This is a genomic window from Megasphaera cerevisiae DSM 20462, assembly GCF_001045675.1.
GTDB lineage: Bacteria > Bacillota > Negativicutes > Veillonellales > Megasphaeraceae > Megasphaera > Megasphaera cerevisiae.
Genome location: NZ_LEKT01000015.1, coordinates 1 through 57,671, shown reverse-complemented (window position 1 = coordinate 57,671; position 57,671 = coordinate 1). Strand labels below are relative to the sequence as shown.

55 protein-coding genes and 1 riboswitch (1 of these 56 running past the window's edge) are annotated in these 57,671 nt (G+C 45.0%); of the genes, 1 reads left to right on the top strand and 54 read right to left on the bottom strand.

Annotated elements, in window-relative coordinates; translation table 11 throughout:
- The 3 genes in view from AB840_RS06295 to trkA are tightly spaced (at most 15 nt apart) and all read right to left on the bottom strand, a layout consistent with a single transcriptional unit that may run on beyond the window.
- On the bottom strand, positions 1-1,378 hold the 5' portion of the coding sequence (locus AB840_RS06295; protein ID WP_048513986.1) for a TrkH family potassium uptake protein. Its footprint begins 74 nt before the window's first position; only the first 1,378 of its 1,452 coding nucleotides appear in the window; it begins with the start codon at positions 1,376-1,378; its stop codon lies beyond the left edge, outside the window.
- Between the two features lie 15 nt (positions 1,379-1,393).
- On the bottom strand, positions 1,394-2,848 hold the full coding sequence (locus tag AB840_RS06290) for a TrkH family potassium uptake protein (protein ID WP_048513985.1): 1,455 nt from the start codon (positions 2,846-2,848) through the stop codon (positions 1,394-1,396).
- 1 nt (position 2,849) lies between these two features.
- Positions 2,850-4,196, bottom strand: a complete 1,347-nt coding sequence (gene trkA / locus AB840_RS06285; protein ID WP_048513984.1) for a Trk system potassium transporter TrkA — start codon at positions 4,194-4,196, stop codon at positions 2,850-2,852.
- Between the two features lie 212 nt (positions 4,197-4,408).
- On the opposite strand from trkA, the gene AB840_RS06280 reads away from it, so the two are divergent.
- On the top strand, positions 4,409-5,959 hold the full coding sequence (locus AB840_RS06280) for a putative polysaccharide biosynthesis protein (RefSeq protein WP_048513983.1): 1,551 nt from the start codon (positions 4,409-4,411) through the stop codon (positions 5,957-5,959).
- Positions 5,960-6,032: 73 nt separating this feature from the next.
- Here the strand turns inward: AB840_RS06280 and AB840_RS06275 are convergent, their stop codons facing one another.
- The 51 genes from AB840_RS06275 to AB840_RS06025 form a co-directional block, all read right to left on the bottom strand.
- On the bottom strand, positions 6,033-7,424 hold the full coding sequence (locus tag AB840_RS06275; protein WP_048513982.1) for a sodium:solute symporter family protein: 1,392 nt from the start codon (positions 7,422-7,424) through the stop codon (positions 6,033-6,035).
- Between the two features lie 224 nt (positions 7,425-7,648).
- Positions 7,649-8,500 (bottom strand): polysaccharide deacetylase family protein, encoded by an 852-nt coding sequence (locus tag AB840_RS06270; RefSeq protein WP_048513981.1) that lies wholly within the window; start codon positions 8,498-8,500, stop codon positions 7,649-7,651.
- A 90-nt stretch (positions 8,501-8,590) separates the two neighbouring features.
- Entirely contained in the window at positions 8,591-8,980 is a 390-nt protein-coding gene (locus AB840_RS06265) for a hypothetical protein (RefSeq protein WP_048513980.1), read from the bottom strand.
- A gap of 97 nt (positions 8,981-9,077) precedes the next feature.
- On the bottom strand, positions 9,078-9,368 hold the full coding sequence (gene rpmA, locus AB840_RS06260; RefSeq protein ID WP_048513979.1) for a 50S ribosomal protein L27: 291 nt from the start codon (positions 9,366-9,368) through the stop codon (positions 9,078-9,080).
- Positions 9,369-9,387: 19 nt separating this feature from the next.
- Positions 9,388-9,699: a ribosomal-processing cysteine protease Prp gene (locus tag AB840_RS06255; protein WP_048513978.1), complete on the bottom strand. Its 312-nt coding sequence runs from the start codon at positions 9,697-9,699 to the stop codon at positions 9,388-9,390.
- On the bottom strand, positions 9,699-10,010 hold the full coding sequence (rplU, locus tag AB840_RS06250) for a 50S ribosomal protein L21 (protein ID WP_048513977.1): 312 nt from the start codon (positions 10,008-10,010) through the stop codon (positions 9,699-9,701). The genes AB840_RS06255 and rplU overlap by 1 nt, the downstream gene beginning before the upstream one ends.
- A gap of 292 nt (positions 10,011-10,302) precedes the next feature.
- A complete protein-coding gene (locus AB840_RS06245) occupies positions 10,303-11,469 on the bottom strand; it encodes an N-acetylmuramoyl-L-alanine amidase family protein (RefSeq protein WP_234984804.1) in 1,167 nt (388 codons plus the stop codon).
- 89 nt (positions 11,470-11,558) lie between these two features.
- Positions 11,559-11,774: a DUF3006 domain-containing protein gene (locus AB840_RS06240; RefSeq protein WP_048513976.1), complete on the bottom strand. Its 216-nt coding sequence runs from the start codon at positions 11,772-11,774 to the stop codon at positions 11,559-11,561.
- Position 11,775: 1 nt separating this feature from the next.
- Positions 11,776-12,708, bottom strand: a complete 933-nt coding sequence (locus AB840_RS06235; protein ID WP_048513975.1) for a ComEC/Rec2 family competence protein — start codon at positions 12,706-12,708, stop codon at positions 11,776-11,778.
- A 2-nt stretch (positions 12,709-12,710) separates the two neighbouring features.
- A complete protein-coding gene (locus tag AB840_RS06230) occupies positions 12,711-14,363 on the bottom strand; it encodes a bifunctional ADP-dependent NAD(P)H-hydrate dehydratase/NAD(P)H-hydrate epimerase (RefSeq protein ID WP_048513974.1) in 1,653 nt (550 codons plus the stop codon).
- A gap of 14 nt (positions 14,364-14,377) precedes the next feature.
- Positions 14,378-14,749 (bottom strand): holo-ACP synthase, encoded by a 372-nt coding sequence (acpS, locus tag AB840_RS06225; protein ID WP_048513973.1) that lies wholly within the window; start codon positions 14,747-14,749, stop codon positions 14,378-14,380.
- A gap of 59 nt (positions 14,750-14,808) precedes the next feature.
- Positions 14,809-15,108 carry a hypothetical protein gene (locus AB840_RS06220; protein WP_048513972.1) on the bottom strand — a complete coding sequence of 100 codons (300 nt, stop codon included), beginning with the start codon at positions 15,106-15,108 and terminating at the stop codon, positions 14,809-14,811.
- Between the two features lie 8 nt (positions 15,109-15,116).
- Positions 15,117-16,340 (bottom strand): aspartate kinase, encoded by a 1,224-nt coding sequence (locus tag AB840_RS06215; protein ID WP_048513971.1) that lies wholly within the window; start codon positions 16,338-16,340, stop codon positions 15,117-15,119.
- A 104-nt stretch (positions 16,341-16,444) separates the two neighbouring features.
- On the bottom strand, positions 16,445-17,104 hold the full coding sequence (locus AB840_RS06210) for a TatD family nuclease-associated radical SAM protein (protein ID WP_048513970.1): 660 nt from the start codon (positions 17,102-17,104) through the stop codon (positions 16,445-16,447).
- Positions 17,105-17,121: 17 nt separating this feature from the next.
- Positions 17,122-17,949 (bottom strand): pyridoxamine kinase, encoded by an 828-nt coding sequence (locus AB840_RS06205; RefSeq protein WP_048513969.1) that lies wholly within the window; start codon positions 17,947-17,949, stop codon positions 17,122-17,124.
- A gap of 74 nt (positions 17,950-18,023) precedes the next feature.
- Positions 18,024-18,554: an ECF transporter S component gene (locus AB840_RS06200; protein WP_048513968.1), complete on the bottom strand. Its 531-nt coding sequence runs from the start codon at positions 18,552-18,554 to the stop codon at positions 18,024-18,026.
- A 243-nt stretch (positions 18,555-18,797) separates the two neighbouring features.
- A complete protein-coding gene (locus AB840_RS06195) occupies positions 18,798-19,658 on the bottom strand; it encodes a CvfB family protein (protein ID WP_048513967.1) in 861 nt (286 codons plus the stop codon).
- 1 nt (position 19,659) lies between these two features.
- Positions 19,660-20,037, bottom strand: a complete 378-nt coding sequence (gene rsfS / locus AB840_RS06190; RefSeq protein WP_048513966.1) for a ribosome silencing factor — start codon at positions 20,035-20,037, stop codon at positions 19,660-19,662.
- 32 nt (positions 20,038-20,069) lie between these two features.
- Positions 20,070-21,104 carry an LCP family protein gene (locus AB840_RS06185; RefSeq protein ID WP_048513965.1) on the bottom strand — a complete coding sequence of 345 codons (1,035 nt, stop codon included), beginning with the start codon at positions 21,102-21,104 and terminating at the stop codon, positions 20,070-20,072.
- Complete coding sequence (gene yqeK / locus AB840_RS06180; protein WP_048513964.1) at positions 21,104-21,706, bottom strand: bis(5'-nucleosyl)-tetraphosphatase (symmetrical) YqeK; 603 nt, start codon at positions 21,704-21,706, stop codon at positions 21,104-21,106. Before yqeK ends, AB840_RS06185 begins: the two co-directional genes overlap by 1 nt.
- On the bottom strand, positions 21,664-22,305 hold the full coding sequence (gene nadD, locus AB840_RS06175; RefSeq protein WP_048513963.1) for a nicotinate-nucleotide adenylyltransferase: 642 nt from the start codon (positions 22,303-22,305) through the stop codon (positions 21,664-21,666). The genes yqeK and nadD overlap by 43 nt, the downstream gene beginning before the upstream one ends.
- A 144-nt stretch (positions 22,306-22,449) precedes the next feature.
- Positions 22,450-23,697: a glutamate-5-semialdehyde dehydrogenase gene (locus AB840_RS06170; protein WP_048513962.1), complete on the bottom strand. Its 1,248-nt coding sequence runs from the start codon at positions 23,695-23,697 to the stop codon at positions 22,450-22,452.
- Positions 23,698-23,712: 15 nt separating this feature from the next.
- Positions 23,713-24,843 (bottom strand): glutamate 5-kinase, encoded by a 1,131-nt coding sequence (gene proB / locus AB840_RS06165; RefSeq protein WP_048513961.1) that lies wholly within the window; start codon positions 24,841-24,843, stop codon positions 23,713-23,715.
- A gap of 12 nt (positions 24,844-24,855) precedes the next feature.
- A complete protein-coding gene (locus AB840_RS06160) occupies positions 24,856-25,149 on the bottom strand; it encodes a YhbY family RNA-binding protein (protein ID WP_048513960.1) in 294 nt (97 codons plus the stop codon).
- Between the two features lie 58 nt (positions 25,150-25,207).
- Entirely contained in the window at positions 25,208-26,479 is a 1,272-nt protein-coding gene (obgE, locus tag AB840_RS06155; RefSeq protein WP_048513959.1) for a GTPase ObgE, read from the bottom strand.
- 248 nt (positions 26,480-26,727) lie between these two features.
- On the bottom strand, positions 26,728-27,885 hold the full coding sequence (locus AB840_RS06150; RefSeq protein ID WP_048513958.1) for a S41 family peptidase: 1,158 nt from the start codon (positions 27,883-27,885) through the stop codon (positions 26,728-26,730).
- Between the two features lie 8 nt (positions 27,886-27,893).
- Positions 27,894-29,093 carry a murein hydrolase activator EnvC family protein gene (locus AB840_RS06145; RefSeq protein ID WP_048513957.1) on the bottom strand — a complete coding sequence of 400 codons (1,200 nt, stop codon included), beginning with the start codon at positions 29,091-29,093 and terminating at the stop codon, positions 27,894-27,896.
- A 5-nt stretch (positions 29,094-29,098) separates the two neighbouring features.
- The gene (ftsX, locus tag AB840_RS06140; protein WP_048513956.1) at positions 29,099-29,986 is read right to left on the bottom strand and encodes a permease-like cell division protein FtsX; all 888 of its coding nucleotides are present in this window, start codon (positions 29,984-29,986) and stop codon (positions 29,099-29,101) included.
- Positions 29,976-30,662 (bottom strand): cell division ATP-binding protein FtsE, encoded by a 687-nt coding sequence (gene ftsE / locus AB840_RS06135; protein ID WP_048513955.1) that lies wholly within the window; start codon positions 30,660-30,662, stop codon positions 29,976-29,978. Before ftsE ends, ftsX begins: the two co-directional genes overlap by 11 nt.
- 37 nt (positions 30,663-30,699) lie before the next feature.
- Positions 30,700-31,830 (bottom strand): polysaccharide pyruvyl transferase CsaB, encoded by a 1,131-nt coding sequence (csaB, locus tag AB840_RS06130; protein WP_048513954.1) that lies wholly within the window; start codon positions 31,828-31,830, stop codon positions 30,700-30,702.
- Positions 31,823-33,880 carry a DUF5693 family protein gene (locus AB840_RS06125; RefSeq protein ID WP_048513953.1) on the bottom strand — a complete coding sequence of 686 codons (2,058 nt, stop codon included), beginning with the start codon at positions 33,878-33,880 and terminating at the stop codon, positions 31,823-31,825. Before AB840_RS06125 ends, csaB begins: the two co-directional genes overlap by 8 nt.
- 14 nt (positions 33,881-33,894) lie before the next feature.
- On the bottom strand, positions 33,895-34,584 hold the full coding sequence (locus AB840_RS06120) for an LmeA family phospholipid-binding protein (RefSeq protein ID WP_234984802.1): 690 nt from the start codon (positions 34,582-34,584) through the stop codon (positions 33,895-33,897).
- Positions 34,581-35,718, bottom strand: a protein-coding gene (gene prfB / locus AB840_RS06115) for a peptide chain release factor 2 (RefSeq protein WP_354523151.1) whose coding sequence is annotated in 2 segments (ribosomal slippage) — positions 34,581-35,633 and positions 35,635-35,718 — 1,137 coding nt in all. Because the reading frame shifts where the segments join, the coding sequence is not laid out codon by codon here. The genes AB840_RS06120 and prfB overlap by 4 nt, the downstream gene beginning before the upstream one ends.
- A 30-nt stretch (positions 35,719-35,748) precedes the next feature.
- Complete coding sequence (secA, locus tag AB840_RS06110; protein ID WP_072061777.1) at positions 35,749-38,217, bottom strand: preprotein translocase subunit SecA; 2,469 nt, start codon at positions 38,215-38,217, stop codon at positions 35,749-35,751.
- A 314-nt stretch (positions 38,218-38,531) separates the two neighbouring features.
- Entirely contained in the window at positions 38,532-38,801 is a 270-nt protein-coding gene (locus AB840_RS06105; RefSeq protein WP_048513950.1) for a DUF1292 domain-containing protein, read from the bottom strand.
- A gap of 1 nt (position 38,802) precedes the next feature.
- The gene (gene ruvX, locus AB840_RS06100) at positions 38,803-39,219 is read right to left on the bottom strand and encodes a Holliday junction resolvase RuvX (protein ID WP_048513949.1); all 417 of its coding nucleotides are present in this window, start codon (positions 39,217-39,219) and stop codon (positions 38,803-38,805) included.
- A gap of 5 nt (positions 39,220-39,224) precedes the next feature.
- The gene (locus AB840_RS06095) at positions 39,225-39,485 is read right to left on the bottom strand and encodes an IreB family regulatory phosphoprotein (RefSeq protein WP_048513948.1); all 261 of its coding nucleotides are present in this window, start codon (positions 39,483-39,485) and stop codon (positions 39,225-39,227) included.
- 45 nt (positions 39,486-39,530) lie between these two features.
- On the bottom strand, positions 39,531-42,131 hold the full coding sequence (alaS, locus tag AB840_RS06090) for an alanine--tRNA ligase (RefSeq protein WP_171969695.1): 2,601 nt from the start codon (positions 42,129-42,131) through the stop codon (positions 39,531-39,533).
- Between the two features lie 217 nt (positions 42,132-42,348).
- Positions 42,349-43,110 carry a C40 family peptidase gene (locus tag AB840_RS06085; protein ID WP_048513946.1) on the bottom strand — a complete coding sequence of 254 codons (762 nt, stop codon included), beginning with the start codon at positions 43,108-43,110 and terminating at the stop codon, positions 42,349-42,351.
- A riboswitch (cyclic di-AMP (ydaO/yuaA leader) is annotated at positions 43,109-43,237 on the bottom strand. Its footprint overlaps the gene before it by 2 nt.
- 11 nt (positions 43,238-43,248) lie before the next feature.
- A complete protein-coding gene (locus tag AB840_RS06080) occupies positions 43,249-44,175 on the bottom strand; it encodes a glycosyltransferase family 2 protein (RefSeq protein ID WP_072061778.1) in 927 nt (308 codons plus the stop codon).
- A 101-nt stretch (positions 44,176-44,276) separates the two neighbouring features.
- A complete protein-coding gene (locus tag AB840_RS06075; RefSeq protein WP_072061775.1) occupies positions 44,277-44,612 on the bottom strand; it encodes a thioredoxin family protein in 336 nt (111 codons plus the stop codon).
- Positions 44,613-44,769: 157 nt separating this feature from the next.
- Entirely contained in the window at positions 44,770-45,402 is a 633-nt protein-coding gene (gene yihA / locus AB840_RS06070) for a ribosome biogenesis GTP-binding protein YihA/YsxC (protein WP_048513945.1), read from the bottom strand.
- Positions 45,402-47,717, bottom strand: coding sequence for an endopeptidase La (gene lon / locus AB840_RS06065; RefSeq protein WP_048513944.1), 2,316 nt, complete (start codon positions 47,715-47,717; stop codon positions 45,402-45,404). The genes yihA and lon overlap by 1 nt, the downstream gene beginning before the upstream one ends.
- A 72-nt stretch (positions 47,718-47,789) precedes the next feature.
- On the bottom strand, positions 47,790-49,022 hold the full coding sequence (clpX, locus tag AB840_RS06060) for an ATP-dependent Clp protease ATP-binding subunit ClpX (protein ID WP_048513943.1): 1,233 nt from the start codon (positions 49,020-49,022) through the stop codon (positions 47,790-47,792).
- A 24-nt stretch (positions 49,023-49,046) separates the two neighbouring features.
- On the bottom strand, positions 49,047-49,646 hold the full coding sequence (gene clpP / locus AB840_RS06055; protein ID WP_048513942.1) for an ATP-dependent Clp endopeptidase proteolytic subunit ClpP: 600 nt from the start codon (positions 49,644-49,646) through the stop codon (positions 49,047-49,049).
- A gap of 17 nt (positions 49,647-49,663) precedes the next feature.
- Entirely contained in the window at positions 49,664-51,022 is a 1,359-nt protein-coding gene (gene tig / locus AB840_RS06050; RefSeq protein ID WP_048513941.1) for a trigger factor, read from the bottom strand.
- Between the two features lie 216 nt (positions 51,023-51,238).
- Complete coding sequence (pheT, locus tag AB840_RS06045) at positions 51,239-53,665, bottom strand: phenylalanine--tRNA ligase subunit beta (RefSeq protein ID WP_048513940.1); 2,427 nt, start codon at positions 53,663-53,665, stop codon at positions 51,239-51,241.
- A gap of 12 nt (positions 53,666-53,677) precedes the next feature.
- Entirely contained in the window at positions 53,678-54,703 is a 1,026-nt protein-coding gene (gene pheS, locus AB840_RS06040; RefSeq protein WP_048513939.1) for a phenylalanine--tRNA ligase subunit alpha, read from the bottom strand.
- Positions 54,704-54,989: 286 nt separating this feature from the next.
- Positions 54,990-56,129: an acyl-CoA dehydrogenase family protein gene (locus AB840_RS06035; protein WP_048513938.1), complete on the bottom strand. Its 1,140-nt coding sequence runs from the start codon at positions 56,127-56,129 to the stop codon at positions 54,990-54,992.
- A 41-nt stretch (positions 56,130-56,170) separates the two neighbouring features.
- Positions 56,171-56,620 (bottom strand): PaaI family thioesterase, encoded by a 450-nt coding sequence (locus AB840_RS06030; RefSeq protein ID WP_048513937.1) that lies wholly within the window; start codon positions 56,618-56,620, stop codon positions 56,171-56,173.
- Complete coding sequence (locus tag AB840_RS06025; RefSeq protein WP_234984801.1) at positions 56,610-57,047, bottom strand: PaaI family thioesterase; 438 nt, start codon at positions 57,045-57,047, stop codon at positions 56,610-56,612. The genes AB840_RS06030 and AB840_RS06025 overlap by 11 nt, the downstream gene beginning before the upstream one ends.
- Between the last annotated feature and the right edge of the window lie 624 nt (positions 57,048-57,671).

Sequence of the window (57,671 nt, the reverse complement as noted above, 5' to 3'; positions counted from 1 at the left end):
GCATAGAGAAACAAATAGCACCCTTACTGAACGAAGGAAGATCCGCGCAAGTAGATGTAGCGCCAAAAAGTCCAAACCCAGGGCCGCAGCTGCCCATAGTAGAAATACTGAGTCCGACCGCATCAAAAACAGGAATACCGTCCAGAATCAGGATAGTTGTCCATAACACGTTCAACATAACGTATACAAAAAAGAATCGCCCCACACCATATAATATATCTTCAGAAAACTCATCACCGTTGGATCGCACGTGAATCATCATCTGCGGGTGGATTTTCCTTCGTATGATCGCCCGGACAGTCTTACAAAGCAAAATAACCCGGGTAACCTTCAGCCCTCCCGCTGTCGAACCGGCACAGCCGCCTATAAACATAAGCAGCAATAGGATTAGCTTTGAAAAAGAAGGCCATTGTTCAAAATCACTGGATACAAACCCTGTAGAGGAGGAAATAGATGCGGCTTGAAATACTGCGGCACGCAGCGCTGCCTCTCCATCCCAACCGCTTTGCAGGATCAGATTCAAGGTCATCAAGAGCGTCGAAGCACCTACAATTCCTACATAGGCTCGAAATTCCGTATCCTGTAAAATAATAGAAAAACCTCGCTTCCATGCTGCCACATACATGCCGAAATTAGCGCTGGAAATGATCATGAAAAAGGTAATCCAGCCTTCGATACGAGGACTATCAAAATGCGCCACGCTGTTATTATATGAAGAAAAGCCACCGGTAGCGATGGTAGAAAAGGAATGCTCTAACGCTACAAGAAAGGGCATGCCGCAAGCCATATATACAATTGCTGCTACCGCGGTAAAAACGGTATAGACCGTAAATAAAGCTCTGGCCATTTCTTTGATGCGTGGCAGCGAACGCTCCGCGGTCGGTCCTGTGCTTTCGGCATTAAACATATGAACGATGCCGCGGCCAAATTGCGGAAATAGGGCAATGAAAATAACGACAATGCCCAGACCGCCGAACCAATGCGTAAGGGAACGCCACAGCAAGATGCTCTGCGGCAGTATTTCTAAATCACGGATCACAGTAGCGCCCGTCCCTGATAGCCCGGAAATACACTCAAAAATACCATCTAAAACGGTCAGATACCCGCCCGCAGCATAGGGAATCATGCCTAAAAAGGTCACCATGATCCACCCCAGACTGGTTATGGCTATTCCTTCACGGACGGACAAGGTATCGACAGGACGATGCCCGCGACGGATAAGCAGCTGTCCCCAGATAAAGCAGACGGCAATCGCTGTCAAAAAAGCCGGGATACTGCTTTCACTATAATATAATGCCGTCAGCACTGGTGCAATAAGCCCCAGCCCACAGGCGAGTGCCAGTTTTCCCAGCACAAACAGCACAACTTTAAAATCCATATTTTCCCCCGCCCCCTACCACTGGCGGTGCAAAGACTGCAGTCCCATCTGCACCACAATAAGGAACGAAAATATTTCCAGGCGTCCCAAAATCATCAAAAAGCTGCAATAGACTTTCATCCAGGCTGGCAGGGATAAAAAATCTGTAACGCCAAACAGTGAAGCCGTAGCTCCCACGCTGGACAGGCAGCCAATGGCCAGCCCCATGGATTGAAGCGGCGTAATACCGGCTAACGAAAGAATAATCATAGATATAAAAAACACCATCATAAATAAGAAAAAATAGCTTAGAACCTGGCTGATAACTTTCATTTCCACCGGAATTCCATTTAATTTCAGACTGACAACCATATGCGGATGCAAAATACGCCGCATTTCGTGAACGGCCATTTTCAGTAAAATAATAAGGCGCATAATCCGGATACCACCGGTCAATGAACCGATACATCCTCCGACAAATGCCAAAATAAAGAGGATAAACTGATCAAATTCAGGCCACAGCGGAAAAGCCGCCGAGACCAAACCGCTCGTACTGATAAAGGAAATGACCTGAAAAAATCCGAAGCGCAGACTGTCTGCCAGACTGTATAGTCCCTGATACCAAAGATGGACAGACACAATCAGCCCGGCTGCTCCTGTAAGAGCTAAAAAGGCACGCATCTCCTGATCCTGAAATAGATTTCGAATAGACTGGTAGGTTACACCTTTCCAATACAGCAGGAAGTTGCCGCTGGCCAGCAACATGGTAACAGCTCCTGCCAATTCCAGCGCTGGATTGTTATATGCCATAAAGGAGAAGAAGGAATTTCCGCCGCTGGTAGACACGGTCCGCAGGGCCTGGATCAGTGCCTGCGGCAGAGAAAGACCGGCCAGCCAATATAATGCGGCAGAAAAGAATGTAATCCCTGTATATATTATGCCGATCCGGCGGGCAGTTTGCTCCATACGGCTTACCAGAGGACTAAAGCTGACATTCCGCCGTACCGTCAGGGTTAGGCCAAATCGTCCGTTAACCTGGGGAATAACGGCAATAAGCAGTACAATAAAGGTCAGACCACCCAGCCATTCCATCATACTGTGCCAAAGAAGAAGAGACTGCGGCACAGTAGAGTGATCAGCAGCAAAGCAAGATATGCCCGTCGTAGTCCAGGCCGCAATGCTTTCAAAAAAAGCATCCAGACCGCCCAGCGTTCCGGAAAGGATATACGGAATCATGCCAATTCCTCCCAGCAGCAGCCATATACATGCCATGTACCATGCTCCCTCGGCCACCCCCAGCTGCCGTTTGTGATTTCTTCCCAGCCATGACAGTACCGCACCTATCCCAACCGTCGCCGCAATAGCGGGGCCAAAGTACAGCAGCCCGCCTGCCTCCTGCCAGATATACGCGCAGATCAGCGGTATGACCAGCATCAGGCCATTCAGCAACGCCACGCGCCCCAAAAGGAAAAACACCAGATTTCGGTTCATGCTAGTCCCTGCCTTTAAAATATTTCATAACGCTTTTAGAATGTGCCTTCTGCACAAATAGAATAATCCGGTCACCGGCCTGAAGAACAGATTGTCCATTGGGAATATAGGCTTCCCCATCCCGAACATACGCGCAGACCAGACATTCCCGCGGAAGACCTATCTCCATCAGGCGGCGACCGGCTACAAGCGCTCCTTCCTGCACAATAACTTCGACGGCTTCCGCTTTGGCTCCTTCGAGAAGAGATACAGATACGACGCCGCCGCGGCGAGCAAAAGCCAATACTTCACTGGCAGACAACAGTCTCGTCGATAACACAATATCGACGCCGACCTTCTCCATCAGTGAGCCGTACTCGTTGCGCGATATGCGGACAACGGTCTTCTTTGCCCCCAAATGCTTGGCAATAAGCGCCAGCATAAGATTTAACCGATCGTCCTCCGTCAAACAAATGACCGCATCGGCATCGGCAATACCTTCTTGCTCCAGCAGATCAATATCTGTACCGTCTCCGCAGATGGCCATGCCATTAATCAGTTTTTCTGCCACTTGCAGACACCGTTCTTTATTTTTATCAAAAATTTTCACCTTGACATCCTGCTGATCCAGCATCGGGGCAAGAAAACGTCCGGCCCGGCCGGCACCAATGATAATGGCTCGTTCAACCTTCAGCATATCACTTTGCACAAAACTTTTGCTGAACGCCTTGACCGCATCGGCGTCACCAATAAAATACGCGTTATCATGCGGCAGAAGCCGATCATCACCATGGGGGATAATCATGCGGTGGTCCCGAAAAATCATGCCTACCAGCACAGATGGCGGAATATTCATATTTTTAAAGGGAATATTGATAAACGGTGATTTACGGCGCACTTTGGTTTCAAACAGACGAACCTTACCGTTGGCAAAATCTTCTACGTTCAGTGCAGCCGGAGTCATCAGAATCCGGTTGATTTCACTTGCCGTAATAAATTCCGGATTGAGCGCCAGATCGATATCAAAATTCTGTTTCAAATAGTCGCCGGCTCCTGACAAAAATTGCATATCCCGAATACGGGCGGCTGTATATTTAATGCCATATTTTTTTGCCAGAATACACGCTACTATATTAATTTCATCAATGGCAGTGACAGCAACGAGAATATCGGCAGCGCGAATATCGGGATCATTCATAGTAACGGGGCTGGCACCATTAGCCGCAATAGTAAGTACGTCCAGCGTATTTTTCACCGCCTCCAAATGATCTTCGTCGTTGTCAACCACGACGACATCATACTGCTCATTGGACAATAGCTCTGCAATACTATATCCTAATTTACCGGCTCCTACAATTACTATACGCAAAAAAGCCACCTCCCTTAAAGATATATAAAGTTTATATTAAGATATACTTATTTATGTAATATACCACAAGGCAGCACCAGTGGCTAGTACAGATACTGGCGGTATACAAATTTTACACCGTTTTGTCCATAACTTTTCCTAGTCACTATGCGTCAAATATGATAAAATAAATTGTTTGTAATTATAAATTTATCAGAAAATAAGGGGTTTCTATGGCAAATAAATTTGTATCCGGTACCTTGATCCTGACGTTATCCGGATTTGTTGTCAAGGTAATCGGCAGCGTCAATTGGATTATTTTATCTCGAATTCTCGGGGGCGAAGGCATCGGCATTTATCAGATGGCTTTTCCAATTTATCTGCTGGCGCTTCAAGTTTCCAGTGCCGGTATTCCCATTGCGATTTCTATTGTTACCGCTGAAAAAGCGGCGAAACAAGATTATGGCGGGGCACAACGAATTTTCCGCATCTCTTTAACTTTGCTTTGCGCAACAGCACTTTTTCTCAGCATTATTGTTTTCTTTGGTTCCCGTTTTCTCATTGATCACCAAATTATCCGTGAAAGCCGTGCTTATTACTCTCTCATTGCCTTGGCTCCGGCCATTTTTTTTACAACGATCATTGCCGGCTACCGGGGATATTTGCAAGGCTGGCAGCAAATGACACCAACGGCACTATCCCAAATTGTAGAACAGCTTGTCCGGGTCGTCGTTATGCTTGGCTTTGCCGCTCTTCTCCTGCCTTACGGTCTGGATTATGCGGCAGGCGGCGCCAGCTTGGGTGCTGGCGCTGGCGGTGTCGCCGCTCTTCTCGTGCTTTTGTATTATTATTATAAGCTCAAGCGCACTCTTCCTACGGACGGGCCCATCTTTCCTCAGGAAAAAGGCATGCAGATTTTAAAAAGGCTCGTCATTTTGGCTGTTCCTATTTCGCTGGCCAGTATCATGCTGCCAGTCGTTTCCAATCTGGATCTGCTCATCGTGCCGCGCCGTCTCGAAGCGGCCGGATATTCCACAGCACAAGCCACTGAGTTATTTGGTTATCTCACGGGTATGTCCGTCCCGCTTATCAATTTAGCCACTATTTTGACAGCAGCTATGGCCATGAGCCTTGTGCCGGCAATCAGCCACAGCTTTACCCTTCATGAAACCAAGGATATTTACAACCGTACAGCCGGAGCTATACGCATCGCGCTCATGGTTACCATTCCATTCAGCGTTATGCTGTATGTCATGGCGGAGCCTGTCGTTACCTTTATTTATAACGCGCCTGCCGCCGCAGATGCTACACGAGCAGTCGCAATCGCAATTTGCTTTCTCGGGCTCCATCAGGTCACGACAGCAATTCTGCAAGGTCTGAAAAAGCCTAAAATTCCAGTCATCAATATGGTCATCGCCTGCAGTGCAAAAGTACTCTGCAACTGGTTTCTCGTCGCTATTCCGGCGTTCGGCATTACCGGTGCCTCCTATGCAACAGTTGCGGATATAGGCGTTGCGGCAGGTCTTAATTTGTTTTTTATTTATCGCAGCACAGGATATATTATCGACATCAAAATCATACTGAAAAATGTTTTTTCTGCCATTGTCATGGGCATTGCCATGTATTATGCGTATGCTCTTCTGCAGCTTCATATTGGCCTGTTCCTGAGTTTGCTTCTGACCTGTATAATCGGCTCAGTGATTTATATTGGTCTTATGATCCTTAACGGCGGAGTTACTGCAGAAGATGCCCAGAAAATGCCCTTCTTTGGACGTTTTTTCTGATATACTCCAATGTACAAAAAAGAGCCGGGGAAAATTTTTCCCCGGCTCTTTTTTGCACATGCTTCACCGCTTGTTATGATGCATGCTTAATACGTTGTGAATCAATAAGTGCCACCAGTACGAACGTAATGCTGCAGACAATCCACTCTAAATAAATGGGATGCGCCACAACATGTGTCGCCGGAATAAACTGCCAGCAAATAAGTGTAATAATCCCTGCTGCAGTCGTATAAAAAGCCGTGTTTTTCCGGCAGAGCCCTGGTAAAAAGATAGTTCCCAGAAACACGATCGTGAAGGCCGTTGTCAGAGACAAGCCAATGAGCATCGTTTTCACAATGCCGCTGGCATTAAATGCCATCCATAATGTTCCCAATCCGAGCAGCAGGACTGCCCAGCGATTGATAATCGTATATTGATGATCTGTAATACGGGGATTAATAAATCGCTTATATATATCCTGACTGAACAGCGTACCTGCTGCCAGCAGAATGTGGCTGCAGGTACCGATATCAGCCGCCCACAGCGCGGCCAGAGTAACTCCGGCAACGATGGGTTCCAGGCCCATAATCATATTAGGCAGCGCCAGCGTTGCATTTAACGCTGGATGGGCCACACGTGCAGCCATCCCCATAATCGCACACAAAAATCCGATGGGAAACATCATAACAGCTCCCCATAAGAAACCTCTTTTGGCCGTTTTTTCGTCAGCTGCAGCACAGGCAATTTGTACCGGTCCCTGTGCTGTCAAAGTCTGCGTAATCATGACGACAAACCATCCAATTACGGTAGCTAATCCCAACGGGGCAATCGGATCAAACCAAGCTACTCCAGCCGGCAGAGATAGTACCAATTGATCCCAACCTCCCTGCTTTTGAATAATGGTGAAGGTACTGATGCAGACACCGATATAAATCAATGTTACGCTTAAGATATTGGAAATTCCCGAAAACCATAACCCACCGATCAGGGTCGTACCTATAAATACAATAGCACTGACAATCATTCCCTGCTCAAAAGTAAAAAATTGCGGCAATAAGCTGGAAAGGATCGCGCCTCCCGCAATATATTGCAGTGACGTAATGACAAGTTGCACGGTAATCATGCCTAAAACAGCAATAATGCGTCCTTTTTTATCATAAAATCGTTCAAAAAATTCAGGAATCGTCGTACACTCCATCTTACGATATTTCCCCGCTGCCAAAAAAGCCATAACAATAGTGCCAGCTGCCCATGCTACATTGTATAAGCCGGCGGAAATTCCGTGGGTAAATGCATTTTCCGCCACACCTATCGTCGATGCCGCGCCAACCGCTGTCGCAGTGATATTCGCAGCTACCATAGGAGTCGTCAGCCCCCGCCCGGCAAATAAAAAGCCCACGCTATTCAGCGTGCGTTTTCGGACATACATACTGATTCCCACAAGAATACACACATATAAAATGACAATACCTAATTGAATACTCATGCCTTAGCCTGCTTTCTTATTAACTTTTATTATATTATTACGTATCGATATAAATTATACCATTGATTGCGTCTGTATAAAACAAAAAAATTATATTTGCATTTATTACTTTTCGACGGAAATACTGAAATATACCGGCTGCAGACATACTTCCAATAAAAAACGCTGCATCAAGAATGTATGTATTCCCACTGCAGCGTCCATCCCTCTCGAAGCGCGCCAATTTACGGCTGCGGAATATGTTCCGCCAAAGGCTTTGTCAGTTCAATATGTTCAAAATACCGATGTGTATCCCAAAGAATCGCACTAAAGGCACTGAAGGTAAGTCGGAAGCGAAAATGCTTAAAACTGATTGGTCCCTCAAAAAAAGGAACTCGATCCAAATCATAATGATCATCCCAAGGAAAATCTCGTCCCGTTTCTACCGTAAAACCATATTTATACCCGGCAGCCTTGGTTTCTTCCATTACCATATCATCAAACTTTCCTTCCGGAAATGCAAAAAAAGTACATGGCTTTCCCAGATGTTGTTCAATCACAGCCTTGGATTCCGTCAATTCACGGCGCGCCCCTTCTCTGTCAAAGCTGGTAAGGGGTTTATGGCTGACTGTATGTGACCCGAATTCCATACCATCAGCACTCATTTTTTTAATTTGCTCCCATGTCAAATATCCAGGCTTATCCACCAGACCTGTAATCAGGAAAATAGTGCCCCTCATACCATATTTTTTCATAATGGGATAAGCATATTGATAGTTATCAGCATATCCGTCATCAAAGGTAATCAAGACAGGCCGGTCCGGTAATGTTCCGTCACCACTCATATATTCATCAAATTGTTGCTGCGTAATAACATGATAATCATTATCGTGAAGATATTTCATTTGCTCTTCAAAATTTTTCGGCTTCATAGCCAGGCATGTTTGAAACTTATTATTAACCTGATGATAATTCAGGACCGGAACGCCAGTAAGCATATAATTGGTCGATCCAAAATACCAATACGAAAAAATACCCGCTACTAAAACGACAATCGTAAAAATAATGCCTACAAGCCAAGATAATACCTTTTTCACCGTAAGACTCCCTTAATGTGTGCTCCAAGACAACACAGGTTTTTAATAAGAATACCACATTTAAAAGTCAGGTACAATGCCATATTATAACTACTCCTGTATCGTTTTGGTAAAGCCATTTTCAGCGAGCCAGGCATTATTATGAGCAGCCAGTGCCTCTTGTACTTCTTTAAGGCAGATATTTTCCATATCAATCGTTTCTTTCGTATGCGTAACATATTTCGTTTCTTCATACAGGTAATTTTTTAATTCTTCTGCATCCACTTTTTCTTTCAAGGAAAAACGGATATCTTCTGATTCCTGCAATTTTTCCAATAATTTCACCCAGCCGGTATATTCTTCTTCACTAAGACAAAATTCACCATATTCATCCGTGCTCATCCGATCCTGAGAACACAGTACGCTCTTGGCATAATCCTGCCCCGTTTCGCGATCGTATACATGGATCTGCCGTTCTTCATCATTTACATAAACGCGCATATCGTACCCCCTGATATTTATACGTAATGACTGCCTGATGCCCACGCGTATACAAAAAAATCCTGCAGATTGCTCTGCAGGATTCTGCATGGACTAATTAAGCTTCCGCTTCAACCGGATATACACTGACTTTGCGGTTGAATCTACCAGCACGTTCAAAAGCAACTTTTCCAGCAACCGTAGCAAATAACGTATCATCTTTGCCGATGCCTACGTTTGTGCCCGGATGGAAATGTGTGCCGCGCTGGCGAACGATGATGTTGCCGGCTTTTACAACGACACCGTCATGACATTTAACGCCCAGACGTTTGGATTCACTATCACGGCCGTTACGCGTGCTGCCTGTCCCTTTTTTATGGGCAAACAATTGCAAATTAAAATTAAACATTCCGTCCACCTCCTGACGTCTATGAATCGAACACGACATAGCTTTCATACTGCCGTGCTATTTGTTCTAATCCCAATTTCATGGTTTCCAATATGATCTGCGGCGACGCATCGCTGCATGGATCAACATGGACTGATAAAAAACCATCCTGCATATCATATTTCACCGCATCCGGCACATATTTCATGAGCCCCAAAAGGGCTGTCTGTGCCAATGCAGATACAGCAGCACATACAATATCACTGCCCGCTTCATCATATCCGGAATGGCCAGATATTTCAAACCCGTTTAGTATATGATGTTTGTCATGCTGCAGCATTATGATAATCATTAGCCTTCAATCTTTTCAATGACAACCTTGGTAAAAGGCTGACGATGCCCCTGACGGCGGCGATAGTTAGACTTAGCCTTGTATTTAAAAACAAGAATTTTCTTTTCTTTACCCTGTTTCAAAACCTTAGCAGTAACCTTAGCACCTTCAACCACGGGAGAACCGACTTTTACATCTCCGTCATTAACAACTGCCAATACCTGATCAAATACTACTTCGGAATCAACATCGCCAGTGACTTTTTCAACAAAAATGTTGTCGCCTTCCTGGACACGATACTGTTTTCCACCTGTTTTAATAATTGCGTACACGAGTGACACCTCCTCATTTATATACTCGCTGAATACGGCGCCCTATGGACTTATGAGCCTCTTCATGCGGCTTATCTGCCTAGCCACTTATGCTACGACCTTATAAGTGTAAACTATTCCGCCTTCATTGTCAATAGACAGTAGCGGCAAGATACATATTTCGGTAGAAATACATACGCTTTAATGCCATTTCCGGGCGCATAAGCAGGTATAAAAAACAGCAATGAAGCCATCGTATTCCCACCAGACTTCGTTGCTGTTTATACTGCAAGGGTAAATTTATCAACTTGACTTAATTACCGTTATGATCAAAATAATCTGCCAAGCCTTTTACAATGCTTTCTGCAAAATTCTGCTGCTGTGCCTCTGTATTCAGAGCATCTTCTTCAGCCGGATTGGAGATAAATCCCAATTCCAAAAGCGTTGCCGGCATGTTTGTATGGAGCAGGACGTAAAAGTTGGCTGTCTGCACGCCCCTGTCAGGGAAGGATGTGGCCTGCATATTCTGATCATGAATATACTTCGCCAAGCCATAATCATAAGGCGTCTTGCTGTTATAGTATGCGGTCACGCCGCCCGCATCGGCTGTCGAAAACGAGTCAATATGAATGCAGACAAATACATCTGCTTTTGCTGCGTTGGCAATATTGCAGCGCGCCTGCAGTTCTTCGACCGCTCCATCATTCGGCGCATAGACATCAACATCTGTAGTCCGTGTCATAACAACTGTCGCACCAGCATTCGTAAGAAGCGATGCCACCCGTTTCGAAATTGCCAGCGTAATGTTCTTTTCCTGTGACTTAGCGCCGATAGCTCCGGAATCCGTACCACCGTGTCCCGGATCGACGCAGATGACCTTGCCCTTCAAGCCCTTGGTCAGATTGTAGGATTGACTGCCCGCATAGGACGGTATAGTTGCAGCATTCGATACGGCAGATTGCTTTAGCTGATTATTTTTGTCCTTGGTTGTGCTGGCAATACCAATTTTATCATCGTCCCAGTGACGCCATTGCTTTATTTTACCGGACTTGTCATTGATATCAATGACAACACGACTTGCTGATTTGGCATTATCTGTTCCCGGCAGCGTGAACACCTTCAAATCATCCTTCGTCACGGCATGGGGAACTTTAAAATTAATATCCGTGCCGGATGACCGCTGTGTCAGTGTAATATCCGAGACAACATTACGATTGCTGCTGCATTCCGTATCCACACCTTTTGCAATTTTTGTGTTCGGCAACGTCACCGTTACATACCGTCCGGTTTTGTCAATAAACAGCCTTGGATTGACCTTACCGCTGATATCCAGTACAGTGCGGACAAACGGCGTATTTGCATCATTTCGCGTTGCCGTACGAACACTTGTGATTTCCGTGCTGCTGGCTGCCTGGGCGGAAATAAACGGGACCATGCAGATCAGCATCAGCAACGGAAGTATGAAATATTTTCTCAACACGTAGATCTTCTCCTTTTATAAGTTTTAACTTGTACATTATACCACATGTCAGAAATATATGAAATACGTGCCAATTCCGACTGTCGCCCTCACAAATCCAAGCCCTTTCTCAGTTCTTCAATTTCCCGGGCCAATCGTATCTCTTCTTCTTTATTTCGTTGGATTGTAATAGTAAGCGCCATTCCCTCATCAACCCCCTCCGGCAGCAGGTCCAGGGAAAATTGGAGCTCATGTTCATCGTCATTCAAAATAATATAGGCCGTATTTTCCGTAATACGATCTACACTTCCGATTAGCGTTTTCATTTCAGTGCTCCTTTGCAATGCTGTAATGGGTACCATCACTGACAATCAAAATCATTCCATCCTGATCAGTACGATAGACTTCAGCATGATTTTTTTTCAAAGTGTCGAGAGTGGGCTTATGTGGAAATTTGTATTGATTATTGGCGCCGCAGGAAATAACTGCCGCCCTCGGCTTAACCGCCTTGATAAAGGCCGGCGATGACGATGTCTTGCTGCCATGATGACCCACCTTCAGAATATCTGACTGCAGTGCCGTTCCCTGATAGTCCCTCAGTACTTGCTGTTCCGCTTCTTTTTGAGCATCTCCGGTAAACATAACGGAAATTTTTTGATATGTCATTCTGCATACGATTGAATTATTATTTGTCAGACCGCTTTCAGATACACCACTGGTATTTTCTTTGGTAAAGGGGACGCCCGGCGATAATATATTAAAATGAATATCCCCGGCAAAAGTAATCGCATCTCCCTTTTTCAAAGCTTTGTAAGGAATGTTTTTACTTTTGATATTTTTCAGATAATTTCTATACATCGCTGTATTAGCAGCCTGACCATTATCGTAAATCTGTCTGATCGTAAAATTTTTGAATAATGCCGCCATACCCCCCATGTGATCCCCATGAGGATGCGTAATTATAATGATGTCCAGTGTTTTAATATTTTTTTTCTTTAATTGACTGACCAGACCTTCCCGACTGTCCACATCGCCTGTATCAATCAGCATATTTTTTCCCTTATATTGGATAAGAGACGCATCGGCCTGTCCTACATTCAAAACAGATATGCGCAAAGCGCTGTCTGAATCATCAACAGGTGCGGTCGCATGGTCAGAAGAAAAAGGCAGATTGCCGCAGCCGGATACAAGCAAAAGCAGCCAGAGAATACCTGCCAGCATATATGCCGGAACCCGCATTTTTTTTACATTGCCTCCCATCTTCAGCGGCCGCCTATCATGGGATGCTGAAGACGTGGTACAGCCATTGCTTCGCCGAGCTGAGAAATCACTTTGGGAATGGCATCTGCCAGTTCCATCGGTGTAAAGCCGTATTGCCCCACATGATTACGGCAGTAATCACCGGCCGCTCCATGCAAATACACGCCGACGCTGGCAGCAGTGCAGATATCCGGCATCGTTTCATGTGCCGTCATAGCCGCAATCATACCGGTCAGTATATCACCCATGCCACCGCAGGCCATGCCGGAATTACCGGTCGGATTAACATAGGCATTTCCCGTTTTAGCTGAAACAATAACCGTCGGGGCCCCTTTAAGGACAAGATTGACATGCCATGCTGCGGCGAACCGTTTGGCAGCATAAATGATATCCTTCCTGATTTCTCCCAGAGAGTACCCGCTAAGACGGCTGAATTCAGCTAAGTGAGGTGTCATGATAATACGATTCCCGAAGGAACGGATAAAGTTTTGTTCGCCAGTCAGTAGATTTAAAGCATCGGCATCCAGCACAACAGGGCATTCCGTATGAGAAATCAGGTACTGGATAAATTTCTTCGTCTCTCTATTTTTTCCCATGCCAGGTCCCATCGCAAGAACTGACCAGCTGCGACATTCCGATACGATATATTCCGCATCCTTTTCTATAAAAAACGAGCCGTTCCCTATGCCGCGAACCATGATTTCCGGCTGCCTGCCAATGCAATACGGTGCCGTTTGGGACGGTACCCGAAGAAAGACCTTGCCGGCACCGCAGCGCACTGCGCCGTGCGCCGCCATCAAGGCCGCTCCGGCCATATCGCTGCAGCCTGTCACAATACCTATCGTACCGTGACTTCCCTTGTGGCTGTCCGGGCTGCGCGGTACCAGAATCTCTGAAATATCCGATTCTTGGAGCCAATAAGCCGGATCATCTTCTGATTTTTTCAACAGCGGTGCAGGCATTCCGATCAGATCAAGTTCTACATGACCTGCACAGAGCCTGCCGGGATAAAAAACCAGCCCGCGCTTCAGGGCTCCGAACGTAATGGTCATATCTGCGAAAACCGGGCCGTTTTCTTCCTCCTGACTGCCGCTGACCGCCCCCGTATCAGAATCTACGCCCGTAGGAATATCGACGGCAATGACAGTAAGGTCACTAGCGGCCGCAGCCTCATTTATAACGGCGGTCACTGAGGATATCGGTTCGCGAAGGTTACCGTGAAACCCGGTTCCCAGCATGGCATCAATCACGATTTGACTGTCCTGCAGCCGGTGTTTCAGCAGTTGCCAATCTATATTTTCATCGCCACAGCGGACTATAATACAAGTTTCTCTGTCTTCTAATTTGAAAAGGGTTTCCAAATGCTGCCGCGATTCGCTACTGTAATCCTGAAAACATCCCAATACGTACACATAAACTCGCGCACCAGCTGCCTGTATATGGCGGGCAATCACAAAACCGTCTCCACCATTATTGCCCTTACCGCAAAAAATAATAACATCCTTACCCAACCAGCCTCCTATATATTTTTCCGCTCGTTCCGCTACGGCATGACCGGCATTTTCCATCAGTATGGCCGGCGCAACGGCATATTCTCCGTACATCGCAGCATGATCCATTTGCCGCATCTGAGTGGCTGTATTTAGCTTCTGCATCACAATTCTCCTTGTTATGAGATTTCCCAAACTACCTGCGCTACCGCATAGTCTCCGTCATGACTGATCGACAGGGCCGGCATATAGCCGGACAAGGCCATTGCAGTCTGATTATAATAACCGTAAAAAACAAAAAAAGGTGCCCCCATATCTGTATGGTCTATTTCCACCTCAGTCCACTTTCCTTTTCGAAATCCTGTTCCCAATGCTTTAAAAAAAGCCTCTTTAGCCGCAAATATACCAGCTAACGATGCGTATTGTCCGCGCACACGCTGACGGCAATACATAATTTCCCGTTCCGTAAAAAAGCGGGATAATGATTTTTCATGATTCATAGACATATCTTCTATTCTGCTGATTTGAACAATATCAATACCACAGCGCATAGCCCATACCTCCAAAAAAAAATGCCGCAATCCCTCTTCGGAACTGCGGCATCATTTTATTACCATTTCTGCATTCGGATACAGACAGCCAGCCCTTCCAGCACAACACGAAATGTCACGAAGGATAGTATCATATCAGGGTACATGGCAGGTGCTACTTTATAGGAGAGCAGTACTTCTTTTTTCTGATAATCATATATTACACCATGCAGATTGGATTCAAAGGTGTATTTCGGCGCCGGGATTTTAAACTGCGGCGGCTTTTCCGCACCTAATCCATTGAGCATTCGATTAATCAGAAGTGTTTTTGGTACTTCCGGCTGCAACATTTCTTCTACAAAGCTATCCAATACAAACATGATTCACCTCAATGTTCGTCAAAGAAATGAGCATGAATCGCCTTAACGGCCACGTCAACATTTTCTTCGCCAATAAGGCAGGTAATGCTGATTTCAGACGTAGAGATAATTTCAATATTAATGCCGTTATCTCCCAAAACGCCAAACATACCTGCAGCAATTCCCGGATGACCGGCCATACCGGCACCGACAATGGATACCTTAGCCATCGTATCATCGACTAAAATATCTTCAACAGGCATTTCCGTACGGATATGCTCCAGTACTTCCCGTGCCGCCGGCAATTCTGCCCGGTCGATGGTAAAGGTAATATCCGTTACCCCTTCTTTGGCAATACGCACGCTTTGTACAATCATATCCACATCCACGTGTTTTTTCGCTAATTCGGAAAAGACTTTATATGCATATCCCGGCTTATTCGGAATACCCAATACGGTAATTTTTGCTACATTTTTATCCTGTGCTACGCCGCGAATCAAATACTGTTTGATTTTCATAGAACAAACCTCCTGTATCACTGTGCCTTCTGCCTCAGAGAATGTGGAACGAACATGAATGGGAACATTGAAACGGCTGCCCATTTCTACCGCGCGGGGCTGCATAACACCGGCTCCGAGCTTTGCCATCTCCAACATTTCACCGTATGTGATTTCCTTCATTTTCTGTGCATTCGGAACAACACGAGGATCCGAAGTGTAAACGCCGTCGACATCTGTATAGATTTCACAGACATCAGCCTGAATTGCCCCGGCAATCGCAACTGCCGTCGTATCAGAGCCGCCCCGGCCCAGCGTAGTAATATCGCCTCTGCCCGTAATTCCTTGGAAGCCGGCAACGATAACAACATTATCATCATCGAGGGCTTTCATAATACGGTCCGGCTGTAATTCTAAAATACGACCCTTATTAAACGCATCACTGGTTGTGATGCCTGCCTGCGCACCCGTAAACGATATCGCCGCCTGACCAGCTTCCTGAAAGGCCATAGCCATAAGAGCTATGGATACCTGTTCGCCTGTAGAAAGAAGCATGTCCATTTCCCGGCCATACGTTTTGGATGTAATTTGCTTTGCCAATGATACTAAATCGTCAGTCGTATCTCCCATGGCGGAAACAACCACAACTACCTTGTCCCCCGGTTGTTTCCCTTTTAAAACACGCTGTACAATAGCACGCATTTTGTCTGGCGTTGCTACAGAGCTGCCGCCAAACTTCTTAACGATCAATGCCAACTTGGATCCCTCGCTTTTGATTGTCTAAATGTGTATTCCAATGGTCTTTCCATATTGAAGCCATATAATGAATCATATCATGGTCTCATAAAAATGTAAAGGAATTAGTTGCCTTCATATGCCCGGACACGCAAGTTTAATCCCCGTTGCTGACAAATATCCCGGCATTTATCTATTTCTTCCTGATTTTCCACATGATCGACGACCGTAAGAATGACCTGCGGAACATATCGTTTGCACTGCTGCGCAAAGTCCAGCATGGCTTCATAGGATTGTATCCCAAACTGGCTGCGAGTCAGTGCGAGATACCGTTCCTTATTGGAAGCATTCAGGCTGATCGAAACTGTATCCAGTATATGCCCATCAAAATCCGGGGCCGTATCGCGGTGGTAATTGAGATCGGACAGGCCGTTGGTATTGATGCGTGTTGCTATGTCAGGATGATTTTTTTTGACATAGCGCAGTAAAGTGACCACATCATCTAATCGCATCGTCGGTTCACCGAAACCACAGAAAATAACCTCTTTGATATATTCCCACGGCGCTGCGTCAAGAGCTTTTTCAGCCTCCTCTAGGGTCGGTTCTGTTTCCAGCCAGAGCGTCATTTCCGTATTCATTTTTTTCAGGCTCCGCAGACAAAAGGTACAGGCACAGGTACAGCGATTCGTCAGATTGACATACATGCCCCGTTTTCCCTCCGGATGCCGTTTCAGACTTTCTTCCATCGTAATGTACTGCCCCTTATCTACTGTATATGTAATCATAAATGTAATCCCCCCGTTTACTTCAATGTAGTCAGAAACTCTTCAAATGCCAGTCCGCAGTTTTTAGGAAGTCCCAATTCCTCCGTATAGGCCATGGTTTTGCTGATAAATTCCGAGGCCTTTTTGACAGCCTCATACAGTGTTTCTCCCCGAACTACCGCAGCCGATACAATAGCGGCAAATATGTCCCCAGTTCCACTTCGGTCACTGCCGATTTTTGGGGTTTGCACCCATTGCGGCGCAGTTCCTGTCTCATAGATATAATTGCCAATATTCTTGCCGCGATGCAAACCCGTGAGTACAACTTTTGCCGGTCCCTTGCCCGCCAGAGCTCTTGCCATCTGCAGCAGTTCTCCATCTGCGGCCATTATATCGCTCCGATAGGGTATATCCAAAAGGCGGCAAGCTTCGGTCAGATTGGGAGTAATAACGTCAGCACAGGTCAAAAGGCGGCACATTTCACGGCACATCTCCTCCGAATAGGAGGGATACAACTGACCATCATCTCCCATGACAGGATCCATAATAACCAGCGTATGCTTTTTCTTGAATTCATGAATAAAGCTCAACACGATATCAATTTGTTTTGCTGAGCCCAAAAATCCGGTACTAATTCCGTCGAATTCCAAATTATTTTTCTTCCAATTCTCTATATATGGTTCCATTCGTACCGTATAATCGTCAATATAATAGGACGGAAAGCCTGTATGGACGGATAAAATAGCCGTCGGCAGCATACATGCCTGCACCTTCATTGCCGAGATAAGCGGCAATTCCACTGCGGCGGAACATCGCCCGTAGCCTGTGATATCGTTAATAAGCGCTATTTTTTTCTGATGTTTCATTTTATTCCTTCCTTTTCCTGACGCCTGTTGCGCTTAAATATGCAAGCACGTTGTCTATCCGGTTCTGCACAGGATCAGCGTTTAAACTTTAAGCCTTTAAGAAGCATTCCTGCACCAAAAGCTGCTGTCATATTGATCCCGCCTTCTCCAACAAGGCCGGGAACCATCGTCAGACCTGCGGCGGTACTTCCATACAACACAGCCCCCGCTGCAGTATAGGAACACACCATCCACAGAGAGGATAAAAAAAAGGCTAAAAAGGTTCTGCCGGAAAGCAGCTTCCATTGCTGTATATCCGGGCGGATGACCCAAAATACAATTTCCACCATTATATATTTAATAATGAGTGTCGGCACGATCCAAATCGGAAATCCGCCTATGAAATCTGCTGCCGCCGAGCCGACAGAAGCAGCCAACGCCGATTCACGGCGTCCGGCAAATAAAACCGTAAGATAAATAACAGCATCGCCTAAATGAGCATAGCCCAGTGGAATAGGTATGCGAGGCACAAAAGTCATAACAAAAACAAGAGCCGCAAGAACCGCGGCCGTACAGATAGCTTTGGCAGAAACGGGCTGCTGCCCGTCTAATCGACATGTATTCATATAAAATCCCCCCTGCTTACTATATGATTTTTCACATTGATACATTGGCCAATGTATATCTTGCTCATGATTAATCTGTGCTTAATTTTATTACAATAAATGCATAAAGTAAATAGGACAGATGCATGTTTTTCTGTATATCATTATTACAAATTTAAAAAGCCCGGTAAATTTCATAAAATTCTTGCGTTTTTTACATATTATATAAAAAGAACAGAGACCTCCAAAGGAAGCCTCTGTCCATTATTCCTCATCCAAGTACGTCCAGCCATCCTGCTGATGAATTTTTTTTTCTCTCATCAGATGCCCTAAAGCACGTTTAAAGGAAGCCTTACTCAAGGAAAATTTAGCCTTGATAACGGCTGGCGCCGTTTTATCCCCATAAGGCATTTTCCCTTTTCTCTGCCTTAAAAAATCAAGAATTTTCTCGCCGTCCGGAGTAATTTCATTTTCCCTCGTCTGACGCAGCGCAATATTAATGCGTCCGTCTTCCCGCAGGTAAGTGATACGCCCCTTTATCATTTGCCCAATAAGAATAGGGCCGTTAAATTCACTGCGATGAAGAAATGCAATCCATCGTTCCCTGGTCATGATATAGGCGCCCTGATCTGTCATATTATATACGGCACCTTCAACCCAGCTGCCGATCTGCGCTTCCTCCGCTGATTTGGAAGCCCGTCTCATTTCATCGGCAACCTCCATGGAAACTGCCAGTCTATGAGATTTATCTTCGTATAATTTAACCCAGATATATTCTCCCTCTTTAGGACGTCCTTTCATTTCTGCAAAAGGCATAAAAATCCCGCGCTCTGTTCCTACATCGACAAAAGCACCAAATCGAGTTGTATTAATAACGGGAGCGTAACCAATCTGCCCCAGCTTGATTTTCGGCAGGCGCATACTGGCAGTCAAGCGCCCTGACGGATCGTGATACAAAAACACCGTGACCTGATCCCCTATTTGTACCGGACTGATCTGTTGGTTTTTGTGAAGAAGTATATCATCGTTTGTATTGCCTGTTCCGCCATTGAGAAATGCTCCCAGATCACTGACACGCAGCACTTCCAATGTCACAATACTGTTTTCCTGTAATAATGGAGTCATTCTATTCACCTTCGAACGGAATCCGTTCCGCATCGCACCATAAATTTTCCAGTTCATAGTAGGCGCGGTCCTGTTCCACAAAAACATGAGCCACGACTTCACCGGCATCGACAAGAATCCATTTTCCTGTCCGATACCCTTCCACATGATATATATCATGCCCTTTTTTCTTCATTTCTTCTTCGATGCTGTCCGCCACGCTTTGCGCTTGGCGACTATTGCGGGTACTGCAAATAACAAAATAATCAGCCGACATGGAGGCTTGCTCCATATTAAGTATCGCAATATCCCAGCCTTTTTTATCATATGCGGCTTGAGCCGCTATTTCATAACTTTTCAAATCCTTTTTCTGTTTTGTATCCTTTTCTACAATTGGCATATATGTTCTCCTTTAAAAATTCTCACCACAGACTATAGATGTGCCGCCGCATCATTCTTGCTTTCCGGATCCGGCGCCGCAACAATAGCATTATTTGTATTTCCGATGACTTTCTGTACTTCTACAGGATCATAGACCCAATATGAATCGGTTCCTGCTTCATGTCTATCCATTTTTTTAGAAAGTTCACCCGGTAAAATATAAAAATTAAAATCAGAGGCCGGCACATTCCGAAAAGCAAAGGCCAGAGATGCCATATCCTTAGCTGAAATATTAGAATCAACCTGATTCCAAAAACGATATGCAAAAATCATATTCGTAAAGCCAAAGTGTGTTTGCCTGTCAGTATAAAACAGCTTAACCAGCCGTTCCTGACGCTGCGTTCTGGACAAATAGCCATCTTGATCAATATATCGCATATATCCCATTGCCTCTCTGCCATCCAGCTTTTGATATCCCTGGAAAAGATTGATATCCGTCGTGCCGCTGTGATCGGCATGATACATGTTCTGTTCTACATACATGGGCAAACCGCCGCTCATATCGATCAACTTGATAAAGGTATCTTCCGTAAATTGCGCATAAAAGGGAACCGGGATGTGAAATATATCTTCAACAACAGCTTGCAGCAAAGGTAATCCTCCTTCACTGTATACGCTTTGCAGCTCCTGAGCGCCTTTTTCCCTTCTGCCTTCAATTTTCGTGTTATCAGGAAGCATAATAAAATCTATATGTTTTTTCTCTTTATTCACGGCTGCGATGCCAATAAAATTAGCCTGCTGCGGATTTTGCTTATCTACCCCGACAATCAGGACATACAGCGGTGTATCGGGACTTATCTGACTAAAAGCCTCTGCCGAACCGTTCTGAACAGCCTTGAGCTGCCCCTGAAATTGTGCCGCCCGAGATTCTTGATAGTGTTTCCACGCTACAACAAGCAAAGTTACACCGATAAGCAGACCTACAATAGCTATTCCTATAAGCCGCAGCCTATTCTTTCTGCTGCCGGATTTTTTTGTCAGGCGCCGTCGCTGCTGACGGCGTTTCGCTGCCTTTTCCTGTTTCATTATCGTGCCTTTCTGTCCAGGTCATACAGATGTTTAATTTGCGCATTTCTGTTGACAACAGTGCCTGTAAAAATCGTTTTTCCTTGATCTAGTAAATGCCGGATCGTCGAGTCATATCCAGCCAAAACGGCTTTATCCAAGTTCTGAAAAGCAATGCAGCGCAAGGCCTCCACCCCTTCAAAGCTGCGGTTCTCTTCAATATAATCAGCAACGAAAATAATTTTTTCCAGCATTCCCATCGCTTCAGCTCCGGTCGTATGATGTGCCAACGACGCCAAAAGCTCTGGATCATCAATACCGTAAATCTCCCTGGCAACCGTAACCGCGGCATAGCCGTGCAGCAGACTGCCAGTGGCCATAACCGGCAGGGGCAGAGTATCGCCGAAAGAACGGCGCGCCAAAGTCTGCATATCATTCAGCGGCAATTGTTTGGCCGCATCATGGAGGAGCCCCGCTACTTCCGCTTTGTCCGTATCGTATCCATATATTCCAGCCAGCCTGCGGGCGGCCGCAGCAACACCAAGGACATGTGTATACCGCTGGTCAGAAAGAGTGTGCTTCAGATTGTTTCTGATTCTTTCTTTGAGTTCTGTATTGTACATTGATATACTCCATTTTTTTCAACATATTCAGTAACAGCCTTAGGCATCATATAACGCACAGAAATACCATGGCGGATACGAAAACGCAGATCTGTTGAGGAAATTTCCATCGTCGGCACGGTAAGCTTGACAATATGCTCTCCCAATTTACCAAAACGCTCTACGATTTTACCGATCGCTTCGGTGCCATCCGGGCGGGTCGCCCCAACGAATTGACAGAGCTGCAATATTTTTTCCGGCTCATGCCAATTCGGAAGATCATGGATCGTATCTGTTCCGGAAATAAAATACAACATATACGACGAGCCGTACAGCTTTTTCAAAAAACGCAGCGTATCGACAGTATATGAATTACCGCCGCGGCGTATTTCCATATCACTGACCGCAAAATACGGATTATCTGCTATAGCCAGCCGGGTCATCGTCAGCCGCTGTTGTGCTGTTGCGCCGTCAACGTTTTTATTCGGCGTAATATATGACGGAATAAATAGTACTCTGTCCAAATGGAACGTTTGCCGCGCTTCTTCTGCTATCATCAGATGGCCCAGATGAATCGGATTGAATGTCCCTCCCATGATCCCCATCCTAGTGATTTCCATTATAAAGGTATATGCCTCCCCAACTGATAGCCAGCGCTATCAGATATAACAACAAAAATACAGCGTAGTGTTTGTACTCATACCGCGTTTTCGGCGCTGCAGCATATTGACAGAGCGTCCGCATATAACCGCACAGTCTTTTCATCAGCGAATTTGCCCTTGACCGTGTATGACATATTTATATGTAACCAACGCCGTCAGCCCCATCGGTCCCCGTACATGAAGCTTTTGCGTACTGATGCCGATTTCAGCACCAAAGCCAAATTCAAAGCCATCCGTAAATCGTGTCGATGCATTAACATATACAGCTGCTGAATCAACATCCTGCAGAAACAGTTCCGCTGTTTTTTTATTATTTGTCACAATTGCTTCCGAGTGATGCGTACTGTAGCGGCGTATGTGATCCAATGCGTCCTTTAAAGAAGATACGGTTTTAACCGACATGATCAGTGCATTATATTCTGTTCCCCAATCCACTTCTGTCGCTTTTTTTATGGAATCGTCAAAAGCGCAAGCCTGATTATCACCGCGAAGTTCCACTTGCTTTTCTGTTAAAACCAGCATGAGTTTTTGTAAAAAAGGACGTATTACGTCCTGATGAACCAACAGTGTCTCCATGGCGTTACAGGTAGACGGCCTGGATACCTTAGCGTTTTCAACAATCCGGACAGCCATATCAAGATCGGCATCTTTATCCACATAAACATGACATACACCGCTTCCCGTTTCAATGCATGGAACGGTAGCCGTCGTGACAACCATGCGGATAAGCCCTGCTCCGCCCCGTGGAATCGCCATATCAATATAGTCACGAAGCGTGAGAAGTTCCTTCACCAACGCCCTGTCTGTATTTTCCAGCAAGCCTATGCCGTCTGCATTCAGCCCGGCCCGTGACAGACCTTCTTTCAGCACGCTTACCAATACCATATTGGAATGAATTGACTCACTGCCACCGCGGAGAATGCAGGCGTTGCCAGATTTGATGCACAATACGGCCGCATCGACGGTAACATTGGGACGCGATTCATAAATAATAGCAACAACTCCCAAAGGGACAGTTATCTTACGAATATGCAGTCCATTAGGCCGATTCCAGTCATCCAGACAAATACCGGTTGGATCCTCCAGTCCGACAACCTGTCGGACTCCCCGCGCCATATCCTTGATGCGAGCTTCCGTCAAACTCAGACGATCCAGCATGGCTTCACCCATGCCGCCGGCCCGAGCTCGATCTACATCTTTTTCGTTAGCAGACATAATATCACCGCGATGTACTTCCAACGCGTCAGCAATATACATCAATGCCCGGTTTTTTAATTCAGTCGGCGCTGCCGCTAATTGGCGTGCCGCTTCATGGGCAGCTCTGGCCTTGACGATAACTTCCGATTCCATAAAAGTTCTGCCTCCTTACTGCATTGCAACAAGATTATCACGATGAATAACTTCTTCAAAAAAACCATCATGTCCTAAAATATTGCTGATTTCATCAGTTTTATGCCCTTTAATGGCGTTGGCATCCACACAATTATAGTTCACAATCCCCTTGGCAATAACAATGTCGTCATATATAATATTGACAATATCGCCTTCATGAAATCGTCCTTCAACCTGAACGATTCCTACAGGGAGAAGACTGGATCCATGTTCTACAATAGCATTCCGGCAGCCCCTATCAACAACAAGATTCCCCTGCGATTTACCACCCGATAAAAGCCAGCGTTTCTTGGAATGAAGATTTGATTCCCGGGCTTTAAAGAGAGTTCCTACCTCATCTCCGCGGCATATACGCTGTAAAATACCTTCTTCGCTGCCGGAGGCAATAACCATATCGACATCCGATGATGTGGCAATAGAAGCGGCCTGTATTTTTGTAAGCATACCACCTGTTCCCATGGCAGAGCCGGCGCCGCCTGCAATCTCATAGAAATGCCGGTCAATTTCATCAACCACAGGAATAATGCGGGCATCCGCATGAGTTTGTGGATTGGCAGTATACAGTCCGTCTACATCCGATAATATAATAAGTAGATCCGCGTCAATAATACTGCTGACCATCGCAGATAACGTATCATTGTCACCGATTTTAAATTCATCAATGGCTACGACATCATTTTCATTGATAATAGGAATAATCCCCATATCCAGCATGGTAAGCAGTGTATTTCGAGAGTTCATAAATTTTTTTCGATCTTGTGCATCCATGCGCGTGAGCAGAACCTGCCCCACTGTCTGACCATATTCACGAAACATTTTTTCATAGGTATGCATAAGTATCCCTTGCCCCACGGCGGCCACGGCCTGCTTTTCACGAATAGTCTTCGGCCGAGCTGACAATCCCAGCGGACCAATGCCGGCGCTGACAGCGCCAGAGGATACCAGAACCATTTGTTTGCCCTGATTTGCCAAATCCGCAATTTCCATGACTAAACGTTCAATGCGATGATAATTCAGTTTTCCCGTTTCATGCGTCAGCATACTTGACCCTATTTTTACAACAATACGTTTTTTTTCTATCAATTCCTGCCGCGTGTCAGACATAATATCCCAACCTTATATATCAATAAACTCAAAGTGTGATTTTTCGTTTTTTTTCTTGAAAAGTATACCGTAGTGCCCAATAACCTGAATAAGTTCCGCCCCCAGCATATTAGCCAGCTCTTCCGCAGTTTCCTTGGCATCCAGATTCGCATTGTTGAGAACATGTATCTTGATAAGCTCCCGCGCGGTAATCGCCGCACGAGCACTATCAATAACCGCATTGCTCAAGCCTTCCTTACCTATTTGCACTACTGATGGCATTTGGCTGGCCATCGCCTTTAATTGTCGTTTATCTTTTCCGATCATATATATTATATCTCCTTTATAATCATCCCCACTGCTAAATTACTCTCTGCAGTGCCGGTTATTTCCTATATTCAAACTCTTTAGAATAAATGCGGACGGTATTGCCCTCCTGAATTCCCTTCTCCTGCAGCAGCTTGTCCAGTTCCATATACCGCCAAATACGCTGAAACCTCCGCAGCGATTGATCATCATCGAAATTTGTCATAGCAACAAGCCGTTCTACTCGGGGACCTGTAATAACAAAGGCACCATCATCATCCCGCTTAATTTCAAAATCGGGTTTATCAACCGCTTTATATACTACCTCTTCGTCTATTTCATCCGGTTCTTCCTCATATTCTGTCAACAGCGTCCATACTCGTTCAAGCAGCGCATCCATACCCGTACCATTGACAGCACATATGGGATACAACTCTACATCCCGCGTATCCATATACGCCTGAAGCCGTTCCAAATTATCAGAATTCCCTAGAAGATCTATCTTATTAGCCGCTACAATCTGTTTTTTATGAGATAATTTTTCATTATATTTTACGAGTTCGGCATTAATTTTTTCATAATCCTCTATAGGATCACGCCCTTCCAACCCCGATACATCAAGGACATGGACGAGGATCTTTGTTCGCTCAATATGACGCAGAAAATCATGTCCCAATCCAACACCTTCACTGGCACCGTCAATCAATCCCGGAATGTCTGCCATAACAAAACTGCGCTGATCACTCAAACCGACTACTCCCAGAATAGGATTCAGTGTCGTAAAATGGTATGCCGCGACTTCTGGCTCTGCTGCCGATACCTGCCGCAGAATACTGGATTTACCTACACTGGGATAGCCTAAAAGACCTACATCCGCTAACACCTTCAATTCCAAACGCAGCCATCGTTCTTCTCCCGGTTCTCCCAATTCGGCAAAAGTCGGCGTACGATTTGCACTGGTACGGAAATGCCAATTGCCGCGGCCACCACGGCCACCCTTAGCAATAACAGCCTGCTGTCCATCCCGACTCAAATCGGCCATAATTTTGCCGCTCGCTTCATCCTTGATAACCGTGCCGAGAGGCACCGTTATGATCAGATCCTCGGCATCTCTGCCATATTTATTACTGCCCTGTCCTTTTCCTCCCGGCTTGGCTTTAAAAAGACGGCGAAACCGAAAATCAACAAGGGTATTGACATTGCTATCTGCTTCCAAAATAACATCGCCGCCTTGTCCGCCGTCACCGCCGTTCGGACCTCCCTTAGGCACAAACTTTTCATGACGGAAACTGCTCATACCGTCGCCACCACGTCCTGATTGTACAAATATTCTTGCTCTATCTATAAACATAATCCACCTCATCCGCATACTGCAGGCCAACATCACTTTACCCATAATAAAAACCAATTTTGCCGGTTTTACAATATATTACACAATTATATAGATAAAGAGACACAGCATACATATACCATGTCTCCTGTCTATCTGTCCTGCTATACAATTAATATACATCCTGCTTTCAAAATTTTAAAGCAAAAATGTCAATCTGTAAAGTCATTTCTTATAAATTCCCTAAAACACAGCGCAAAGTTTTTAAATTATGCCTGCGCTTTCAATATTTCCAATGCTTTTTCCAGCTGATAGTCAATGGTATCATTAGGGCGAAGCGACACAACCGTATCCGGCTCAATACCTATGCCGTCAATCTGTCTTCCTTTTGTAGTCTTGTACTGGGCTACCGTCAGTTTGACAGCATTTTCACCATCAATAGTATATACTCCCTGGACAGTCCCCTTGCCATAGCTTTTAACACCTACAATAGTCCCCAATTTCATATCCTGAACGTCACCGGCTACAATTTCTGACGCACTGGCCGAATTTTCATTAATAAGAACAACCATAGGAATCAGCTGAGTCGTCCCATCAGCACGAAAGGCTTCTTCCTTGCCATTACTATCCATATATGAAACGATTGTACTTTCAGGAGGAACGAAATTACTCGCTACCAACGTTGCCTGATCCACAAGTCCGCCAGGATTATCCCGCAAGTCAAGAATCATTTTCTTCATGCCCTGCTCCTGGAGAGCCTTAAATTGTTTTGTGAATTCTTCCCCTGTATTTTCGCTAAATACAGCAACGCGTATATATCCGATATCCGTTCCTTCGATCATTTGTCCTGCAACGGTTTTTATATGAATACGGCGGCGTTGTAATTCAATCGTCTTATCTGTGCCATCCCGCCGCACGGTCAGCGTTACGGTCGTATCAACGGGTCCGCGGATTTTCTGCGATATATCTTCCAGCTTCATCCCTGCGGTCGCTGTCCCGTCAATAGCCGTAATAACATCACCGCGGCGAATATCAGCTTCGCTGGCAGGACTATCATCAATAACGCCGGCTACCAGACCGCCGTCAGCAGCGGAACCCAGGTATATGCCAATCCCGGCATAGGATCCCGTCATTTGATCTGTAAAGCTCTTCAGCGTATCACCATCTAAATACACAGAATGCTTATCCCCTAATTTAGCGACAATTCCTTCCAAAGCACCATTCAGAAGCGCCTGTTTATCTATTGATCCCGCATAATGTGTTTCTACAATATGCAAAGTACGAAACAGCTTAACAAATCCTAACGGATCGCTTGTATATTGATATGACAATCCGGCCAAAAGAATAATTGCGGTCAGTATGGCCGTTCCAATCCACAACACAGCATCCAGTATATCTTTTCTGATTTTTTTCATGCGACTATTCATAATCCCGCCTATAAGTACGACATGGGGTCTACCGGATCCCCGTTTACACGCACTTCAAAATGAACATGAGGCCCTGTAGAGTTCCCCGTAGATCCAGCATATGCAATAACCTGTCCCTGAGAAACAGATTGGCCGGCTGAAACGGCCAGCGATTCGTTATGCCCGTATAGCGTAGACAAGCCATTGCCATGATCAATAATAACGGCATAGCCGTATCCACTGATCCAGCCGGCATCTACAACGACGCCGCTGTCAGCCGCATGCACCGGCGTTCCATAGTCTACGCCGATATCAATCCCGCTGTGAAAAATAGAAGTACCAAAAATCGGATGCGTACGATACCCGAAAGGTGATGTGATAACGCCGTTTACAGGCCAGATAAACGTACCGGAGCCGCTGGTTGCTTGATAAGACGGGGCACTGCCGCCGCTATCCGCAGGTTGTGCCGCAGCCGCCGCAGCAGCGGCCGCCGCTGCTCGTTCGGCAGCACGCTGGCGCAGCATTTCCCCAATAGCCTGTGAGGACGCTTCCAACTCACGGTATGCTGCTTCAGCTGTTGCTTTATCATTTTGAGCTTTTGCCATGATTGCCTGCTGCTCACCCTTATGCTTTTCTATTTCGGCTTTTTTTGCTTCCGCATCTGATTTGAGCTGAACCTGCTTAGCCCGTTCCGTCTCTAAAAGCTGCTTCGATTCATTAATCTGATTGCGCTGCTCTTTGATAGACGTAATTAATTCCATGTCGGAAGAAATGATACGGCGCAGCAAATCCACTCGATTAGCAAAATCGCTGAAGTCCTTGGCACCGAGAACAACATCCAGATAACTTAATTGTCCATGCATATAAATGTCCCTGATACGCTTTCGGAAGACACCTTCTCGAGTCTGCAGTTTCGCCTCTTCCTGCTCAAGTTTAGCCTGGGTTTCTTTAATCTGTGCCTCTGTCTGTGCCAGCTGGTCTGAAATAGCCTTGTAATCACGAACTGCAGCATCAAGATTTTCCTGAATCACACGAAGTTTATCAAACACATTCCCAATCACAGCATCAGCATCATTTTTTTTCTGCGTCTGTTCATTCATTTGTCCCTGTACATCGGAAAGCTGATTCTGCAGATCCTCATCTTCCGCAAAAACCACAAAGGACGGACTCAAAAGAGCGGCTGTTACCCATATTGCTATGTACTTTTTCTGAGATTCAAATTTTAACATACGCCCTACACCTTCATATACCGTTTCAATGAAATCGTACTGCCAATCGCACCAATAATCATGCTGATAACCAAAAGGATTCCTCCCGTCTGATACATAAAGGGATATATACTGACCAATGGCAGAAAAGCCAGCGATTCATGAATTGCCACGGTAACAAATTCATAAAATTGAAATAACGCAAAATCAGCAATTAATCCACCAATAAAGCCAAGAAGCAGTCCTTCCAGCAAAAATGGCCAGCGAATAAACCAATTAGTGGCTCCTACGTATTTCATAATGCCTATTTCTTTACGGCGAGCAAACACGGTCAGGCGAATTGTATTCGAAATAATAAATAAAGTCGCCAACGTCAAAAAGATAATGAGTGCTATGCCACCCCAACGAATAATGGTCGTAATTTTAAACAGCTGTTCCACAATAGCCTGTCCATAATGGGAGCTTTCCACCTCCGGATAATTCGCCACTATCGCAGCAGTTTTTTTAACAGCTTCTGGATTGGTAAACGTTATTTCATAGGAACTCGGCAGAGGATTTTTCCCGCCCAATGCAGCCAATATGCCCGGCTGATCCTTCATTCTTTCTTTTAATGCATCCATAGCCTGATCTTTATTGGTAAACTGTATTTCCTTGACATCCGGCAATTCCTTCAAGCGTTTCCCGACACTCATAACTTGATCCGTCGTCAAATCATCTTTTAGATATACACTAATCTGAACCTGGCTTTCCAAATTATCTACAAAATAGTCAAGGTTAGCTACCATTGTCATAAAAATCCCTAAAATGAAAAGGGAAAGTGCCACAGTAGCAATAGAAGCAATAGACATAAAACTATTGCGCCAAAATGATTGAAGGGATTCAGAAATAAAATAGCGCATGGTTCTAATTTTCATCTCCGTATGCTCCCTTCTGTTCATCACGGACTACCTTGCCGTCAACAATTTCAATAACCCGTTTATTCATCATATCCACCATTTGCTTGTCATGTGTTACCATAAGAACGGTCGTCCCCATGTGATTGATTTTTTTAAACGTATCCATAATATCCCGTGATGTTTCCGGATCCAGATTGCCCGTCGGTTCATCAGCAATAAGCAGCAGCGGGCGATTGACAATAGCACGGGCAATGGCTACACGCTGCTGTTCCCCACCACTCAGATTCTGCGGCAGTGCATCCGCCTTACCGGCAAGTCCAACCAAATCAAGAACCGTCCGGACCCGTTCCTTTATAACACGACGCGGCGTCTCGATAACCTCCATAGCGAAAGCCACATTCTCCTCAGCCGTTTTATTAGGCAAAAGGCGAAAATCCTGAAATACGATTCCCATTTTACGGCGCAGGTACGGAACACGGCTCTTGGACAGCTTATTCACTTCTGTATCGTTGACAACTACCGAACCAGAGGACGGCAATTCTTCATGCGACAGCAGTTTGATCAGTGTCGATTTGCCGGCACCGCTGGCCCCCACGACAAAAACAAATTCACCCTTATTAATATGCAACGAAACATGATCTAAGGCAGCAGAGCCGTTATCATACATTTTCGATACATCTTTTAAATCAATCATAAGAAACCTCTTTTCAAACCATAGTCACAGGATACATTCAGATACGCGTATCCTTTTCCATATCAGACCGAAAATTCTTTTTCCCTTCCAACACACGTAAGGCCAAGCACGCATTATGCAGTGACTGGCGCCGCAGGTGATTCAGACGGGCCTTGACCTCAGGGGCAATCTGCCCGGCCTGCAGTTTTTGACTTACCGCGTCTATAAGAGCATCTGCCTGTATCGTATCTACCGTTCCGCAAACCTTTTCTCCAATAAGCTGAATAAAACTGTCTATTTTAGGATCATACGAAACTGCGGCAACTGGAACCTGCATAATCGATGCAAAAATCAACGCATGAAGGCGATTGGCAATCACGGCATCCATACATCCCATCAGGGACATGAATTCAACCGTATTATACGGTTCCCGAAGAACAATCGCTCTGGTTTTCATCCGGGATGCTATATCGGCTCCGGCCTCTACATCAGCCGGGTACTGCATAGGGATAAAGATAATATGCGCATCAAAACGCCGCTGCAGCGCATCAGCAGCCTTTGCTATTTCATCCTTATACGCCGTCATATTCTGCCAATTGCGAACCGCAATGCCAATACGCCTGCGTATGCCGTCGACACCGGCTTTTTTCAAGATATACAAGCCTGTATTGGTATCCACCGGATGCATGGCCAAAACGGCATCCGCCGTTATTTGAATATGGGGCTTTGTCACGCCGATAGCCGCCAATTCTTTTTGAGAATCGGCATCCCGAACTCCGATAACATCCACCCGCTGAAGAATGCGTTTTACGGCTTCTCTGGCTTTCCGCCCCCGTACAGGACCAATCCCCTGGGCATACAGCATAACTGGTTTGTGAAAAAATAATGCAGTCCTGATAATATATAAATAATAATAAAGACTGCGTGAGCTGGTCACATTTTGAAGCAGACTGCCACCGCCGCTTATAAGAATATCACAGCGGCAGATAGCCGCTGCGATACCTAAAAAATTCATGCGATACACCGTTTTAACATTGTGATTGGCACTCGTCATGCTGCAATTACCCGTAATGACTGTAATTTCTGCCCCCGGAATCATATCCTGCAGCGAACTGGTGATAGCAGAAAGCATGGCTTCATCACCGGCATTCGCAAATCCGTAATACCCGGAAATGACGATTTTAATCACGAGGCTTCACCCGCTTTCCAAACCAAGCGGTCATGTACTGCAATATTGCTAATCCGCAGATAAGAAGAATACCGATAATCATTCCGGTAATCCAGCCATTAATACCACGGATAAAAGACATAATAAAGGGGGTGCGTATATGAGCAAAGGTTTCAACCATAGATCCTACACCGATTGTCGCCGCAATCACCATAAAGTAATGAATAATTTGAGGCCATTTCCGATACACAGACGCCACCATAAGAAAAAAAGCAGGATGTCCTACTAAAAATTCTTTTTCTCTGGGACGGGCATACATTACATTTTCAAGGAAACGCCGCATTTCCACCTCAACCCCGGGAACAGGAACTCCTGCCGTATGACCGCTGCGTCCAACAAAAATAAATGCCGCCAGACCTAATACAGCCACTAAAACCAACGATCCCATTTTAATGGGAATATCAAGAAAATTTTTCACAAAAAAAATAAAATTCGGAGTAGAGTCAACCGTCTGTCCAAAAAAAGGAAAGCGGTACAAATAACCTATAGTTATCAGGATCAGTGGTAATATAAAAGTTATTTTCACTCCGCGGTAAAAATCAAATTCCATAAAGAACCGGATATTTCCCAGCAGAGCCGCAATAAATAAACCGCCGACCATAGCAATGGCAACCGCATAAGATAAGCCGATACTGCCATCCCGGATAACCCGTCCATATCCCACAGTTTCGTTCAGCTTCATTTTCCGCCATTTATCCACAAGAATCAGGATAGCCGCAACAGGCGCTGTCGTGGCACAGCCGACAGCCATCAGTTGCAGGAACAACGCTCCTTGGGCAATAAAGGCCCCGCCAGCCCCAAATACAACAGCCGCCGCCATAAGAATATAATTGATTTTGTCTGACAAGGGAATAAGTAAATTCAGGGTAAACAAAAAGCCGCATGCTGCCGCCGCTGCCGCAACAGCCAGCAATATCTTATTAGGATAATATACCGGCATTATAGAAGCGTTGCCGAATGAATAGCCTCGTTCCTGCAATTTTTGAGAAACTATTTTGATATACGATAAGTTTGTTTCGGTCAAATTCATCCCATGCAGCGGTTTCTTATAAAGAGGGAACAAATTCACACGGACATTACGTTCTAAATCACTGATGTAATACCGCATAGCCGCTTCTTCCGGCGTGATTTTTTCCAATTCTTCCTTAGCCATAGCATATACTCTGGCCGTACGGTAGTGAAGAAGACCCGCCAAGTCATACATACCATCTTGTGTATTATATTGAAGCTGGTCTACGGACTCAATCATATAGAATGGCATATTCCGCTGTTTCATATGATCCGCGGTGAATGTCAGCATATCCTTCCGGCTGTCGGCTGCCGCTGTATATCCCAGAACTTCTTTGCCGACAAACATGATCCCAGAGACATTTTGAATCGTATCAGCACGCTTAAAGAAGCCAGCCACCTGTTCCGGCGTGGGGTTGCTGTAATTCGTCGGACGCAGGATAACGTGAAATCCATGTGACGCAATTGTATTGGCATCAGCGGTCATGATCCCCAAATTAAGATCACCCAGCTCAGGCATGACGCCGCGCAGGCCAAGAATACGATATTGATCATTTTCAATACGTCCGACTTTATCTGACCCAAGACGATTTTTTAAATCTTGTGCCACCTCATCAAAATAGGCATCCTTCTGCCCTTTCGGTTTGCCGATAAGATAATAGTCATACGATAAGTTTGTAATATGAAACTGCGGATAATACAGTTGAAATCCCAATTTTGTAATTACCGAGAGTTCACCGCGCTGTGTCAGCTTATTCAAGGTCGTATCATAAATGGTAAAGCTCGTAATTCCGGCATCCCGGCATTTTTCAAGAGCCGTATCCAAATCATAGCCGTCATTGCGGGCCATATTGACAACGGCATCATAATCCATAGCTTGTTCAATAGCCATGCTGTTTTCTTCTATATAATAGCGTTGAACGCATAAATAAATAGAACAAACCAGTCCGACCAGAACTGCCAATATCATTACTACCTTACTGCGTGAATTTTTTTTTGCCATTATTTCCACCTTATCTATGTATTGCTGACTCGCCCATGAATAGTAAGGACATTATCATGCAAAGTCACACTATCCGGTCTGATTCCCAGCGGAAAAGTACTGAAATCATAAATTTCAGTGCTGCCCAGGCGGGTACCGTTAAATGTCATGCCCATGCCTTCAACAATAACATTGGAGGGTATAAACATCAATTTATTTCCGTTCATACCAAAGCTGCCCTGAATAATTGCCTGCGCCGTCAATATGCCACCCAGTTTGACAGTTCCGCGTACCTGTACGGCATCATCACTAAAAATGACAGATACATCTGAAAGATTATTGACTTTTTGCGTTAAAAATGTTTTCAGATCATCGCTGCGTATCGAGGCAGTCATTTCTCCACTATCTGCATGCAGCATCGTAAGCTGTTGATTCATCAAGCTGTCTGCCGGGCTAAAATGGATTCCTTTCAAATCGCAGTCAAACGATTCAAAACGCAGATCACCGACAGCAAAATTTTTTCCATGTACGGTAATACTATCCAAATCTCCCTTTAAAACCTTGAGTCCCGGCGATGCGTTGACATGTACATCGCCGGGCTCTATATCCATTTTTCCAGACAAGGCCTGATATAAACCAGCTTCAGCTATTTGTGGTGCATACATATTGGCTCCCACAACAATCAGAACAACCATGATGCATAATATAATCAGTTTTTTCATCATAGCTCCTGCTTCGCTAATTTTTTTTCCTTTTCTCGCTGTAAAAATCCTTCAATGAAAATATCCAGATCACCGTCCATCACAGCCTGAACATTGCCAGTTTCCACGTTAGTTCGATGATCCTTGACCAAATTATACGGATGAAAAACATATGAGCGTATCTGACTTCCCCATTCGATAGCTTGGTGCGTTCCGCCGATTTCAGCCTTCAGTTTTTCCTGTTTTTCCTGTTCCAGCTCAAACAGCTTAGCGCGCAGATACTTCATGCACATTTCGCGGTTTTGCAGCTGCGATCGTTCATTTTGGCACTGCACGACAACACCTGTCGGAAGGTGTGTCATGCGAACAGCAGAGCTTGTCTTGTTTACATGCTGTCCACCTGCTCCGGAAGCACGGAAATAATCGACACGCACTTCCTCCATATTAATTTCTACTGCAACATCATCAGGAAGTTCTGGCATTACATCCACAGCTGTAAAAGAAGTATGCCGTCGGGCAGCCGCATCAAAAGGAGAAATACGAACCAGCCGGTGCACTCCCTTTTCCGATTTCAGATATCCATACGCATATTCACCTTCAATGGTAAAGGTGGCACTCTTGACGCCGGCTTCATCACCTGGCTGCATATCCATAACGGTAATGTGATAACCATTTCGCTCTGCCCAGCGCGTATACATACGAATCAGCATCTGCGCCCAATCCTGCGCTTCTGTGCCGCCGGCACCGGCATGAAAGGTTATAATAGCATTGCATTTGTCATATTCGCCGGAAAGAAGCAGGCGAATTTCTCTTTTTTCAATATCTTTCAAGATCTCATTATACTGCTTTTCAATATCTCCGACAAGCGACGTGTCACCGTCTTCCATCGCCATCTCAAGATAGTCGCTTACGTCCTCCGCCTTGCGGACCAAGGCTTCATGTCCTTCGACTTCTGCTTTAAGCAGCGTTGCTTCCTGGGAAATGGCCTTTGCCTTATCCGGATCATTCCAAAAATCCGGATCACTCATCTGCATGTCCAAATCCGCTATTTTATCCTTTTTACGAGCTAAGTTAAAGTGAATCCCCGATTTCCTGTATTCTTTTCTGTACATCTTCAAGGGGCTTACGCATTTCTTCTAATAACACAAGAATCACCATCTTTCAACGAATACCGATTTCTATACTATATTAGTCATTTGACTTATTCTGATCATCCTTTGCAATATCTTCAGGGCTGACAGGCTTGCTTTCCACATGAATTTCCCTTGCTCCCTGCAAATGATCCTCAGCCTGCGGTACAGGTTTGCTGTATGTGACCTGTATATGGTACAGGAAAGTCACTACTGTGCGTTTAATTGAATCCACCATTTCTTCAAACATTTCATAGGCTTCAAACTTATATTCGACAAGCGGATTTTTCTGCCCATATGCCCGCAAATTTATTCCTTCCTTCAGAGCATCCATAGCATCGAGATGATCCATCCATTTGCTGTCCACAACCCGCAGCATAATTGCCTTTTCCAATTCCCGCATTGTTTGTTCGCCAATTTCCGTTTCACGAGTTTCATATAAATCTTCCGCTATCTTTTTCAACTTTTCCCGTACTTCAATGCGGCTTAGATTTTCCAGCTCAGCAACGGATGTAGCTCCCTTAGGCACAAAATACTGTTCCATCTGCGTCAGAAGACCTGCAAAATCCCATTCCTCCGGATACAGTTTTTCATTGGCATACTTATCCAGACCTTCCACAATGATATCGTCCACCATGCCAAGAATCGTACTGCGCAAGGAATCTGCCACCAATACCTGACGGCGCTGGCCGTATAAAACTTCACGCTGCTGATTCATGACATCATCATACTCCAGTACGTACTTACGAATTTCGAAGTTATGCCCTTCTACCTTCTTCTGCGCCTTTTCAATAGACCGGGTAATCATTCTGTGTGTGATGGGCTCGTCTTCCTCCATCCCCAGCTTATCCATAAACTTGGAAATATTTTCAGAACCAAAAATACGCATAAGATCGTCTTCCAACGACAGGAAAAATTGGGTTGTGCCCGGATCTCCCTGCCGTCCCGCACGCCCACGAAGCTGATTATCAATCCGGCGGCTTTCATGCCGTTCCGTTCCGATAATCATAAGCCCGCCAAGGTCAGCTACTCCCGCTCCCAATTTGATATCCGTACCACGACCCGCCATATTGGTAGCAATCGTGACCGTATTCATTTGACCCGCATTTTTAATAATTTCCGCTTCTTTTTCATGATATTTCGCATTCAGCACATTGTGAACAATATGCTCTTTGTCAAGCATCTGACTGAGAATTTCCGATTGGCTGATTGAGGTTGTACCGACTAAGACCGGCTGTCCCGCGGCATTGCGCTCCTTGACAGTACGAACGACTGCGCGGTACTTGGCATTCTTCGTCTTATAAATGACATCGGGCAAATCCTTACGGATCATCGGCTTATTAGTCGGAATTACATATACATCCAGCTTATATATTTTATTGAATTCGTCCTCTTCCGTCTTAGCTGTACCGGTCATTCCAGCCAGTTTATTGTACATACGGAAATAATTCTGGAAGGTAATCGTTGCCAGCGTTTTACTTTCACCCTGTACCTTCACGTTTTCCTTGGCTTCGATAGATTGATGCAGTCCGTCACTGTAACGGCGCCCGAACATAAGACGGCCCGTAAATTCATCAACAATAACTATTTCACCATTTTTGACAACGTAATCCTTATCACGGTGCATCATAAATCTGGCACGCAAAGCCTGAATAACTAAATGATTCAAATCAAGATGCTCGTTATCAAACATATTGTCAACGCCCATCATTTTTTCGATTTTAGCAACCCCGGATTCGGTCGGTGCAATGGTTTTTTGTTTTTCATCCATTGTATAATCTTCTTTATCCAGCTGCTTTATAACACCCGCCAGTGTGTAATACAAATCCGTCGATTTTTCACCGGGCCCCGAAATAATAAGCGGTGTCCGCGCTTCATCCACCAAAATACTGTCAACTTCATCGACAATACAGTAATTAAGCGGGCGTTGTACCATTTGATCCTTGCTGATAACCATATTATCCCGTAAATAATCAAAGCCAAATTCATTGTTTGTCCCATATGTAACATCCGCATTATACGCACGGCGCCGTTGATCATAGGTTAAATCATGGACGATCAGCCCTACGGACAGACCAAGAAATTTATAAATCTGCCCCATTTCTTCACTATCGCGGGTAGCCAAATAGTCATTGACGGTAACAACATGCGAGCCCTTGCCGGTGAGGGCATTCAAATAAACAGGCAGGGTTGCCACAAGAGTTTTTCCTTCACCTGTTTTCATTTCTGCAATATCGCCGCGATGTAAAACAATACCGCCTAACAGCTGCACATCGAAATGGCGCATGCCAAGAACACGCCGTGACGCTTCACGGACAACAGCAAATGCTTCTGGAAGAATATCTTCCAATGTTTCTCCATCGGCCAGCCGCTGTTTGAATTCAAATGTTTTTTCCTGCAGCGACGAATCGCTCAGAGCCATCAATTTCGGTTCCAAATCATTGATCTGATGGACGGTAGGCCACATTTTTTTCAATTCATGTTCAGTATTGTTGCCAAGCAACCTCTGTATCAATTTATTAAACACCTATTGAGCCCTCCAATTACAACGCAATCTACTACACATTTATATCAATTATACATTTTATCAAACTAAGGGATAAAAGACAAGGGAATTAGAAGCACCCCTTCATAAGGACTAGGAAAACGCTACATTTTATGTATATATAAAACGCTATTTACTTTGCATAATTATAAAATAAGAACAAAATACATTCATCTGCACTTAAAAAATAGTAGAAAATAAAACACACTGCCCATCTAAGGTAAAAAGACAGTGTGTTTTATTAAGCTTCAAAATCTGCCTGCCCCATTTCCATTAGAAAATACGACATGCCAGCCTTATTCTTCTGTCATGCGTTCATACTGCTTGGCAACGGCTTCAAATTCTTCATCAGTCGGTGCAACATAAACAGATTCACCGTCTTCTACATCAATACGTGCAATAATAGCATCGCCGGAGTCTTCTTCGTCCTCGTCTTCACTGTACGGTGCCAGTATGGCAAAGGTTTTGCCATCCCATTCGATAACAGCAGCTTCTGCATAATACTCTTCCGAGCCATCTTCACCGGTAATGGTAACTACCTGTACTTCTTCTAATTCTTCTGCCATATTATCCTCCCTGCGCATCTAAATAATTCTGCAAAATAAATACAGCTGCCATTTTATCGATGACTTGTTTTCTTTTGTTCCGCCGGACATTGGCTGCAATGAGTTCTCGTTCAGCCATTACCGTCGTCAGGCGTTCATCCCAGTAGACAAAGTCCATCTCAGGCATGACCTTGCGCAATTCATCCACCATTTGCTCAATTTTATCAATATTAATACTCCGATCACCATTCATATGACGCGGCATTCCCACGACAACACGGTGCACTTCTTTTTCCCGCACAATATCTAAAAGACGTTGAAAATCTTTTTTCTGAGTAGTTCTGTGAATTGTTTCAAGTCCCTGAGCCGTAATAAGCAAGGCATCACTGCAAGCTACGCCAATTGTTTTCGATCCCACATCCAAGCCTAAAATACGCATATATGCTACAATCCCCGTTGCTTGACATATGAACGTACCAGCTCTTCGATCAGTTCATCCCGTTCAATGCGTCTGATATTGCTGCGGGCATTATTATGGCTGGTAATATACGTGGGATCCCCGGAGAGCAGATAGCCTACAATCTGGTTGACCGGATTATATCCTTTTTCTTCCAATGCATGATATACATCTTCCAATATCATGGATGCAACAGTCTGTTCTTCGTTTCTGTTTTGCATAATCATCGTTTCATCATTTACTGCCATGTAATCACGTCCTTTGATAAGACCTGCTGGTCAAAAAGAGTTAATTTATCCTAATAATTCACAAACCGCGTGTTTACCGGCTTCCAGAGCATCTGGCAGTTTCCCGGGGTCTTTCCCGCCGGCCTGCGCCATGTCCGGACGTCCGCCACCATTGCCGCCGGCAGCCTGGGCTGCCGCCTTAATAATTTTTCCGGCATGAAGTCCTTTTTTTGTATCCGCCTTGGCAACCTTGCAAACAAAATGAACTTTATCTCCTGTTGCCGTTCCCAAAAGAATAACGCCACCGCCTACTTTATCCATGACAGCATCTGCCAATTCGCGCAGGCCATCCATTGAGTCGGTCTGGGCTGATGCCGCGACGACAGGTACGCCGCCGATATTTTCCTGCGATGCTAAAATCATATCCATATCCGACAAGGATGCTGCCTTCTTCAACTGCTGCAGTTCCTTTTCCGCGTCTTTCAGCTGGGCCAATACAATTTGGACTTTTTCTGGCACATCTTCTACCTTAGTTTTAAGCATAGCCGCTGTCCGCAATAACGCGGCTGCGTCTTGACAGGCCTGCTGCAGTGCTGCTGCTCCGGTTACCGCTTCAATACGGCGCACACCGGTTCCCGTCCCCGTTTCCGAAAGAATTCGGAAGGTGCCGATCACCGCTGTCGTATTGACATGAGAGCCGCCGCAGAGTTCACAACTGAACGAATTCACAGACACAACGCGCACTACATCACCGTATTTTTCGCCAAAAAGAGCCATCGCTCCCTTTTTTCTGGCCTCATCAATTGACATTTCCTCAATTGTCACCGGAATGTTTTTAAGGATTTCAGCATTAACCAGCTGTTCCACATGTTCCAATTCATCTCGCGTAACCGGTGAAAAATGCGTAAAATCAAATCGGAGCCGGTCGGGTGTGACAAGAGATCCCGCCTGATTAACATGGTTCCCCAGTACCTTGCGGAGCGCGGCCTGCAGTAAATGCGTCGCCGTATGATTACGGGCTAATGCCAGATTGCGTTCTTTATCAACAGCTATACCCAACACATCTCCCGTGTGTATAACACCTTCCGTAATTGTAGCAATCAGATAAACAAGACCGTTTGGCAATACTTTGGCATCGGTAACCGCTGCCTTGCCCTCAGAGCCAGTCAGAATGCCTGTATCTCCCAGCTGACCGCCGCCTTCAGGATGAAATGGATTGATATCAAGTATAACCGTAATCGTCTCTCCGTCATGGGCCTCCCTGATTTCCGCACCGTCTTTTCCCAACATGGCCACAGTCGCGTTAACAGCCGCCGGATCATTGACCAGCTTAGACTGCTCCAGCCCTGTCGTATCCGGCGTAACCACCTTAGCCGATACATCTGCTCGTGCTGCACGGGCCCGGTCCTGCTGTTTCTTCATAGCCGTTTCAAATTCCGTTTTATCTATGGTTATGCCCTTTTCTCCGGCAATTTCTTCAGTCAGCTCGACAGGAAACCCGAATGTATCATATAGCTTGAATACATCCTTTCCAGACAATGCCTTAGCTGATCCTGCCGCCGCTATCATTTCATCTAATAATTCTATCCCTTGGATCAAGGTTGCTCCAAATTGCTTTTCCTCCGTATCAATGACTTTTTTAATCAAATCCTCGTGTTCGTGAAGCTCTGGATAGGCTTCTCCTAAAATGGAAATAACCGTATCGACAAGACTGCTCAAAAAAAGACCTTCAATCCCCAGCAATCGTCCGAAACGTACGGCACGCCGCAAAATACGGCGCAGTACATATCCCCGGCCCTCATTAGACGGCAGAATACCGTCGCTGATCATTACCGTAATAGCCCGGATATGGTCTGCAATAACCTTGGTAGCTACCTTCTGCTGCGGATCCGCATAATCTCCCCGACAGAGCAAAAGAACCTGCTCAATAATCGGGAAAATCAAATCAGTCTCAAAGTTGGACTCTTTTTGTTGAATCACGGAGGCCAATCGTTCCAACCCAGCGCCCGTATCAATATTTTTCTTAGCTAACGGCGTATATTTACCATCTTTTGTACGATTAAACTGTGTAAAGACAAGATTCCATATTTCAAGATACCGGTCACAGTCACAGCCAACAGTACAAGTCGGTTCACCACAACCTCGTTCTGCTCCCAAATCATAAAATATTTCACTGTCCGGCCCGCAGGGGCCTTCTCCTATTTCCCAAAAATTATCTTCAAATTTGAAAATGCGTTCATCAGCCAGTCCAATCATAGTATGCCAATACTCATATGCTTCCGTGTCATCGGGATAAATCGTAACATATAGCTTATCCGGATCAAGTTCCAAAACCTTCGTCAAAAATTCCCAAGCCCAGGAAATAGCTTCTTTTTTAAAATAATCTCCAAAGGAAAAATTTCCCAGCATTTCAAAGAATGTATGATGACGCGCAGTACGTCCGACATTGTCAATATCACCGGTACGAATACACTTTTGGCTTGTTGTCACACGATATGACGGCGGCACAAGCTTACCCGTAAAATAAGGCTTCAGTGGTGCCATTCCGGCACCAATAAGCAAAAGACTCGGATCGTTTTGGGGGATCAAGGGAAAACTGTGCAAAATCAAATGTTCCTTGCTTTTGAAAAATTGCAAATACGCTTTGCGAATTTCATTACCCGTCATATACTTCATCATAACACTCCCTCTAAATTTCTTTCGCATTCTGGGAAAATTATACGCTCTTCAGGCCTTGTTGGGCAACCTTTTGACCTATGCTTTTCCCTCATTCCTTACGAAATTTTATTTCATAAGGAATGGCTAGCAAGAACCGGACAGTCATCTGCCGTTTTGTAAAAACAGACATTACTGACCACTGCTCACTAGCCACAACGCGCTATGCTTACCTGACTCTTTTAGCACCAACGTAGTGAGAAGACCAATATCCGCTGTTCAGGCTGTCTACTCGAATACCGCTGCTGGTTGTCGCACTGATAAAATTGCCATCACCCACATAAATTCCTGTATGGGATACGCCTGGTTCATACGTAGTAAAAAAGACCAAATCTCCCGGTATAAGTTCCCTACGCGACACATTATTTCCGATTCGGTACTGTTCATCTGCCATACGTGGTAATTTAATACCGTTATGGGAAAATACATATTTGGTAAAACCAGAACAATCAAACCCGTCAGGGGTATTGCCGCCAAACACATAAGGTACTCCCAAAAAACGATATGCAGAAGATACCAAGTTATTACCAATACGGTCGTTACCATCAAATTGTTTCACTTTGGTATATCTTGCCGAAAGAGAATTATCGGTATACCGATTATCCAGACTTTGCCGACTGTCTTTTTTAGGAGTATCCTTCGGTAAAAGATTCCGTTTTCCTGTCAGAAGATAATACGTCCAGCCACCTACGTTACCGCTTACCTGAATTTTCTTGTCAGCCTGAAATTTAGATACAGTCTTGGCTGTATCCTTGGAAAACATACCATTAGCCTTGACATTATAGCCCAACTTGCGGAGCTGCTGCTGAATGAGCAGCACCTCATCTCCCTTGCTCCCCACCGTATAATACGCAGAGGCAGCACCGACAGGAACCACCGTCATCAGCAATACGACTGCCACTAAAAAAACTCTGCCTACTTGTTTCCACATAAAAGCTCCTCTCTGTCTCCGAGGTTAACTGACGGGTTAGGCTGAAGACAGCCTTCCAAATACATTGGATTCACCCCAAAAGATTGGATCCCCCGTACCCTTTACAAGGATTCGACTTTTCTTTTCTGTGTGCTTTCTTCATTTTTTATTTTTACCAAGCTCTGCCCGCAGCCAATATAGCGGACGCTGTTTTACCTCTTCGAATATGCGTCCAATGTATTCTCCTATAACACCGATAAAAATAAGCTGCAGCCCGCCTAAAAGGCAAACAACGACCATCGTCGTTGTCCAGCCGGGTGTCGCCTCACCCATGAAATCACAGTATAAAACGTGCAATATCATAAGAACGCTGAAAAAACCGCTCACCATACCGACATAAAAAGAAATACGCAACGGGATTTTAGAGTATGCAGTAATGCCATCTAAGGCAAAATGCATCATCTTACGGACAGAAAATTTTGATTGGCCGGCAAATCGCTTAGGGGCAATAAAAGAAATAGAAGTCTGCTTATATCCAATACCTCCGATCATTCCGCGAATAAACCGGTCATGTTCACGGAATAATTTAAACGTTTCCATTACTCGTTTATCCACTAACCGGAAATCAGATCCTCCGGGAGTAATGTGAACCGGCGAAACAGCATTCAGCAGCTTATAATACCACTTAGACGTTGTTTTCTTAAAAAAATCTGCATCATCTGTCGCTTGGCGTACTGTTTGCACAACATCATAGCCTTCCCGCCATTTCTGCACTAAATCCGGAATCATCACCGGCGGATGCTGTAAATCACCATCCATGGTAATGACCGCATCCCCTGCGGCATGATCCATGCCACAGGTAATTGCCAGCTGGTGCCCGAAATTACGAGCTAAAATAAACGCCCGCACATGATCATCCTGCTGTGTCAGACGGCTCAGCAACAACGGTGTTGAATCTCTGGATCCATCATCCACAAAAATAATTTCATAGTTCATGTTAATTGACTGTATCGCCCTGGTTACTTCTTCATAAAATTTTTCAATATTCAGCTGTTCATTATACACAGGAACAACAACAGACAACATTTTTTGGTCTTTCAAATCAAATCGTTCCACTGTTTATTATACCATCCCTACGTTTTTACTGTCAAAAAAAGCCGGTTGCATAGCTGCCTTACATTTCTGGTTTACGTATTACAATCCATTAACGCCGCCAAAAAGCTTTCGATTTCACCCTGCGAAGCATATCCGATAATTCGCTTGATCGGCTGACCATCTTCAAAAAAAAGCAGAGTAGGCACTGCCATAATTTCATACGTTTCGGCAATTGATTTAGCAGTATCCACGTTTACATTGACAATGCTTACCTTACCTTCAAAACGTTGCGCGGCATTTTGAATTTCTGAACGGATCATTTTGCATGGTTCACACCATGGTGCCCAAAAATAAACCATGACGATTCCGGTTTTATGCATTACCTGAAGTGAAAAATCAGCATCATTTTCTACTGAAATGAGTGTCATCGTTACGCCCTTCCTCCTGTAACCGCCTCTTTATAATCAAATTTATTATAACAAAAACACCATCAACTTTCCAGTATTTTTAAAGGAATAGAATTACTTGGCACTGACCTCTAAAAAAAAATCCGGCATTCCCAGAGAATACCGGACAGAAAAACCTCTATTCTGCATCTGCAATAGTATTGATAAATCGTTCCAAAAGGACTTCCCGTCCCTCTTTTTTAAGTGCAGAGTAAGCAACAGCGCTGCTGTCTGCCGGAAACATTGCATCTAATATCGCAAGATTTTTCTTTTTTTCATTTGATTTCAATTTATCCGACTTTGTACCGATAATCTGTAAATGGACGCCGCTGGCAGCCAGCCAATCATAAGCCTGCCCATCGATAGCAAGACCGGGATGACGCAGATCAATAAGCAGGCATAACATCCGCAAACGAGGCGAGCTGGTAATATATTCGCTGATAAAGCTGCTCCACATCTGCCTTTTTTTTCCACCGGCACGAGCAAAGCCGTAACCGGGAAGATCAACCAGACACAAGGGGGTGCGCATTACTTCATCATGATCCTTTTCTCTGATCTCTGCGCTGAAGAAATTGATAGTCTGCGTTTTTCCCGGTTCACCGCTCACCCGGGCCAAACCTCGCTGATTGCATAGTGAATTGATCAGGCTTGACTTTCCTACATTGGACCGTCCTAAAAAAGCGATCTCCGGCAAAGAAAGTTCCGGATACTGATCCTTTCGTACGGCAGATGCGACATACTTAGGATTAATAATCTGTAAGTCACGGGTCATCAGAGCTTCACCAGTGCCTGTTCCAGTACTTCATCCATATCATGCACAAAGACAAAGGTCACACTATCTTTGACAGATTGCGGCACATCTGCCATGTCCCGCTTATTTTCCTCCGGCAGAAGAATTTTTTTAATCCCCGCCCGATGTGCTGCAATGACCTTTTCTTTAATGCCCCCTACAGGCAGCACGATGCCGCGCAGCGTGATTTCGCCGGTCATAGCCACATCATGCCGCACAGCCTTACCGGTCAGCGCCGAGGCTAAAGCCGTCGCCATCGTAATACCGGCAGACGGACCATCTTTGGGAATAGCCCCTTCAGGAAGATGAATATGCATATCCAATTGGGAATAAAAGTCATCGGGAAGCCCTAAAACATCTGCACGGCGTCGGATATATGTCATGCCAGCCTCTGCCGATTCCTTCATAACATCGCCAAGCTGCCCGGTCAGCAGCAGATTCCCTTTGCCTTTAACGGCTACTGCCTCCGTTTCCAAAACCTCGCCGCCTACCTGTGTCCATGCCAGACCTGTAACGATTCCGACCTCATCATCCTTATTAATTTTTGACGGCAAAAATTTAATAGGTCCCAGTAAGGTTTCCAAATTTTTGACAGAAACCGTAATGGGTTTATCTGCCTGAAGAAGAATAGACTTGCCAATTTTACGGCAAACCGTCCCAATAGTCTTTTCCAGAGTACGAACACCTGATTCGCGGGTATATCCTTGAATAATATGACGAAGGACAGTATCAGAAAATTTTGCCTGATTGATTTTAATACCGTTTTCTTTAATTTGCTTCGGTACAAGATAGCGTTTAGCAATCTGCACCTTTTCTTCTTCCGTATAGCTGGTAAAGTCAATGATTTCCATTCTATCCAGCAAAGGGCGTGGAATATCGCTGATCACATTTGCGGTAGTAATCCAAAAAACCTTGGACAAGTCAAACGGAATTTCAATAAAATGATCGCTGAATGAATTATTTTGTTCCGGATCCAGTACTTCCAACAGCGCAGATGAAGGATCTCCCCTCATATCGGATGTCATTTTATCCACTTCATCCAGAAGAAATACAGGATTTTTCACACCAGCCTGTTTCATCCCCGATATGATACGTCCCGGCAGCGCCCCAATATAAGTCCGGCGATGCCCTCTGATCTCCGCCTCGTCACGAACGCCGCCTAATGAAATACGCACATATTTCCGATTCATCGCTCTGGCAATAGAGCGGGCAATACTTGTCTTACCCGTTCCCGGGGGGCCGACAAAACACAGAATAGGCCCCTTTAGCTGCTTCGTCAGCTGTTTGACTGCCAGATATTCAACAATTCGTTCTTTTACTTTTTCCAGCCCATAATGATCTTCATCGAGAACACGCTGTGCCTCTGCTAAATTCAAGCGGTCTTTTGTTTCTTTTTTCCATGGAAGCGCCATCGCCCAATCCAAATACGTCCGAATAATAGCTGATTCAGCCATCATAGGAGGCATAGAATCCAAACGGTCGACTTCTTTCAAAAGAGATGCTTCTGTTGATTTAGCAAGCTTCATTTTAAGAATTTTCTGCCGTAGTTCTTCAACTTCCGTATCTTTATCTATTTTATCTCCCAATTCATGATGAATGGCCTTAATTTTTTCACGAAGATAATATTCTTTTTGCTGCTGGTCCATCTTGCCCCGAACTTCTATATTGAGTTCTGATTCCAGATTCGCAATTTCCACTTCCGTATCCAAAAGGGCCGCCACACGATGAAGCCGACCCATTAGTTCCGTCATTTCCAAAATCTGCTGCCGAATAATCAGCCGCAGCGGCAGCTGCGACACAACAAAATCTGCCAATACCCCCGGAGTATCAATAGACCGCGCTTTTTCCAGCACCTCTTCATTATTGCGCATCGTTTCCAGCCATTCAGAAGCTCTTTTGAAGATAAGCCTGCGCAGGGCTTCTTCTTTTTTGCTGTCCGTACTAATATCGTCCAGTTTAACTGCCGCTACCTCTAAATAATCTTTTTTTTCAGAAAAGCCCTGCATCTGAACGCGTGAAATACCATCAACAAGAACACGAACCAGCCCGCCGGGCAGCCGCAAGAGCTGTTGAATTTTGACAAGCGTCCCTGTTTGATATACATCATCAAATCCGGGCTCATCCTCATTTTCATCAATTTGAGCGGATACGATAAGAAAACGGTCATGTTCCATGGCGTAATCAATAGCTGCCAATGATTTTTCGCGCCCCACATCAATATGGCTCAATAAATTAGGATATACAACAATACCTCGCAACGGAATAAAGGGCATTGAAATAATTGAATTTTCATCCATACGTTTCACCTTCTTTAGTAAAAATAAAACTCATTTCTAATTACGAGAAATGAGTTTTATTAATTTATATCATCAATTTTCCTGTTTTAATACAATCTCAGGCTCTTTGCCATTCAAGACACAGTCATCAGTAACAATACACTTTTTTACATCCTTACGGCTGGGAACATCAAACATAACATTGAGCATGATGCGTTCAATAATAGAACGAAGACCGCGTGCCCCCGTATTCCGCCGCAGCGCTTCTTTAGCGATTGCCTGAAGCGCCTCTGGAGTAAACGTCAGTTCTACGTCATCCATGTCAAGCATTTTTTGATACTGCTTGACCAACGCATTTTTCGGTTCTGTCAGAATATGCACCATGGCTTCTTCATCCAGCGGATTCAAAGTTACCAATACGGGAAGACGTCCGATCAATTCCGGAATAAGGCCAAATTTCTGCAAATCTGTCGGAATAATTTCCTTGAACAGCATTTCCATTGATCGTTCCGTCTTGGACTGAATTTCAGCCCCAAAGCCCATATTCTTATCAATCGTACGATTCAGAATCGTCTTATCGATGCCATCAAACGCGCCGCCGCAAATAAAGAGGATATTGGTCGTATCAATCTGCAGCATTTCCTGATGCGGATGCTTGCGCCCACCTTGCGGCGGAACACCTGCAACGGTGCCTTCAAGAATCTTCAACAGCGCCTGCTGCACCCCCTCGCCGGAAACGTCTCTCGTAATGGACGGATTTTCCGATTTGCGGGCTATTTTGTCGATTTCATCAATATAAATAATGCCCCGTTCCGCCTTTGCGATATCATAATCTGCAGCCTGAATCAATTTGAGAAGACAATTTTCCACATCTTCCCCTACGTATCCGGCTTCAGTAAGACTTGTCGCATCTGCAATAGCAAAAGGCACGTCAAGAAGTCTGGCCAGTGTCTGAGCCAGCAGCGTTTTACCACTGCCGGTCGGGCCAACCATAATAATATTAGATTTCTGCAGCTCCACGTCATCTGAAATACTGTTGGTCTGAAGACGCTTATAATGGTTATACACAGCAACAGAAAGAGTTTTCTTTGCCGCTTCCTGTCCAATAACGTATTCATCCAGCGTCTTTTTAATTTGCTGGGGCGTCGGCAGATCCTTCAGCTGAAAATCAGAAGAACCTTCACTATTTTCCTCTTCCAGAATATGCTGGGCCACAGTAACACATTCGTCACAAATATACACGCCCGGACCGGCTATCAGTTTCTGCACTTCATTCTGCGGACGTCCGCAGAAACTGCATCTTGGTTCATCATTCTTATCTTTCACTGCGTCTTCCTCCTGTGCTGCCTGTTATTTCGCTTCTTCATGAGGACGGACGAGGATTTCATCAACAAGACCGTACGCCTTTGCGTCTTCGGCCGTCATAAAATTATCCCGGTCTGTATCCTTCTGGATGACTTCAATAGGCTGGCCCGTATGCTTGGACAACAGTCCGTTCAGCTCTTTACGCATACGCAAAATTTCTTTGGCATGAATTTCTATTTCCGTGGCCTGCCCCTGAACGCCTCCCAAAGGCTGGTGAATCATTACCTGCGAATGGGGCAGCGCAAACCGTTTTCCCTTGGCACCTGCCGTCAGCAAAACCGAAGCCATGCTGGCCGCCGAGCCGACACAAATTGTCGATACATCAGGCTTAATATACTGCATCGTATCATAAATAGCCATGCCGGCAGTAACAACACCGCCTGGGCTGTTGATATACAAATGGATATCCTTATCCGGGTTTTCCGCTTCCAAAAATAACAGCTGCGCAATAATAATATTGGCCGTTGTATCATCAATAGGTCCGCCTAAAAAGACGATACGGTCTTTGAGCAGACGGGAATAAATATCATAGCTGCGTTCACCTTGTGTCGTCTGTTCAACGACCATAGGCACATATATACTCATATAAACACCTCCGGAGATTACGCTTCCGGTTTGTCTTCAGCCTTTACCTGTTCAACGTTGGGTTCTTCACCCTTCGTATCTTCATTTGTATTGACAGCATTTTTCAAGATAAAGCTTGCAGCTTTTTTGCGGCCAACAGACTGAACCAACATCGGAACGCGATGTTCTTTCAAAATAATCTTATACACTTCTTTGGGATCGGCACCAAAGTTCTGTGCCATTGTAATGATTTCTGCCTGAAGATCAATATCTTTAACTTCAATATTTTCTGCTTTGGCAATAGCTTCCAGAACAAGATCCATTTTAACATTTTCCTTTGCAGGTTCGATGTACTGTTCCTTCAACTTATCCATATCCTGATGCATATACTTGAGATAATCGTCAAGATTCATGCGCTGCGTTTCCAATTTCATAGAAAGTTCTTCAATCATCTGATCAATTTTATCATCGACCATAATCTGCGGAATGTCAACTTCAGCAGCATTAACAGCCGTTTTCAGTACTTCGGAATTGAATTTTTCCAAAGCCTGGAAAGATGCTTTAGATTCCAGACGCTTGCGGATATCAGCCTTTAATTCGTCAATCGTATCGAATTTTCCAGCTTCCTTGGCAAATTCGTCATTAATTGCTGGTAATTCACTGCGTTTTACGTCATTAATTTTAACGGCAAAAACAGCTTCTTTACCAGCCAGCTTCTTTTCAAAATAATCTTCCGGGAAGGTAACTTTTACATCTTTTTCATCCCCGGCCTTGCAACCGATAATCTGGTCTTCAAATCCCGGAATAAAGCTGCCTGATCCTATCTGAAGGGGATAGGATTTTCCCTCGCCGCCCTCAAAAGGAACGCCCTCCACACTGCCGTTAAAATCAATGACCGCAAAATCATCCTTAGCAATTTCGGTGCCTTCCGGCGCAATAACGAGTTTGGAATGCTGTTTTTGAAGATTTGCCAATTCCTTTGATACATCTTCATCAGTTACGGAAATAACATCTTTAGCAAGTTTGATGCCTTTATATTCGCCTAATTTTACTTTCGGCTTTTTAATGACCGTTGCTTCAAACACAACGTCCTTGCCCTTTTCATCACTGATTACTTTAATATCTGGATCGGCGACAGGGATAATGTCTTTTTCTTTCAATGCATCACTGTATGCTTTATTAGCAATTGCTTCAAAAACTTCCTGTTTGACAGCATCTTTGCCCAAGAAGCTTTCCAGCACCATACGCGGAGCCTTACCTTTGCGGAAGCCCGGGATATTTACGCGTCCTGCAAGATTTTTGCAAGCAGCGGCAGAAGCTTTAGACGCTTCCTTGACCGGTACTTCGATGTGCAGGGTTATTTTATGCTGGTCTACTTCGTTAACAGTTACATTCATTCTAAGTATGTCCTCCTTATGGGTATAAACCCTAAATTATCTCTAAAATACCATATTACGCCCTACATCATATCATAAATTTACATATTTTACAATAAAAAGATGCACTTCTCCATTTACAAACTTTAGGCCCGCACCAAATAAAAAGAGACGCACTGGCATTTGCTAAAAAAAAACGACCTCTTTAGAAGTCGTTTTTTCTGTTTAATTATTATCTTATCTCAGATTGCAATTCAATGTTGTCTGTAATTCTGCAATAACAGCATCAATGGACTTCTGAATATCCGCTTCAGTCAGAGTTCCCTCTGATGAACGAAACACCAAGGAATACGCCAGGCTTTTAAAACCCTTAGGAACTTGTTTTCCTTGATACATATCAAAAAGATGAACCGCTTCCAGATAAGGTCCGCCATCTTTCTGTATAACAGAAATAATATCGGCGTTATCGGTTTGGACAGGTGCCAAGAACGCCAGATCACGGCTGATTGCCGGAAATTTAGCCACCTTATGATAATCCGGAAGAAAATTAACTAACGGCAAAACAGCATTTAAGTGCATCTCAAACACATATACCGGGCCAACAACATCGTAATTATCAACAGCTTTCGGATGAAGCTCCCCAAAATGGCATAAAACATTATTATCTTTGACAAAGGCCGCCGCCTTGCCGGGATGCAGCGGCGCCCACGCAGAAGCCTGCAGGTCAGCCTGAATTCCCAAGCCTTTCAATACGGCTTCTACCATTCCCTTGATATCATAAAAGTCGTAATTTTCTGCTTTATCCGGCCACTGTGCCTCAGTACGCTGACCGTATAACAGTCCGGCAACACAAAGTTCTTCTTCGGGCAGTTCCGTAACTGGAAGGGCCTTGGGTCTGTAGACCGGCGCTATTTCATAAATAGCTACAGAGGGATTTTTTACCGCCTGATTCCGAGCCAGGACATCCATAAGAGATGTCAGCAGCGTCGTCCGCATAAGGGGAAATTCCTCCGTAATCGGATTTAAAATCGGCACCGCCGCATAAACGGCATCACCGTCCTGAAACAGCATTTTTTTCAGTGAATCCGTATTCATAAAGCTAAAGGTAACGGTTTCATTCAGTCCACTGCTGCTCAAAACAGACGAAATTTTTTCACTGACGGCATGATGATAGCCCTCCTCTCCCTTAGTAATATTGCTCCAGGGATGGGTAGAAGGAATATGTTCATAGCCAAAAATGCGGGCAACTTCTTCTGCAATATCCGGCATTTCTGTGCAGTCGCCACGATAAGACGGCACAATTGCCGTAATCGCATCTCCTTTTTGTTCAATGCCAAAGCGAAGCGTTTTCAAAATGGAAATCATTTGTTCTTCTGAAATATCGGTACCGAGGAACGCGTTGATCTGCCGGCTCGTAAAAGAAATTTTCGTTGTTTTTTGCGGCCGCGGATACACATCCACAATCCCTTGTGCTACATCACAAGCTCCCATTTGCTGCAAAAGCTGGGCACAGCGATCCAGTGAATGAATGCAGCTTTCCGCATCAAGACCCCGTTCAAAACGAGCAGAAGCTTCCGAACGCAAGCCTAGTGCCCGCCCAGTTCTGCGGATACTAGACCCCTTGAAAGAGGCGCATTCCAAAATAACCGTTTTCGTTTTCTCCGTTACTTCCGAAGTAAATCCACCCATAACGCCGGCAACACAGCAAACCTTTTCCGCATCCGCAATAACCAGCATCTGTTCCGTCAATTGCCGGTCCGTGCCATCCAGCGTCTTAATCTTTTCACCACGCCGGGCACGCCGGGCAATAAGATGATGATCTGCCACTTTGTCATAATCGTAGGCATGCAGCGGAATCCCCAGTTCAACCATCACATAATTCGTCACGTCGACGACATTATTAATAGGACGAACGCCGGACTTTCGCAGACGCTGCTGCATCCAGAGCGGTGATTTGCCAACTTTCACATTGCATAAAAACCGTGCCGTATAGCGGCTGCACAATTCCTCATCCTCAATGGAAATTTTCACGTTACCGCTGATGGATTGTTCGCATTCATCAACCGTAATATCCGGATATGCCGCCTGCCGACCGCTCAATACAGCAAATTCACGGCTCAGTCCGACCATGCTGAAGCAGTCAGCCCGATTCGGCGTGAGTTCATATTCATATACGACATCCCTGAGCTCAAGATAGTCAACGGCATCTACGCCGACAGGAGTATTGCCGGGAAGAATCCATATGCCATTGCGTTCCTCCGGCAGCAGAACACTATCATCAAACCCCAGTTCATGGGCAGAGCAGAGCATGCCGTCAGATGCCACGCCGCGAAGCTTTGATTTCTTGATTTTTACGCCTCCCGGCAGGTGCGCTCCATGAACAGCCACGGGAACAATTTGGTTTTCCCGCACATTAGAAGCACCCGTAACGATTTGTAGTTCATGGTCGCCCATATCCAGCTGGCAAATCACCAAATGATCCGCATCTGGATGCTTGGCAATGCTCAAAATTTTGCCGGTATATACCTTCTTTATTTCATCACCCCAATATTCCACCTGTTCCACAGGAATACCGGCGGTTGTCAACGTATCAGCAAATTTCTGCAGGTCCTGCGTCATATCTACATCTACATACTCCTGCATCCATAATAAAGAACTTTTCATGATCCGTACCTCCTAAAACTGATTCAAGAACCGCATATCATTTTCATAAAACAAACGCAAGTCGTCAATACCGTATTTCAACATGGCAATACGTTCTACCCCCATGCCAAAAGCAAAAGCACTGACTTCATTGGGATCGTATCCATTGATACGCAGAACGTTGGGATTTGTCATGCCGCAGCCCAGAATTTCCAGCCACCCCGTATGGGAGCACACACGGCAGCCTTTACCGCCGCACATGACACAGGAAATATCGACTTCGGCACTCGGTTCCGTAAAAGGAAAATAGCTGGCACGAAAACGCACCTTGGTCTGCGTCCCGAAAATATCCTGCAGGAAATCTTCCAGCATTCCCTTCAAATCAGAAAACCGGATTCCCTTATCAACAATCATCCCTTCCATCTGATGAAATATAGGGGAATGAGTAGCATCATAATCGCAGCGATATACCTTGCCAGGCGCGATAATTTTAAACGGTTCATTCGGTTTATGCGACTGTAGCGTACGCGCTTCTAGAGGCGATGTATGCGTACGCAGCAAAATATTATCTGTCACGTACATGGAATCCTGCATGTCTCTGGCCGGATGATCTTCAGGCAAATTTAAACATTGAAAATTATAATAATCTGATTCGATATCCGGACCTTCTACGATAGAAAAGCCCATATTCAAGAAGGATTGCTCCATCAGCCGTCTTGTCAGATGCAACGGATGTTCATGCCCCATAACAGGTTTTCTGCCCGGCAGTGTAATATCGATTTTTTCAGATTGGATTTTATTTTCCAGCGCGCATTCTTTCAAGTCTTCCATTTTACGTTTCAGGTGATCTTCAATAATACCTCTAGCCGTATTGACAAGCTGTCCTACTTTAGGGCGATCTTCCTTGGAAAGACTCTTCAATTCCTTCATAATAGATGTCAATTCGCCTTTTTTCCCTAAATACTTCACACGAATATCCTGCACATCCTGGATCGCTTCACTCTTCGCAATTTGTTCATCCACTGCTGATTTAATTGCCTCAATCTTATCACTGATCATGAATGTATTCCTCCTCTGGTTCAAAATAAAAATAGACTCCCGCCCCTGAAGGGGCGAAAGTCTGACTTCGCGGTACCACCCTAATTATATCTCGTATGTCCTGTAACGGGAACCCCCGTTCTGCCTACTATTCAGCAAAAAACTCCAAAGTGAACGCACAAGACTGCCGGTGCATGGCTCTCAATCGGCGGCTCATGCTCCCTGTATCCGGAAAAAGGTTTTGTACTCTCTTTTTCATCATCATTATACTCTATTCTGTTGCAAAAAAAGTTTCACATATATTGTATCAGTATAATGTCTTATTTGCAATAACCAATCGCTGAATTTGATTCGTCCCTTCATAAATCTGCATAATTTTAGCATCACGCATATATTTTTCGACGGGATATTCTTTGATATACCCATATCCGCCCATAACCTGAACGGCATTGACCGTGACATTCATTGCCACATCAGACGCATTGCACTTTGCAATAGCGGCTTCCCGGCTGAATTCCATGCCCTGATCTTTCATCCAGCAAGCCCGCTGCACTAAAAGACGAGCACCTTCGATCTGCATTGCCATATCAGCAATCATTCCCTGGACCATTTCGAAAGAAGCGATGGGTTTACCAAACTGAACCCGTACCTTGGCATATTCGCAGCAGGCCCGAAACGCAGCTTCAGCAATGCCCACTGACACGGCCCCTACAAAGGGACGGGCAGCATCAAGAGTATTCATGGCAATACGGAAGCCCTGGCCTTCACGCCCAAGACGATTTTCCATCGGTACATAGCAATCCTGGAAAACAAGCTCCGTCGTATTAGAAGCTCGAATTCCCATTTTGTTTTCTTCTTTGCCTATTGTAAAACCTTGCGCACCTTTACGAACAATAAAAGCCGTCAAGCCGCGAACCCCCCCGGATTTACGGGCATTGGCAAACACAACGAACACTTCTGCAAGTGCACCGTTTGTGATAAAACATTTAGTACCGTTTAAGACATAGCCCTTGCCATCTTCCGTTTTTTGAGCTCGGGTAGATACGGAACCGGCATCTGAACCAGTTCCGGGTTCCGTCAACGCAAAGGCAGCCAGCTTATCCTGATTTATAATATCAAAATATCTTGTTTTCTGATCATCATTGCCGGCGATAATCACAGGATACGATGCCAGTGCATTTGCGGCTACAGTGGTAGCCACACCGGCACAACCCTTTCCTAATTCTTCATAAATAGCCGCAATTGTAGCAGCATCCAGCCCGGCTCCGCCGTATTCTTCCGGAATAGCTACACCGAGAAGCCCCTGCGCCGCCAATTTTTCAAGCAAACCGTCATGAAGTTTTCCCTTTTCATCCATTTCAGACGCATAAGGAATAATTTCTTTTTCCACTAAATCGCGAACGACCTTAATAATTTCCTGCTGTTCGTCGTTATAAGCAAAGTCCATCTCTACTAACCAACCTTCCGTATTAAATCATAAACTGCCTGTCAATCAAGCTTCCCTAAAACATAAAAAGATGACCGCCCTTTTACAACGATACATCCTGATTCATCAAAACATTCACATTCGACAACAATTGTCTTTCCTCCCTGATGGACGACCTGACCGATTCCTGTCAGATAGTGATCTTGTTCAATTCGCCGGATATAATTCATGTTGATCTCCAGCGTCGTAACCCGGTATCCCAGCGTCCGGCTCGCCATTCCCATCAAAGTATCGCAAAAGGCAGCCAGCACTCCACCGGAAGCAATTCCCCGGTAATTACACAAATGGGGTTTGATTGCAAATCTTAAACGAACCCATCCTTCATCGATATCTTCGATCTCACAAGGAAGGTTTTTAAAGTAAGGCGTATTCTTGTACACGCCTACATAAATATTTTGAAGCCTATTTCTGAGAGCTTCCTTATTTGCTTCTGCGTGTCGTTCAGTATTCATTGTCATCTCCATCACCGAACCGATACGGCCCGGTCACGAAAAAAGTACCCTTGCCGTGAGCCAGATATCTGTCTTTATTATCATAAAAGTCACATAACGCCACCATCGTTGTATGTCCATTATGAATGACTTTTGCTTCAGCACGAATTGTTGTATCTGAGAATGCCGGTCGCAGATAATTCATAGATAAATCCAAGGTGAGAACAGCCTTTCCACAAACTGCACAAGCAGTTTCCATTGTTGAATCAGCCATGGAATACAAAACGCCGCCGTACATTGTCCCATTCGGATTATCCCAAGAAGTGCCTTCGTTCTGAAAGACAAGGATTGTACTTTGTTCATCGGCCTTCAGTACACGAAACCCCATATAATTGTCAAAAGGATTTTTTTGTACTGCATTATCTACGGTCTCTACATTCATTTTCATGGACTGTATCTACTCCTTTAAGCTTCCGAATATAAATACCCTTACATTTTACTATATAGGCTGAAAAACGTCAAACAAAACCTACTGCTGCGTCGTGTCAAAAAAGCTGTGCCGTGGCACAGCTTTTGACATGTCTGACCTGGTTTTTACCCCCACACTCGCCTGCTGGAAGGTTCGCTCATGGATATCTATCCCCCACTACTGCTCCTCTCGCTTTTTGCGGCAGGACTTACTTCTAGGCCGCACTATGATCAGAACTGCTTTGAGTCCCTTACGTGGATCGCTTTGCCTGCGACTGGCATCGACTTTCAACCACAGCACATGTCGTCTTATTATACGTAAGATTTTATCTATTTGTCAATGGAAGGCAAAAGACGGTATGTGTCAAGAAGTTCTCGGTGAATGTATTGACCTAGATAATAGCTAGCCTCATCGACATCGTTTTTTTATAAAAATGCAGGCGTTGAGAAACTGTTAGCTAACTTCCCTATGGCACTGCTGGACGGGCCATTATTGCAAATGCGTCCGTGATGAATCCCTACATGCGTTTGAAAGGGAATCTTCCGCATGACTCGTCTCATCGTCCCACGGAAAGTGCGGCTGACTGGAGCGGTAAACCCCTTG

Excerpts from the sequence above, each read along its gene's own strand:
- AB840_RS06290 (WP_048513985.1), bottom strand. The coding sequence starts at position 2,848 with ATGAACCGAAATCTGGTGTTTTTCCTTTTGGGGCGCGTGGCGTTGCTG.
- AB840_RS06280 (WP_048513983.1), top strand. The coding sequence starts at position 4,409 with ATGGCAAATAAATTTGTATCCGGTACCTTGATCCTGACGTTATCCGGA.
- AB840_RS06275 (WP_048513982.1), bottom strand. The coding sequence starts at position 7,424 with ATGAGTATTCAATTAGGTATTGTCATTTTATATGTGTGTATTCTTGTG.
- AB840_RS06265 (WP_048513980.1), bottom strand. The coding sequence starts at position 8,980 with ATGCGCGTTTATGTAAATGATGAAGAACGGCAGATCCATGTATACGAT.
- rpmA (WP_048513979.1), bottom strand. The coding sequence starts at position 9,368 with ATGTTTAATTTTAATTTGCAATTGTTTGCCCATAAAAAAGGGACAGGC.
- AB840_RS06255 (WP_048513978.1), bottom strand. The coding sequence starts at position 9,699 with ATGATTATCATAATGCTGCAGCATGACAAACATCATATACTAAACGGG.
- AB840_RS06240 (WP_048513976.1), bottom strand. The coding sequence starts at position 11,774 with ATGAAAACGCTAATCGGAAGTGTAGATCGTATTACGGAAAATACGGCC.
- AB840_RS06235 (WP_048513975.1), bottom strand. The coding sequence starts at position 12,708 with ATGGGAGGCAATGTAAAAAAAATGCGGGTTCCGGCATATATGCTGGCA.
- AB840_RS06230 (WP_048513974.1), bottom strand. The coding sequence starts at position 14,363 with ATGCAGAAGCTAAATACAGCCACTCAGATGCGGCAAATGGATCATGCT.
- acpS (WP_048513973.1), bottom strand. The coding sequence starts at position 14,749 with ATGCGCTGTGGTATTGATATTGTTCAAATCAGCAGAATAGAAGATATG.
- AB840_RS06220 (WP_048513972.1), bottom strand. The coding sequence starts at position 15,108 with ATGTTTGTATTGGATAGCTTTGTAGAAGAAATGTTGCAGCCGGAAGTA.
- AB840_RS06210 (WP_048513970.1), bottom strand. The coding sequence starts at position 17,104 with ATGATTACATATACAGTAGATAAGGGGCAGTACATTACGATGGAAGAA.
- AB840_RS06205 (WP_048513969.1), bottom strand. The coding sequence starts at position 17,949 with ATGAAACATCAGAAAAAAATAGCGCTTATTAACGATATCACAGGCTAC.
- AB840_RS06200 (WP_048513968.1), bottom strand. The coding sequence starts at position 18,554 with ATGAATACATGTCGATTAGACGGGCAGCAGCCCGTTTCTGCCAAAGCT.
- AB840_RS06195 (WP_048513967.1), bottom strand. The coding sequence starts at position 19,658 with ATGACTCCATTATTACAGGAAAACAGTATTGTGACATTGGAAGTGCTG.
- rsfS (WP_048513966.1), bottom strand. The coding sequence starts at position 20,037 with ATGCCAATTGTAGAAAAGGATACAAAACAGAAAAAGGATTTGAAAAGT.
- AB840_RS06185 (WP_048513965.1), bottom strand. The coding sequence starts at position 21,104 with ATGAAACAGGAAAAGGCAGCGAAACGCCGTCAGCAGCGACGGCGCCTG.
- yqeK (WP_048513964.1), bottom strand. The coding sequence starts at position 21,706 with ATGTACAATACAGAACTCAAAGAAAGAATCAGAAACAATCTGAAGCAC.
- nadD (WP_048513963.1), bottom strand. The coding sequence starts at position 22,305 with ATGGAAATCACTAGGATGGGGATCATGGGAGGGACATTCAATCCGATT.
- AB840_RS06170 (WP_048513962.1), bottom strand. The coding sequence starts at position 23,697 with ATGGAATCGGAAGTTATCGTCAAGGCCAGAGCTGCCCATGAAGCGGCA.
- proB (WP_048513961.1), bottom strand. The coding sequence starts at position 24,843 with ATGTCTGACACGCGGCAGGAATTGATAGAAAAAAAACGTATTGTTGTA.
- AB840_RS06160 (WP_048513960.1), bottom strand. The coding sequence starts at position 25,149 with ATGATCGGAAAAGATAAACGACAATTAAAGGCGATGGCCAGCCAAATG.
- obgE (WP_048513959.1), bottom strand. The coding sequence starts at position 26,479 with ATGTTTATAGATAGAGCAAGAATATTTGTACAATCAGGACGTGGTGGC.
- AB840_RS06150 (WP_048513958.1), bottom strand. The coding sequence starts at position 27,885 with ATGAATAGTCGCATGAAAAAAATCAGAAAAGATATACTGGATGCTGTG.
- AB840_RS06145 (WP_048513957.1), bottom strand. The coding sequence starts at position 29,093 with ATGTTAAAATTTGAATCTCAGAAAAAGTACATAGCAATATGGGTAACA.
- ftsX (WP_048513956.1), bottom strand. The coding sequence starts at position 29,986 with ATGAAAATTAGAACCATGCGCTATTTTATTTCTGAATCCCTTCAATCA.
- ftsE (WP_048513955.1), bottom strand. The coding sequence starts at position 30,662 with ATGATTGATTTAAAAGATGTATCGAAAATGTATGATAACGGCTCTGCT.
- AB840_RS06125 (WP_048513953.1), bottom strand. The coding sequence starts at position 33,880 with ATGGCAAAAAAAAATTCACGCAGTAAGGTAGTAATGATATTGGCAGTT.
- AB840_RS06120 (WP_234984802.1), bottom strand. The coding sequence starts at position 34,584 with ATGATGAAAAAACTGATTATATTATGCATCATGGTTGTTCTGATTGTT.
- AB840_RS06105 (WP_048513950.1), bottom strand. The coding sequence starts at position 38,801 with ATGGCAGAAGAATTAGAAGAAGTACAGGTAGTTACCATTACCGGTGAA.
- ruvX (WP_048513949.1), bottom strand. The coding sequence starts at position 39,219 with ATGCGTATTTTAGGCTTGGATGTGGGATCGAAAACAATTGGCGTAGCT.
- AB840_RS06095 (WP_048513948.1), bottom strand. The coding sequence starts at position 39,485 with ATGGCAGTAAATGATGAAACGATGATTATGCAAAACAGAAACGAAGAA.
- alaS (WP_171969695.1), bottom strand. The coding sequence starts at position 42,131 with ATGACGGGTAATGAAATTCGCAAAGCGTATTTGCAATTTTTCAAAAGC.
- AB840_RS06085 (WP_048513946.1), bottom strand. The coding sequence starts at position 43,110 with ATGTGGAAACAAGTAGGCAGAGTTTTTTTAGTGGCAGTCGTATTGCTG.
- AB840_RS06080 (WP_072061778.1), bottom strand. The coding sequence starts at position 44,175 with ATGTTGTCTGTTGTTGTTCCTGTGTATAATGAACAGCTGAATATTGAA.
- AB840_RS06075 (WP_072061775.1), bottom strand. The coding sequence starts at position 44,612 with ATGACACTCATTTCAGTAGAAAATGATGCTGATTTTTCACTTCAGGTA.
- yihA (WP_048513945.1), bottom strand. The coding sequence starts at position 45,402 with ATGACCCGTGACTTACAGATTATTAATCCTAAGTATGTCGCATCTGCC.
- lon (WP_048513944.1), bottom strand. The coding sequence starts at position 47,717 with ATGGATGAAAATTCAATTATTTCAATGCCCTTTATTCCGTTGCGAGGT.
- clpP (WP_048513942.1), bottom strand. The coding sequence starts at position 49,646 with ATGAGTATATATGTGCCTATGGTCGTTGAACAGACGACACAAGGTGAA.
- tig (WP_048513941.1), bottom strand. The coding sequence starts at position 51,022 with ATGAATGTAACTGTTAACGAAGTAGACCAGCATAAAATAACCCTGCAC.
- pheT (WP_048513940.1), bottom strand. The coding sequence starts at position 53,665 with ATGAAAAGTTCTTTATTATGGATGCAGGAGTATGTAGATGTAGATATG.
- pheS (WP_048513939.1), bottom strand. The coding sequence starts at position 54,703 with ATGATCAGTGATAAGATTGAGGCAATTAAATCAGCAGTGGATGAACAA.
- AB840_RS06035 (WP_048513938.1), bottom strand. The coding sequence starts at position 56,129 with ATGGACTTTGCTTATAACGACGAACAGCAGGAAATTATTAAGGTCGTT.
- AB840_RS06030 (WP_048513937.1), bottom strand. The coding sequence starts at position 56,620 with ATGAATACTGAACGACACGCAGAAGCAAATAAGGAAGCTCTCAGAAAT.
- AB840_RS06025 (WP_234984801.1), bottom strand. The coding sequence starts at position 57,047 with ATGAAAATGAATGTAGAGACCGTAGATAATGCAGTACAAAAAAATCCT.